At 34.0% G+C, this 57,671-nt stretch carries 57 protein-coding genes (2 of these 57 cut by a window edge); 22 read left to right on the top strand and 35 right to left on the bottom strand.

Annotated features, from left to right (window positions below; genetic code table 11):
* From OH814_RS11180 to OH814_RS11230, 11 genes are all read right to left on the bottom strand, one after another.
* Positions 1-2,304, bottom strand: partial view of a M1 family metallopeptidase gene (locus OH814_RS11180; protein ID WP_308828206.1) — the 5' portion only. 207 nt of this gene lie to the left of the window's left edge; only the first 2,304 of its 2,511 coding nucleotides appear in the window; the start codon lies at positions 2,302-2,304; its stop codon lies off the left edge, out of view.
* A 25-nt stretch (positions 2,305-2,329) separates the two neighbouring features.
* Positions 2,330-2,548, bottom strand: a complete 219-nt coding sequence (locus OH814_RS11185) for a hypothetical protein (RefSeq protein WP_076562635.1) — start codon at positions 2,546-2,548, stop codon at positions 2,330-2,332.
* A 64-nt stretch (positions 2,549-2,612) separates the two neighbouring features.
* Complete coding sequence (locus OH814_RS11190) at positions 2,613-2,912, bottom strand: hypothetical protein (RefSeq protein ID WP_308828207.1); 300 nt, start codon at positions 2,910-2,912, stop codon at positions 2,613-2,615.
* 8 nt (positions 2,913-2,920) lie between these two features.
* On the bottom strand, positions 2,921-3,256 hold the full coding sequence (locus OH814_RS11195; RefSeq protein ID WP_308828208.1) for a hypothetical protein: 336 nt from the start codon (positions 3,254-3,256) through the stop codon (positions 2,921-2,923).
* A gap of 45 nt (positions 3,257-3,301) precedes the next feature.
* Positions 3,302-4,096 carry a thymidylate synthase gene (locus OH814_RS11200; protein ID WP_308828209.1) on the bottom strand — a complete coding sequence of 265 codons (795 nt, stop codon included), beginning with the start codon at positions 4,094-4,096 and terminating at the stop codon, positions 3,302-3,304.
* A gap of 151 nt (positions 4,097-4,247) precedes the next feature.
* Complete coding sequence (locus tag OH814_RS11205; protein WP_308828210.1) at positions 4,248-4,997, bottom strand: glucose 1-dehydrogenase; 750 nt, start codon at positions 4,995-4,997, stop codon at positions 4,248-4,250.
* A 118-nt stretch (positions 4,998-5,115) separates the two neighbouring features.
* Positions 5,116-5,556: a GreA/GreB family elongation factor gene (locus tag OH814_RS11210; protein WP_123885892.1), complete on the bottom strand. Its 441-nt coding sequence runs from the start codon at positions 5,554-5,556 to the stop codon at positions 5,116-5,118.
* Between the two features lie 136 nt (positions 5,557-5,692).
* Positions 5,693-6,967: an alpha-amylase family glycosyl hydrolase gene (locus OH814_RS11215; protein ID WP_308828211.1), complete on the bottom strand. Its 1,275-nt coding sequence runs from the start codon at positions 6,965-6,967 to the stop codon at positions 5,693-5,695.
* Positions 6,968-7,223: 256 nt separating this feature from the next.
* On the bottom strand, positions 7,224-7,820 hold the full coding sequence (locus OH814_RS11220; RefSeq protein WP_076562649.1) for a hypothetical protein: 597 nt from the start codon (positions 7,818-7,820) through the stop codon (positions 7,224-7,226).
* A 130-nt stretch (positions 7,821-7,950) separates the two neighbouring features.
* Positions 7,951-8,982, bottom strand: a complete 1,032-nt coding sequence (locus tag OH814_RS11225) for a cell wall metabolism sensor histidine kinase WalK (protein ID WP_076562651.1) — start codon at positions 8,980-8,982, stop codon at positions 7,951-7,953.
* A gap of 45 nt (positions 8,983-9,027) precedes the next feature.
* Entirely contained in the window at positions 9,028-9,705 is a 678-nt protein-coding gene (locus OH814_RS11230) for a response regulator (protein WP_115620056.1), read from the bottom strand.
* Between the two features lie 187 nt (positions 9,706-9,892).
* Between OH814_RS11230 and OH814_RS11235 the strand changes: the two genes are divergently transcribed.
* The 4 genes from OH814_RS11235 to OH814_RS11250 all read left to right on the top strand — a co-directional run bounded on the left by OH814_RS11235 (position 9,893) and on the right by OH814_RS11250 (position 16,091).
* Positions 9,893-12,364 (top strand): TonB-dependent receptor domain-containing protein, encoded by a 2,472-nt coding sequence (locus tag OH814_RS11235; protein WP_308828212.1) that lies wholly within the window; start codon positions 9,893-9,895, stop codon positions 12,362-12,364.
* 23 nt (positions 12,365-12,387) lie between these two features.
* Positions 12,388-13,602 (top strand): hypothetical protein, encoded by a 1,215-nt coding sequence (locus OH814_RS11240; RefSeq protein ID WP_308828213.1) that lies wholly within the window; start codon positions 12,388-12,390, stop codon positions 13,600-13,602.
* A gap of 109 nt (positions 13,603-13,711) precedes the next feature.
* Positions 13,712-14,710: a hypothetical protein gene (locus OH814_RS11245; RefSeq protein WP_279194824.1), complete on the top strand. Its 999-nt coding sequence runs from the start codon at positions 13,712-13,714 to the stop codon at positions 14,708-14,710.
* Positions 14,711-14,930: 220 nt separating this feature from the next.
* Positions 14,931-16,091, top strand: a complete 1,161-nt coding sequence (locus OH814_RS11250; RefSeq protein ID WP_308828214.1) for a hypothetical protein — start codon at positions 14,931-14,933, stop codon at positions 16,089-16,091.
* Between the two features lie 206 nt (positions 16,092-16,297).
* On the opposite strand, the gene OH814_RS11255 is transcribed toward OH814_RS11250, so the two are convergent.
* From OH814_RS11255 to OH814_RS11280, 6 genes are all read right to left on the bottom strand, one after another.
* Positions 16,298-17,191, bottom strand: coding sequence for a helix-turn-helix domain-containing protein (locus tag OH814_RS11255; protein ID WP_308828215.1), 894 nt, complete (start codon positions 17,189-17,191; stop codon positions 16,298-16,300).
* Positions 17,192-17,481: 290 nt separating this feature from the next.
* Positions 17,482-18,147 (bottom strand): ankyrin repeat domain-containing protein, encoded by a 666-nt coding sequence (locus OH814_RS11260; protein ID WP_308828216.1) that lies wholly within the window; start codon positions 18,145-18,147, stop codon positions 17,482-17,484.
* An 18-nt stretch (positions 18,148-18,165) separates the two neighbouring features.
* The gene (locus OH814_RS11265; protein ID WP_308828217.1) at positions 18,166-19,497 is read right to left on the bottom strand and encodes an amidohydrolase; all 1,332 of its coding nucleotides are present in this window, start codon (positions 19,495-19,497) and stop codon (positions 18,166-18,168) included.
* A 279-nt stretch (positions 19,498-19,776) separates the two neighbouring features.
* Positions 19,777-20,106: a hypothetical protein gene (locus tag OH814_RS11270; RefSeq protein ID WP_374990568.1), complete on the bottom strand. Its 330-nt coding sequence runs from the start codon at positions 20,104-20,106 to the stop codon at positions 19,777-19,779.
* 153 nt (positions 20,107-20,259) lie between these two features.
* The gene (locus OH814_RS11275; protein WP_308828218.1) at positions 20,260-21,072 is read right to left on the bottom strand and encodes a GLPGLI family protein; all 813 of its coding nucleotides are present in this window, start codon (positions 21,070-21,072) and stop codon (positions 20,260-20,262) included.
* Between the two features lie 59 nt (positions 21,073-21,131).
* The gene (locus tag OH814_RS11280; protein WP_308828219.1) at positions 21,132-21,323 is read right to left on the bottom strand and encodes a hypothetical protein; all 192 of its coding nucleotides are present in this window, start codon (positions 21,321-21,323) and stop codon (positions 21,132-21,134) included.
* Positions 21,324-21,553: 230 nt separating this feature from the next.
* On the opposite strand from OH814_RS11280, the gene OH814_RS11285 reads away from it, so the two are divergent.
* Complete coding sequence (locus tag OH814_RS11285) at positions 21,554-21,913, top strand: helix-turn-helix transcriptional regulator (protein ID WP_308828220.1); 360 nt, start codon at positions 21,554-21,556, stop codon at positions 21,911-21,913.
* 293 nt (positions 21,914-22,206) lie between these two features.
* Positions 22,207-22,941 (top strand): DUF6261 family protein, encoded by a 735-nt coding sequence (locus OH814_RS11290; RefSeq protein WP_308828221.1) that lies wholly within the window; start codon positions 22,207-22,209, stop codon positions 22,939-22,941.
* Positions 22,942-23,004: 63 nt separating this feature from the next.
* On the opposite strand, the gene hemL is transcribed toward OH814_RS11290, so the two are convergent.
* The 4 genes from hemL to OH814_RS11310 form a co-directional block, all read right to left on the bottom strand.
* The gene (hemL, locus tag OH814_RS11295) at positions 23,005-24,288 is read right to left on the bottom strand and encodes a glutamate-1-semialdehyde 2,1-aminomutase (RefSeq protein ID WP_308828222.1); all 1,284 of its coding nucleotides are present in this window, start codon (positions 24,286-24,288) and stop codon (positions 23,005-23,007) included.
* A 94-nt stretch (positions 24,289-24,382) separates the two neighbouring features.
* Positions 24,383-25,441 (bottom strand): glycoside hydrolase family 73 protein, encoded by a 1,059-nt coding sequence (locus OH814_RS11300; protein WP_123885899.1) that lies wholly within the window; start codon positions 25,439-25,441, stop codon positions 24,383-24,385.
* A gap of 77 nt (positions 25,442-25,518) precedes the next feature.
* Positions 25,519-26,427, bottom strand: coding sequence for a pyridoxal-phosphate dependent enzyme (locus tag OH814_RS11305; RefSeq protein ID WP_308828223.1), 909 nt, complete (start codon positions 26,425-26,427; stop codon positions 25,519-25,521).
* Between the two features lie 159 nt (positions 26,428-26,586).
* A complete protein-coding gene (locus OH814_RS11310) occupies positions 26,587-26,916 on the bottom strand; it encodes a hypothetical protein (RefSeq protein ID WP_308828224.1) in 330 nt (109 codons plus the stop codon).
* A gap of 31 nt (positions 26,917-26,947) precedes the next feature.
* Between OH814_RS11310 and OH814_RS11315 the strand changes: the two genes are divergently transcribed.
* The 3 genes from OH814_RS11315 (at position 26,948) to OH814_RS11325 (ending at position 29,647) form a co-directional block, all read left to right on the top strand.
* A complete protein-coding gene (locus OH814_RS11315; protein ID WP_047480711.1) occupies positions 26,948-27,130 on the top strand; it encodes a DUF5522 domain-containing protein in 183 nt (60 codons plus the stop codon).
* A gap of 1 nt (position 27,131) precedes the next feature.
* On the top strand, positions 27,132-27,659 hold the full coding sequence (locus OH814_RS11320; protein WP_123885901.1) for a DUF4136 domain-containing protein: 528 nt from the start codon (positions 27,132-27,134) through the stop codon (positions 27,657-27,659).
* Between the two features lie 194 nt (positions 27,660-27,853).
* Positions 27,854-29,647 carry an endonuclease gene (locus OH814_RS11325; RefSeq protein ID WP_308828225.1) on the top strand — a complete coding sequence of 598 codons (1,794 nt, stop codon included), beginning with the start codon at positions 27,854-27,856 and terminating at the stop codon, positions 29,645-29,647.
* Positions 29,648-29,978: 331 nt separating this feature from the next.
* Here OH814_RS11325 and OH814_RS11330 read toward each other — a convergent pair whose 3' ends face one another.
* The 12 genes from OH814_RS11330 to tssO (OH814_RS11385) form a co-directional block, all read right to left on the bottom strand.
* Complete coding sequence (locus OH814_RS11330; protein WP_308828226.1) at positions 29,979-30,935, bottom strand: hypothetical protein; 957 nt, start codon at positions 30,933-30,935, stop codon at positions 29,979-29,981.
* A 135-nt stretch (positions 30,936-31,070) separates the two neighbouring features.
* A complete protein-coding gene (locus tag OH814_RS11335; RefSeq protein ID WP_308828227.1) occupies positions 31,071-31,853 on the bottom strand; it encodes a hypothetical protein in 783 nt (260 codons plus the stop codon).
* Complete coding sequence (locus OH814_RS11340) at positions 31,850-32,251, bottom strand: hypothetical protein (RefSeq protein WP_308828228.1); 402 nt, start codon at positions 32,249-32,251, stop codon at positions 31,850-31,852. The genes OH814_RS11335 and OH814_RS11340 overlap by 4 nt, the downstream gene beginning before the upstream one ends.
* 226 nt (positions 32,252-32,477) lie before the next feature.
* Complete coding sequence (locus OH814_RS11345; protein WP_308828229.1) at positions 32,478-33,680, bottom strand: hypothetical protein; 1,203 nt, start codon at positions 33,678-33,680, stop codon at positions 32,478-32,480.
* A 1-nt stretch (position 33,681) separates the two neighbouring features.
* Complete coding sequence (locus tag OH814_RS11350; RefSeq protein WP_308828230.1) at positions 33,682-34,137, bottom strand: M23 family metallopeptidase; 456 nt, start codon at positions 34,135-34,137, stop codon at positions 33,682-33,684.
* A gap of 52 nt (positions 34,138-34,189) precedes the next feature.
* A complete protein-coding gene (locus OH814_RS11355; RefSeq protein ID WP_308828231.1) occupies positions 34,190-35,221 on the bottom strand; it encodes a hypothetical protein in 1,032 nt (343 codons plus the stop codon).
* Positions 35,202-38,486: a peptidoglycan DD-metalloendopeptidase family protein gene (locus OH814_RS11360; protein ID WP_308828232.1), complete on the bottom strand. Its 3,285-nt coding sequence runs from the start codon at positions 38,484-38,486 to the stop codon at positions 35,202-35,204. The genes OH814_RS11355 and OH814_RS11360 overlap by 20 nt, the downstream gene beginning before the upstream one ends.
* 18 nt (positions 38,487-38,504) lie before the next feature.
* The gene (locus tag OH814_RS11365; protein WP_308828233.1) at positions 38,505-39,008 is read right to left on the bottom strand and encodes a DUF4280 domain-containing protein; all 504 of its coding nucleotides are present in this window, start codon (positions 39,006-39,008) and stop codon (positions 38,505-38,507) included.
* Positions 39,009-39,101: 93 nt separating this feature from the next.
* The gene (gene tssR / locus OH814_RS11370) at positions 39,102-41,501 is read right to left on the bottom strand and encodes a type VI secretion system protein TssR domain-containing protein (RefSeq protein WP_308828234.1); all 2,400 of its coding nucleotides are present in this window, start codon (positions 41,499-41,501) and stop codon (positions 39,102-39,104) included.
* A 47-nt stretch (positions 41,502-41,548) separates the two neighbouring features.
* Complete coding sequence (locus OH814_RS11375) at positions 41,549-42,460, bottom strand: PKD domain-containing protein (protein WP_123885911.1); 912 nt, start codon at positions 42,458-42,460, stop codon at positions 41,549-41,551.
* Positions 42,461-42,498: 38 nt separating this feature from the next.
* The gene (tssO, locus tag OH814_RS11380) at positions 42,499-43,017 is read right to left on the bottom strand and encodes a type VI secretion system TssO (RefSeq protein ID WP_115620083.1); all 519 of its coding nucleotides are present in this window, start codon (positions 43,015-43,017) and stop codon (positions 42,499-42,501) included.
* Positions 43,018-43,040: 23 nt separating this feature from the next.
* The gene (gene tssO, locus OH814_RS11385; RefSeq protein WP_308828235.1) at positions 43,041-43,571 is read right to left on the bottom strand and encodes a type VI secretion system TssO; all 531 of its coding nucleotides are present in this window, start codon (positions 43,569-43,571) and stop codon (positions 43,041-43,043) included.
* Positions 43,572-43,750: 179 nt separating this feature from the next.
* Between tssO (OH814_RS11385) and OH814_RS11390 the strand changes: the two genes are divergently transcribed.
* The 7 genes from OH814_RS11390 (at position 43,751) to murC (ending at position 50,352) form a co-directional block, all read left to right on the top strand.
* Entirely contained in the window at positions 43,751-44,422 is a 672-nt protein-coding gene (locus OH814_RS11390; protein ID WP_076562704.1) for a response regulator transcription factor, read from the top strand.
* Positions 44,423-44,563: 141 nt separating this feature from the next.
* The gene (locus OH814_RS11395; protein ID WP_034674127.1) at positions 44,564-44,854 is read left to right on the top strand and encodes an HU family DNA-binding protein; all 291 of its coding nucleotides are present in this window, start codon (positions 44,564-44,566) and stop codon (positions 44,852-44,854) included.
* A 293-nt stretch (positions 44,855-45,147) separates the two neighbouring features.
* A complete protein-coding gene (locus OH814_RS11400; RefSeq protein ID WP_076562706.1) occupies positions 45,148-46,707 on the top strand; it encodes an Rne/Rng family ribonuclease in 1,560 nt (519 codons plus the stop codon).
* Positions 46,708-47,099: 392 nt separating this feature from the next.
* The gene (locus tag OH814_RS11405) at positions 47,100-47,729 is read left to right on the top strand and encodes a CoA pyrophosphatase (RefSeq protein WP_076562415.1); all 630 of its coding nucleotides are present in this window, start codon (positions 47,100-47,102) and stop codon (positions 47,727-47,729) included.
* A gap of 28 nt (positions 47,730-47,757) precedes the next feature.
* On the top strand, positions 47,758-48,564 hold the full coding sequence (locus OH814_RS11410) for a 1-acyl-sn-glycerol-3-phosphate acyltransferase (RefSeq protein ID WP_076562417.1): 807 nt from the start codon (positions 47,758-47,760) through the stop codon (positions 48,562-48,564).
* A 6-nt stretch (positions 48,565-48,570) separates the two neighbouring features.
* The gene (locus OH814_RS11415; RefSeq protein WP_308828236.1) at positions 48,571-49,005 is read left to right on the top strand and encodes a hypothetical protein; all 435 of its coding nucleotides are present in this window, start codon (positions 48,571-48,573) and stop codon (positions 49,003-49,005) included.
* Between the two features lie 9 nt (positions 49,006-49,014).
* Complete coding sequence (murC, locus tag OH814_RS11420) at positions 49,015-50,352, top strand: Mur ligase family protein (RefSeq protein ID WP_308828237.1); 1,338 nt, start codon at positions 49,015-49,017, stop codon at positions 50,350-50,352.
* A 98-nt stretch (positions 50,353-50,450) separates the two neighbouring features.
* Here the strand turns inward: murC and OH814_RS11425 are convergent, their stop codons facing one another.
* Positions 50,451-51,176 (bottom strand): hypothetical protein, encoded by a 726-nt coding sequence (locus OH814_RS11425; RefSeq protein WP_308828238.1) that lies wholly within the window; start codon positions 51,174-51,176, stop codon positions 50,451-50,453.
* 125 nt (positions 51,177-51,301) lie between these two features.
* Positions 51,302-52,354: a nitronate monooxygenase gene (locus OH814_RS11430; RefSeq protein WP_308828239.1), complete on the bottom strand. Its 1,053-nt coding sequence runs from the start codon at positions 52,352-52,354 to the stop codon at positions 51,302-51,304.
* A 107-nt stretch (positions 52,355-52,461) separates the two neighbouring features.
* Here OH814_RS11430 and OH814_RS11435 point away from each other — a divergent pair, with 107 nt between their 5' ends.
* The 6 genes from OH814_RS11435 to blaCPS form a co-directional block, all read left to right on the top strand.
* A complete protein-coding gene (locus OH814_RS11435) occupies positions 52,462-52,896 on the top strand; it encodes a GNAT family N-acetyltransferase (protein WP_308828240.1) in 435 nt (144 codons plus the stop codon).
* A gap of 75 nt (positions 52,897-52,971) precedes the next feature.
* Positions 52,972-54,375, top strand: coding sequence for a DHA2 family efflux MFS transporter permease subunit (locus tag OH814_RS11440; RefSeq protein WP_308828241.1), 1,404 nt, complete (start codon positions 52,972-52,974; stop codon positions 54,373-54,375).
* A gap of 130 nt (positions 54,376-54,505) precedes the next feature.
* A complete protein-coding gene (locus tag OH814_RS11445) occupies positions 54,506-55,381 on the top strand; it encodes a pirin family protein (RefSeq protein ID WP_279194779.1) in 876 nt (291 codons plus the stop codon).
* Between the two features lie 139 nt (positions 55,382-55,520).
* Positions 55,521-55,838 carry a GNAT family N-acetyltransferase gene (locus tag OH814_RS11450; RefSeq protein WP_308828242.1) on the top strand — a complete coding sequence of 106 codons (318 nt, stop codon included), beginning with the start codon at positions 55,521-55,523 and terminating at the stop codon, positions 55,836-55,838.
* Between the two features lie 75 nt (positions 55,839-55,913).
* Complete coding sequence (locus OH814_RS11455) at positions 55,914-56,813, top strand: pirin family protein (protein WP_076562433.1); 900 nt, start codon at positions 55,914-55,916, stop codon at positions 56,811-56,813.
* A gap of 33 nt (positions 56,814-56,846) precedes the next feature.
* Positions 56,847-57,671, top strand: the 5' portion of a protein-coding gene (blaCPS, locus tag OH814_RS11460) for a CPS family subclass B3 metallo-beta-lactamase (RefSeq protein ID WP_308828243.1). It continues 48 nt past the right edge of the window; 825 of the gene's 873 nt are visible here — the first part of the coding sequence; it begins with the start codon at positions 56,847-56,849; the stop codon falls past the right edge of the window.

Raw genomic sequence — 57,671 nt, forward strand, 5'->3', positions numbered from 1 at the left:
ATTATCTGAAGTCATTATCCAGTTATATCCTTCTTCTGCCACTTTCCCCAATTCAGGATTCTGGAATTTTATAAAAGGATAAAATGCCGCAATCGGAGCAATATTTGCCATCTGCGAAGTCACTTTATTTTTAACAACAATAGGCAATAGCTGAGTCAGCATATCTTCAGAAGCTCCTTCCAAATTAATTTTATCAGCCAGCGTATTTACTTTTGAAGGATCTACAGCAACGATCGCCGCCAAAGAATTCCCTTTTACAGAATTGGAAACTGCATTAACTCCTTTTTCAAAAATAGGAACATATTTTTTATCCTTTGTTTTCGCTAAAGCCGCAATTGCTGCACCCTGAACTAAAGTTTTAGGATCATTTGAAGCCAGTTTTTCAACATCACTTCCCAAAGCTTTCATCTGCTCAGGATTACTTAGATCCATCAACTCCAAAGCCTTGATTCTTATTCTGAAGAAAGGATCTTTTATCGCTGCAGCCAATAATTTTGTAGCAGCCGGATTTTTGCCTACCTGATCTTTTATTGCATTTAAAGCAATGTACTTGCTTTTAAACTCTTTAGAATTGGTGAACTGTAAAAAGTTCTGCTCCGGAGTTTTAGACTCCGTAATATCAGCTAATAAAACGCCGTCTGCATTGATGTTAATTAAATCCGGATTTTTAGAAGAATCAAAAGTAAGTGTATTTTTTGCTGTGGCATTTGCCCAAACATTATATCTTTTTGGTTTACCGTTATCATAAACATCGATTGCCAAAGGAAATTCAAAAGGCAAATCCTGAGATTGGTTTAAAATAACAGTAACCTGTTTTTTTACCGGCTCAAAAGTATAAGTATAGTTTAGCTTTGGATTTCCATTTCCAAAATACCATTGATTGAAGAACCAGTTTAAATCTTTACCAGAAACTTTTTCAAAAGATAACCTCAATTGATGAGCTTCGGCATTCTTGTATTCGTTGGTTTTCAGATAATCTGTAATTCCGGCGAAAAAGGCATCATCACCCAAATAATTTCTCAGCATGTGAAGAATTCCGCCTCCTTTTTGATAGGTTACCAAATCGAAAACATCTTCACGAGAGCTATAATCAAATCTTACCAAATCTTTTTTGAAATCTGAAGGATTGTGGATGTAATGATTCACATCTTCCAACTGATGGTAATCTGCCTGATCTTTTCCGTATTTATATTCGTTCCAAAGATATTCTGAATAGTTTGCAAAAGACTCATTTACGGTAAGATTACTCCAGCTTTCTGCCGTTACCAAATCGCCGAACCAATGGTGGAATAATTCATGAGCAATGGTATCTTCCCATTTGTTCTCATCGATTAATTGTCCCGGCTTTTGAAGAATATCACTTCCATGAAGCGTTGCTGTGGTATTTTCCATCGCTCCGGAAACATAATCTCTTCCGGAAATCTGTGCATATTTTGCCCAAGGATAATCGTAACCTAATTTTTTAGAGAAAAAATCGATCATTTCCGGAGTGTTTCCGTAAATCTGTTTTGCATACGGTTCGTATTCCTTTTCAATATAATATTCTACAGGAACATTTTTCCATTTGTCTTTTACAACAGCGTAGTCGCCTACGCCCATGAAGAAAAGATAGGTTGAATGTCTTTTATCCATCACCCAATGATCGGTTCTTAAATCGTTGGATTCTTTTTTAGATTCTTTTAAAATACCGTTTGAAAGGGTAACGTATTTATCAGGAACCGTCATGAAGATTTCCTGTGTAGTCTTCTGATTCGGTTTATCAATTGTTGGAAACCATGCTGAAGAAGATTCAGTTTCACCTTGAGTCCAGATTTGTGTTGGCTTATCAGCATCTTTTCCCTGAGCATTGATGAAATAAAGACCCTTTGCATCATTAATAGCTGCACTTCCCTCCTGCTTCACTTCATTCGGACGAGACGTGTATTTGATGTACACTGTATAATCCTGGTTTCTCGTATACGTTTTATCAAGGCTTATCTTTAAAACATCATCTTTATACTCATATTTTAAAGGAGATTTTTTACCGTTATTATCTAAAGCCACTTCGTGGATCAACATTCCTTTTGCATCAAGCGTCAATTCATTAGAAGGATAAAAATACGGAGAAGCTGTTAACCATTCTTCGCCATTCATCTGCTCTTTTTGATAATCAAAATTGACTTTAAGTTTAGTATGCTTAAGCTCCGTAACTTTTGTGTGCGTTGCTCTGTAGACTTTTTCTCTTCCCGAAGTTTCTGTTTGTGCAGATACGTTTGCGGAGAATAAAACTCCTAGTATTGCAATAGATAAAATGGCTTTTCTCATCCTTTTCTATATTATTTTTTTTGAATTATTTTTTAATCAGAATATCAAAAATATCATTGACCAATGTTTCGTAATCACCTTTCTTCAACTGTTCTTTAGTTTTTGCGAAAGCTTTTTTAAGATCACTTTCAGGGTTTTCGTCGTCGATAATTTCGATATCATTAATTCCTTTTACCTGAAGCAAAAGTTCTTTCAATTTTTCAACATCCGTATTTTCTGCAATGGTTATTTTTAGTGATTTCATAAGCGATAAGTAGATATTTTGGCGTGAACGTTACAAAAAAAGTGAAGTTTTGTACTTCACTGGATTATTTCTTAAGGAGATTTTTTAATAATGAAGGATTCTTTTTATTAGCCCAGAACAGAAGTATTTTTATTGTGTGTTCAGATTCAAATTCAAAAAAAATAGTTACCTGCTTTTTTCCAATTAAAGCATAATGAATTTTCCTGTCAAAAGTTTTGTAAACACGAGGTTTTATTATTTTATCATCTAACGAAGAAAGAAAAGCATAATAATCTTGAAGAAGAGAATCCAACTCTCTTTGAGTCCATTTATGTTTAAGAAAATCGGTAATTTCTTGGAGAGTCTCTTCTGCCAATTCGGTCAATATAACCTTCATTTTTTGAAATACTGACTTAGTAGCTCATCTGTAAGCTCCTTTACTTTTCCTTCTTTAGCTTGACGCAGGCTTTCTTTTAATAATTGGTCAATAACATTTTTTTCTTTTTCTAAAAAAAAATCATCCGTAAGTTCCTGATATTTTCCTTTTTTGTAATCATTTTCACTTTGTTCCATTACTTTTCCAAAATTTCCAGAATTCTCAATTTCTTCCCACGAATAAGTTTTATCATTTTCTGAAATCTCAATATGATTAATTCCTTTTATCTGAGACAAAAGTTTTTTAATGAAAGGAACATCTGCATATTCGTCTAAACTGATTTTAATTTCCATAATTTCAGGATTTTAATCAAAGTTAATGATTTTATTACTAAAAGGTTATATCGCAACCGGAGCTTTGATTCCAGGATGCGGATCGTAATTTTCTAAAGTGAAATCTTCAAAATTGAAATCGAAAATATCTTTGATTTCAGGATTGATTTTCATGGTTGGTAACGGTCTTGTCTCTCGGGAAAGCTGTTTATTAACCTGCTCAAAATGGTTGTTGTAAATATGCACATCACCAAAAGTATGCACATAATCACCAACTTCTAATCCGGTAACCTGCGCAACCATCATTAATAAAAGCGCATAACTTGCAATATTAAAAGGAACTCCCAGAAAAACATCTGCACTTCTTTGGTACAATTGAAGCGACAATTTTCCGTCTGCGACATAAAATTGAAATAAAGCATGACAAGGCGCCAAAGCCATATTTGGAATTTCAGCTGCATTCCATGCAGAAACGATTAACCTTCTGGAATCAGGATTTTTTTTGATCTGTTCGATTACTTCAGAAAATTGGTCAACTACTTTTCCGTCGGCACCGCTCCAGCTTCTCCATTGTGCACCGTAAACAGGACCAAGGTCTCCATTTTCATCGGCCCATTCGTTCCAAATAGATACTCCATTATCGGTAAGATATTTGATATTGGTATCTCCTTTTATGAACCAAAGCAATTCATAGATAATAGATTTCAAATGAACCTTTTTAGTCGTAACCAAAGGAAATCCTTTTGACAAATCATAACGCAACTGGTATCCAAAAACACTTCGTGTTCCTGTTCCTGTTCTGTCGGTTTTATTGGTTCCGTTATCTAAAATATGCTGGAGTAAATCGAGGTAGTTTTGCATTGTGAAAATTATCAGCTTCAAATTTAAAAAAAACAAAGTTTAAAATCTTCATTTAAAACTTAAAGTTATCATATCAATACGATTCCCTTTTTCAATCAAAAAAAAAGCATCCATAAAAATGAATGCTTAAACATTTTTATTTTCCGAAATATTAAACTGCGGTATATCCACCATCAACCAAATAATAACCTCCCGTCATAAAAGATGATTTTTCAGAACTTAGGAAAAGAACCAATTCGGCAACTTCTTCTGATGTACCCAATCTTCCCATCGGATGTTTGGCAATCAATGCTTTTTTATGCTCAGCATCCAACTGATTCAAAAGAGGAGTATCAATATAACCAGGTCCGACTGCATTACAACGAATGTTTTTTTGACCGTATTCTGCTCCGATATTTTTTGTTAAACCAACAACAGCATGCTTTGTCGAGGTATAAGCTGATGATAATGGTGCTGCAACAGTTCCGTGGATTGATGCGATGTTTACGATAACCCCGCCTCCATTTTTTTCCATTTGTGTCAATTCATATTTGCAACCGTAGAAAACACCATTGAGATTAATATCGATCACTTTTTTCCATCCATCAAGACTGTAATCTCCAGTTTGATTCGCTTCACCACCAATTCCGGCATTATTAAAGGCAATATCTAATCTTCCGTACGTTTCCACAATTGTTTTTACCAAAGCTTCCACTTGTTCGGCATTTGAAGTATCTGCTTTTACAAAAGTTGCCTCGCCACCTGCAGATTTTATTTCTTCGACGGCAGATTTTCCATGTTCTTCATTAATATCTGAAACGATAACTTTTGCGCCTTCTTTAGCGTATAATTTTGCAATAGCAAGCCCAATTCCTGAACCCGCACCTGTAACCAATGCTACTTTATTGTCTAGAATATTCATAATAAATATGTATTAATTATGATTTAGATCAACAAAAATTATGCAAACAGAACTTTACAATAGTTAATTATTTCACAATTGATTCTTTTTGAATCAATAATATTTTTTAAATTAAAATCTATTGAATTTCAATAATTTGCTGATTCATATTATTGAGTGAGAAACGATCGTTTTCTTTTTTCCCATACATTGCTTTTGCCAAAGGAGATTCTGGAGAAATGCAGATGATTTTTTGATTTTCAAAACTAACTTCACCTAAGGAAACTGAAATAAAAAACAAACCTTTTTCAGTCTTTACAATTGCTCCTTTTTCTGCTTTATCAGCTATTTTCGGAAGCACAGTTTTTAGAAAATCTTTCTGCTTTACAACTTCATTTAACTGAATTTGCAGATTATTAATTTCCTGCTGAAGCATTTCTCGTCCTGTTTCGTATTTGTCACCCATCGAGCTTTTGGTATCATTGCTTGAAGCTCGGGTTTCTGCAATAAGCTTTTCTAGGTTGTTGATTTTTTCGGATAACTTTGATTTAATAATATCTAAAAGTAATGATTTATTCATATTAAATTGGGCTAAAGCCTTTCTGTAGTTCATTAAAAAGCGGGCTAAAGCCCGCTCGTATTCCTAATATATTTTTAAAGTTATGTATTTTGATTTAATCTTAAAAGAAAATTTCATCTAATAACTGTCAGCGAACTTATTTTTCGAAAACAGCGTAATCGGAAACTTTAAAGCTGAAATCTTTGCCATTGCTGAAGTCTCTTTTTGTACCATCAAAAATATTTTTAAAAATTCCAGACACATTTTCATCATCAATGGTAAATTCAACGTTTTCTTTTGAGAAATTAAGCACCACTAAAACCTCATTCCACTTATTTTTTCTGATGTAAGCAAAAATTTTATCATTCGCTGAAGTGCTTAAAAGATAAGTGACTACATTTGAATCACCGCCTCTTAAAGCAGGATTTGAAGATTTCAGATACAACAAAGTTTTATAAAAATCAGCCATTTTACAGTCATTCGTCCATTCTATCGGGTCTTTTTCAAAAAATTCTAATCTTTTCAGATTGGGAAGTTCCTGCCCGGAATACAATAACGGAATACCATTCCAAGTCGCTGAGAATACAGCCATTGCTTTTGTAATATCGCCGTACTTTTCGTACTCTGTTCCGTTCCAGGAATTTTCATCATGATTGGTGGTAAACCACGCTCTCATAGAGGAATCTCCTATTTGAGAATATTTTCTCAGCAGATCTACAAGCTCTTGAATCGGCTGATTGTCTTTATAAAATTCAGCAGATTTGTGCATCCATTTCCAAGAATAACTGGCGTCAAACACTTTACCATGTTCCGGACTTTCTAATTCATCAAATTCACCAATCCAGAAAAGAGGTTTTATTTTTTCAACTTCAGGTCTTGCTTCTTCCCAAAAATCTACCGTTACCCAAGAAGCCAGATCGCATCTGAAGCCATCAATATTTGTTTCTTCGATCCAAAACTTCATCGCATCAATCATGGCTTTCCTCATGTCCTGATTTTCATAATCGAGCTCGATAATATCATCCATTCCGGATGCCATTTTGAAATCGCCATTTTCTTTCAGATAAAATTCAGGATTCGTTTTCGTCCAAACATGATCCCAACCTGTGTGATTGGCAACCCAGTCGATGATTACTTTAAAACCTAAACGATGCGCTTCATTCACCAAATGTTTGAAATCATCCATCGTCCCAAACTCTGGATTGATCGACGTGAAATCTGAAGCCGCATAAGGACTTCCTAAACTTCCTTTTTTATTTTTTTGAGCAATGGGAGTAATCGGCATAAACCATAATGTTTTAACACCCATGTTTTTCAGACGCGGCATTTCTTTTTCAAATGCTCTGAAAGTGCCTTCCTTAGTATATTGTCTTACGTTAACTTCATATATATTGGTGGTGTGTTTCCATTCCTGAGGTACATCCATATTCATTGTCATTTTTTAGATAAATGAAATATTTCTATTTCCTTTATAAGTTTTAAGCTGAATTTATTTAGCAAAAATAAGAAATTGAGTTTTAAAAAATATTTACACGATTTGATTATGTCTATTTTCTTGAAAATCTCTTTTTCCCTTAAAACCAAAGGAACAAAAATTCAAGACTGTAATTTCCTGCTAAAAATTATGAATTAAGTCAAAATTATTTTAAACGAAAAACCCTGAATATTACTTCAGGGCTGTATTTTATTTATCTTTCGTTGTCATCGTCTTCTTCATCGAAAACATCATCATTATAATCATCTTCTTCATCGTCATCGAAATTGTCATCTTCATCTTCAAAGCTGCTACCACTTACGAAATCATCATCAAAACTGAAATCATCATCCAATAAAGGCATTGCAGATTTTTTGTTTTTTGATCCTCCGGCGCTTCCGTTTTTACCCGGAGCTTTTAAAGGAGCATTTCCGAATCTGTACGTTGTAATCGGGTAGTTTACACCTTTCGTTTCGTCTACAACTTCTACCAATTCGCAGAAAAATTCCCAAAGATCAAGCAGACCATACTGGAACTGTGCTTTGTCTCCTGCTGACTCAAATGCTTCATCGATGTATACATCTGACATAATTTCGCCATCACCATCATCACTCATATCTTCCAGTGGTACGCTTTTTACAACAGTACCATCTTCTTCGAGAAGATTAAAAGTAGACAGCTCATCTCCACTAAGGTTGAATGCACTTTTAATTCCCAAATGTAAGTTCCAGAGTGTTTGTTTTCCTTTGATTTCTACATCGCGGAAAATGTCTTCTTTCGTATCTAATATTACACGGATTTTGTAAACCATATCAGTATTTCAATTACTTTTTGCCTTATTTATTGTGATAAATTCTTGTTGCAAATATATAATAAATGAGATTTTACAAAAAATATTTAATAATTTTTTAGAAACTTTTTTTTCCTTACATTTCGCAAAATCATTTACTTTTCTCGAGCATAAAACTGAATTTTGTACCTTCCAGGTAAACACTTTCTACCGTAATATTTTCGTTATGAGCCTCCAGGATGTGCTTCACAATGGCTAGCCCTAATCCTGAACCACCCTGTCTTCTGCTTCGGCTGGTCTCTACTCTATAAAATCTTTCAAAAATTCTTGGTAAAAGTTCGGCTTTTATTCCCATACCGTTATCAATTACTTCGATAAGTACTTTATTTCTGAGAACACTTGTCTTCACCACGACTTTCGCTTCCTGCCTGTTGGCGTAGTGAATAGCGTTTGAAATCAGATTAATAAAAACCTGAGACACTTTCTGCTTGTCGGCCTCCACAAAAATCTGGCTGTGCAAAGTCTGAAGCTGCAAAACAGTATTGTTTTTTTCGGCTTCCAGATCGAGCAGGTCAAAAATTTCTTTAATAAGAATATTAACATCAAATCTGGAAACGGTAAGATTGATCTCACCGGCTTCCAATCTGTTGATCATGTCGAGATCATTAACGATAGCTATCAATCTTTCTACAGAGATCCCTATTCGTTCCAAATATTTATCACGGATGGTCAGATTATCTACTCCACCGTCAACTAAAGTTTCTACGTAACCCTGAATAGAAAAAAGTGGTGTTTTTAGCTCATGTGAAACATTGCCGATGTATTCTTTACGGTAACTTTCCATTTCTTTCATCATATCCATCTCGGTGAGCTGCTGCTGATTAAAATCTGAAAATCTTTCTCCGAGTTCTTTCAGTGTAATATTATTTTGATCGCTGTAAATTATTTCTTCAGGAAGAATTTTCGAGATCTTTCTTACCTGTTTTTTTGCGTAATAATTAAAAAGTAGTTCTAAAACAACATAATTAATAATAAACATCAAAACAACACACAAAAAAAGGCCAATCTTAAACTGAGATGTATTATAATAGATATCTTTTAGCGAATCGAATATAATCACTAAAACAAACATCACCAATGTAAGCAGACATGATGAAACTAGGGTAAGCCTGTAAAATTTCAATTTTACAAAATTTATAGGTTAAATGTAAAGTTAGTCTTTTCTGAGTTAAACAATCAATTTATACCCAATTCCTTTTAAGGTCTGAATCGTGTTGATTCCTAATTTTTCTCTCAGTCTACGGATATGTACATCGATTGTTCTTTCACCAACAATTACGTCATTTCCCCATACTCTTTCAAGAATTTCCTCTCTTTTAAAGACTTTTTCTGTGTTTGAAGCTAAAAGATAAAGTAAATCGAATTCTTTTTTCGGTAACAAAAACTGCTGTCCGCTTTTTGAAACTCGGAAGTTATCTTTATCGATTACCAAATCGCCAATCTCAATAAGTTTAGCATTATCAGAAACCTGAGAAGTCAGCTGAAGCAATGCATTTACTTTAGAAATAAGAATTTTCGGTTTGATAAGCTTTACAATATAGTCGTTTGCTCCTGCCTGAAAGCCAGCCAATTGAGAAAACTCTTCACTTCTTGCAGAAAGAAAAACGATAAGAGATTTTTGCAGCTCTTTTACTTTTCTAAGTTCCTGACAAGTTTCGATACCGTCTTTTTCGGGCATCATTACATCTAATAAGATCAAATCTGGAATAATTTCTTTGGCTTTTACTATACCTTCATTACCATTTGTAGCGGTATAAATGTCGTAACCTTCCTTTTCCAGATTGTAAGACAGAATCTCTAGAATATCGAGTTCATCGTCTATTAGAAGAATTTTCTTTTGGTTCATTTTCAATTTTTACGTTTCAAAGTTAATCAATTTTGAATGATGGATTAACACAATGGTTATCGTTCACATAAAGTTAACAATAATATCCTTTTCGTAATGTTTAGTTAAGAAAAAATTAAATTTCGCTAAACCATTTACCCCATTAAACTTTTCTTCCTTTGCACCGAAAGTAATTAGTAAAAAAGAAATGAATTTTAGAAAACTGAGTATCGCTGCATTATTCCTTACTACATCAGGGACTTTAATGTACGCTCAAGAAAAAAATGACACCGTAAAGAACGAAAAGAAGATTGAGGGTGTTATTATCAAAGGATCTACAAAAAAAGGAACTGAAGCTAACTTGATTAACATGCAGAAAAAATCTGTAGAGGTTATTGAACGAGTAGGTTCTGTACAGTTAGCCAAACAAGGTGTAAGTGATGCTGCAACTGCGGTAACTAAAGCAAGTGGAACACAAAAACAAGAGGGAAGCGGACAAATTTTCGTAAGAGGTTTGGGTGATCGATACAATAGTACGACCCTAAACGGCCTTACAATTCCATCTGATGATCCTGAATTTAAAAATATTGATTTGGAGATCTTTAAGACTTCAATGATTGAATACATATCACTAGACAAAGTTTATAATCCGAAATTTTCTGGTGACTTTGGAGGTGCTAATATTAATATTGTATCTAAAGAACACAGCGGAAAACCTTATTTTAAAATTGGTTTGGGAAGTAGTGTTAATTTTCAAACGTATAGAAAAAAAGATTTTAAACTTCAGGATGGCGGGCCTGGTTTTTTTGGATTTAAAGAAACAACTTTTATAAAAGGTAATCCTTATCAATCTTATCCGTTCACAACCAAATGGAATTTTAAAAATGCTCAAAATCCGTTCAATACAGATATAAATATTGAAGGGGGCGCAACCTTTGGAAAACTTTCTTTATTCGCTTACGCAGGGTTTGACAACAGTTATGAATACAGCGAGGGACAAGAAGGTTTCTTTTTTGCGAGCGGAAATGCAAATTCAAATTTCACCAACGTACAACGTTCTGTATATAAAACAAATACAACAGGTTTAATTAATCTAGCGTATAAATTAAACAGTAACAATAAGATTAATTTCACTTCAAATTATATCCATTCATCTTCTCAGTCAGCTAAAACATACAAAGGATATTCTTATGATGTCGACAGAAATGTAATCATCAACAGAGGAGATAATAAGATTACCGACACTTGGGTAAATCAATTATTTGGAAATCATAAAATAGGATCAACTTGGGTAGCAGACTGGGCTGTAGGTTACAATATGCTAAACAGCAAGAGACCAGATCGTCTTCAAAATACAATTGATGCAGAAAACTTCAACTTACTTGCAGGAAGTGCAATCAATAACCACAGATATTTTGATGAACTTACAGACAACACTGTTTTAGGTCACTTAAATGTTTCTAAAAGTTTTGAAAATTTCAAAATTACCGCAGGCTACGATGGATCTTATAAAGACAGAAAGTTCGATAATACTACGATTGGTATGGGCTTTAGCTTTATCAATCCTGTAGATCCTAATAATATTGATGCTTTCATCAATGCTGGAAACAACAGCTTATTTACTTATCAGACTTTTATGGCAGGAGATATATTTAAGCCATTTTATTATGGTATTAAGCAAAACCTTCAGTCTGGACACGCAAATGTAGATATTACTTTGTCTGATAAATTCATTGTGCAAGTTGGTGGTCGTTACGATTTCATCGATATGCAGACTAAATGGACAGAACCTTTAACTGGTGGAATTGAGAAAAGAAAAAATAAAACTTACAACAAATTCTTACCTGCACTAAATGCCAAGTACAGCATTAATGACAAACAGAATTTAAGATTATCATTCTCTAAAACATATACTCTGCCACAAGCAAAAGAGATTATTCCAATTGCTTACTATGATATTACAACGAATGTTTATGGTAACGAATACCTTAATCCATCAGACAACTATAATTTTGATTTAAAATGGGAAATATTCCCTAAATCAGGAGAAGTTATTTCAGTTGCAGCTTTTGGTAAATATATTCAAAATGCTATCGCCAGAACAACCTACTCTACTTCAGCACCAAATGATATGACCTACTTTAATATTTCAAATTGGGGATATATTTTAGGTGCAGAATTAGAATTTAGAAAAGATATTTATTCTTGGAATAATTCAAAACTCTATACTTTCCTGAACGGAACTGTAATGCATTCTGAGCAAGAATTGAAAACTCCAGAACAATTAGCTAAAGAAAACGGCGGTAAAACTGCAGAATTTAGCGGACAAACAAAAGATGATATTCAGGGGGTTGCAGATTTTATTGCTAATGCAAACTTAGGATACAACTACAAATGGAGCAACGCAAACAGTTTAGATTTTGTAGTTTCTTATTCTCACGTAGGTAAAAACGTTTATGCTATCGGAACCAACAAGGCAGGAAATTTCTATGAGCAAGGAAGAGATATTCTTGATCTTAATTTAAACTTTACTTTAGACAAAATAGGTATCGGAATCTCTGCTAAAAATTTATTAAATCCTAATTACAAAATACAACAGGAAAACGGCGCAGGAATTTTTACTCACCAGAATTACACGAGAGGTCGTGAAGCCGGAATCAGTTTATCTTATAAATTTTAAAATATAAATCTAAAAAAATAGTTATGAAAAAAACAATTTTGAGAGCAGCTCTATGCTTTTCATTGGTAGCCGCAGTTTCTGCAACTGCAGTATCTTGTAGTTCTGATGATGAAACAACAGAAAATGTATCATCAATTGATCCAGCAAACTTTAAAGGTAGAATTGCATCAGGAACTACTGTAAGCTTAGATGCAACTAAAGTTTACAACCTTACAGGAACTCTTTCAGTAGAAAGCGGAGCAACTTTAATCATTCCCGCTGGAACAAGAATCGTTGCTTCTGAAGGAGCAACTTACCTAATTGTTGAAAGAGGTGGTAAATTGATTGCAAATGGTACAGCAACTAATCCGATTGTATTTGAAGGATCTACCCACAAACAAGGACATTGGGGAGGTGTTGTAGTGCTGGGTAATGCTCCGTCAAATAGAAGTTCTTTGGGTACTTCAACATCAGAATTAGGAGATCTTGTTTATGGTGGTACCAATAAAGCCGATAATTCAGGAATTCTAAAATATATTGTTATTAAAGACAGTGGTTATAAATATAATCCTGCAAAAGAGTTCAACGGTCTTTCTCTATTTGGAGTAGGAAGCGGAACTGTAGTATCTTACATCTATGTAGCAGATGGTGCAGACGACGGTATCGAATTTTTCGGTGGAAACGTGAATGCTGATCACATCGTTGTATTAGGTGTTGGAGATGACAGTATCGACTGGACAGAAGGTTGGCAAGGAACTGCAGAATATATCTATGCTTCAAGAAAAAAACAATATCAAACTGCTGCTGAACCAGGAAACAGAGGTGTAGAAGCTGATACTCAAGATACTGACGAAAATACAGTTTTCGGAAACGGAGTCTCAAACCCAACGATCAATAACGCAACTTTCATCGGTAACAGCGCAGGTTCTGAGTCTCAAGGAATGAAAATAAGAGCTGGATCTAATGGTAAATTCGATAACATCGTTATTGCTAATTTCTCTACAGGTTTAGATTTCGAAACGCCTAGAACTTACAACTGGTTCACAAGTGCTTCTTATATTAAAAACGTAAGATTTGTAGGTGTTACAACTCCTTGGAAATCTAAAGCAGTAGCTCCAGCAACTACAGGTCCTAATTTGTCGAGTGTATTTACTACAAGCACTACAGCAACTGGAGCTGGAAACGTTACAGCTTTGCCAGACTGGGCAAAAGGTTGGACTGGTTTGACTTCATTTGACACTACAGATGCAATGAATTAATCATTCAAGTAATTAGTTTCTTCATATAAATCAAAGCCATCGACCAACAATGAATAGTCGGTGGCTTAATTTCTATCACACAATCACAATATCTTACAAATAATTAACTATGAAAAAAATTTTAATACTACTGTTTTTAACAGCCTTCATTTCACACTTTACTTCACAAATTGTAGCTAGTGATTTAAAAGTAATTCTTGATAAGCCTAATAGTAAAGTTAGATATAACTTCCTGTTTTCAGGTACATATTACAGAGTAGAAACAACATTATATAAAAACTCAATTTCACCATCAAACAGAATTGCTTACGGAATTCAAGAAGATGAATCAGAATATGCTGATATTGTATATCCCCCTGGATATGTTTATAACGATTTTATGACACAAACTAACGATTGGGCGTATCAACCAGCTACACAATATATTCTAACAATTAATGCATATGAAAAATCGGGTGGCCCCGTTGCTAATATTTATACTAAGACATTAACATATGTTCCCCCAATCGAAACTCCAAACTTAACAGTAACATCTGTTCAAGTATATAGTAGTTTAAGTGGAGTTAAAATCTTTGATTCTAATACAAGTAGCAACGGAGGACCTCAACTGCAAAAAAATGCTAGTTATCAATTTAAAGTTACAGTAACAAAAACAGGTAATGCTGCTGTAAATAATTTGAGATTTGATTTATGTCAATTTAATATACTACAAGGAGATTATCCTACTGTCCCTCCTAAAGCCATAAAAACTCAATATATAAATTTTACACAAGCTCAAAATAGTGCGCTAGTTACAACTGAAACAACTATAGCAGATTTTGGCTCAAATAGTTTTATGGGAATAGCTTTTCATTTAGATAAAGACAATACAATCGCCGAAACCAATGAAAATGATAATATAAAATTATTAGGAGCAGGTTATCATGGTAAAATGGCAAATATCGGAGATAACATTGAAGTTAGCGTTTATGACATAAACGGTAATTTGCTTAAAACATTAAAAACCACTTCAGACGATACAGATTTTATGAATGTTAAGTCTCAGTTAGGTTCAGGTAAATATATCTTAAGATCTAATGAGAAATCACGTCAGGTTTTAATAAAATAAACTTTTTTTCTACATATTAAATGGAAAACCACGCCCGGAATTTATTTTCCGGGCGTGGTTATTTTTTTTAATATTAACTTTTATTCATTTTAAATATTTAATACTAAAATTAAATCATCAATATTCTGTTGGGAAACCAAGCAAAAAAAATGGTAATTTGGTCTTCTCATTTCAAAATAGATTGATAAAAATCTCATTGAAGAAAAGTAACCTGAGAATTATGAAGAAAAATCATTTAAAATTAATCATTGCAGCTTTTATTATCGGCTCATCATTGATCATTCATTCGTGCGGTAAAGAGGAAGATATAACTTCTGAAATTGCAGTGGTCGGAATCGCTCAGGATCCCAATAATTTTAAAGGTGATGTTACCAGCGGGCAAGTTGTAACACTTGATCCTATGAAGTTTTATAAACTCAATGGTATTGTTACCGTAAAAAATGGTGGAACTCTCGTCATTCCTGCCGGAACAAGAATTATAGCTACAGCAGGAGCTTCCTCTTACGTTCTTGTAGAACAGGGTGGAAAAATCTTCGCCAACGGTACAGCGGGTTCACCAGTTTTATTTACATCAGAGACAACCGTTGCCGGAAATTGGGGCGGAATAGTCATTTGTGGTAAAGCTCCGATTAATACAGGAAATACAGGATCATCAGAAATAGGAAATTTAACTTACGGAGGAACTGAAACTACAGATAATTCAGGATCATTGAATTATATAAGAATTGAATATGCTGGTGCCGAATTTGCTGGTAAAAAATTCAATGGTCTTTCGCTGTTCGGAATTGGTAACGAGACCCGAGTAGAAAGCATAGCACTTTTAAATAATGCAGATGACGGTATTGAAATTTATGGCGGAACGGTAAATGTTTTAAACATTGTTTCAATCGGAAATACCAATCACGCATTCAGTTATAAAGACGGGTGGGTCGGAACAGCAACAAATATTTATACCAAAAGAAAAGCAGATGGCACTGGAAACACAGGCATTACAGGGATTAATAATGCAGGAAATGACAACGCCTCACCAAGATCAAACCCGACCATTAAAAACGTTACTTTCATTGGTGGAACTTCAGGTGAATCGAACGGAATAAAACTAAAACAGGGAACTTTCGCAACATTAGATAATGTCGTAGTTTCCGATTGGTCAACAGGAATTAATATTGAAAGCGATTCTACAGTGGCTCGTTTTAACGGTAAAAAAAGAATAACCAATGTTTTGTTTAAAGATACAACAACAGAAGTTTCTTTAAAATCTTCTTTAGGTGCAACAGTTCCTATTGTAGACACCACTTACACTAAAAAACCTGATGCAACCGGAGCCGGAAATGGTATTTTAACGCCAGCCTGGGCAGTTGGATGGTCCGGATTACAATAATGAAATTCAAAATCAATATTAAAATTCCTTGGAAATATTTTCTGAGGAATTTTGTTTAAACAATTAACTTATATCATTTCCATTTAGAATTTTCCTTTATACCAATTTGTCTCACAATCTGGGCAGCTCCGGAGGAGCAATACCTTTGTAGCATAATGGTAGGAACCACAATTAGAACTCCGTAGGAGTTCAACCTTTTCCAATAATCATTCTTTGAATTGAGAAGGTGTCATTCCTGTTTGTGACTTAAAAAATTTTGAAAAACTTGCCTGATCATAAAATCCCAAGTCAAAAACAATGTCTTTCACCGATTTTTTTGAAACTTTCAAAAGACGCTTCGCTTCAAGTAAAATTCTATCCTGAATAAGAGATGAAGCTGAAGAATTAATACTTTTTTTACAGATGATATTTAAATAATTGGGCGAAATATTAAGTTTTTCAGCATAAAAAGAAACTGAACGTTGTTCTTTAAAATGCTCATCAATAAGATTTAAAAATTTCGAAAAAACAGGATTTGAATGGTATTGTTCATCATTTTTAAAAATAAATTCAACCGCTTCACTGATGAGTAATCCAATCATTTCGCTACGTTTCTGAATCATTTCCCAAAAGATATTCTCATCATTCAAAAGTTTTTTAATAGTCTTAAATTCATAAACCAGAAAGTCAAAACTCATATCTGAAAGATCTATGACAGGATGATTCTGATAAAATAATTGTGAAAATCTCAAAGCCGGAATTAAACTTTCAAACCAATCTCTGCTGATCATTAATTGATATCCTACCGTTCCTGCTTCAATATCCCATTGATGCACCTGATCGGGAAAAACCAGATGAATCTGGTAATCTTTCACTTCATAATCTATAAAATCGATGGTATGATTTCCTTTTGCTTTTTCAAAAATATTAATGATAAAAAAATCATGTTTGTGCGGATGATCGATAGAACGTTCTCCGTAAAGCTCATTAAATAAGAGAGGTGTTTCCAAAGAATGATCATCCTTGAAATCCTGAATACCCAAAACCGGAAAATAATCTGAACGACGGCTCATTCCGAATGATTTTTGCTTAAAATTAGTGAAATTTATGCAGTCAATCATTTTCATGAATTTATATAAAAACTGACTTAGTACATGAGAAAAAATATTTTACCGCAAAAGATTCAAAAGAAATGATAGAAGAATAGAAATTCAAAAGCTTACAAAATGTAAAAAACTTAATTAACACTCGTTTTGCAAACTTTTGAATAACTTAAGCATAGTAAAATCTTTTGATTCTTTTGCGGTTAAAAAAACCTCAAATACTAAGAAAAACTGATTGAAAAAAAGTAATATCAATCATGTAAAATTTAAAATAATAAAGCTTCAAGCGTCTCTAAGTTTGGGCAGTTTTAAGATTCTAAAATTTTTACAATCTCTTTATAACCTAAAGATTTTGCGTGCTCCAAAGCCTTAACTCCGTCGTTATCGGGAATATCTTTTGCCTTTTTATCTTTAAGGATCTGAACAATTTGCTGATATTTTAGACTTCCGTCACCCAAAATCACTGCTTCCATCAAGGCAGTCCATCCCAATCTGTTTACATGATTGATCGGAAAACCTTCCGTATTTGCCAAAACTTTTACAGTTTCTACATGACCTCTTTCGCAGGCAGGAATTAAAGCCGTTCCGTTGTATCTGTTGAAAACGTCAAAACGAGCTCCGTTTTCCAGAAATAATTTCACCAATTCGGTCTGTCCGTTTGCACCTGCAAACAAAAACGGACTATCTAATTGTTGATCCTGCAGATTAACATCCGCTTTATATTCGACAAGGATTTTTGCAATTTTTATCTTTTTTCCTACCGCTGCAAGAAGCAGCAAAGACCTTCCTCTCGAATCTTTCGTATTCACATCGGCTCCGTTTTCCAAAGCCGTTCGTAAACCTTCTGCATTATTGTTCTTTACAAGCTCAATCACATTTTCACCATTAATCATAATTTCTTTTACAGGTTGAGAGAAGCTTTTTTCGCAAGCATTTATACTGTTAAAACACAACAGAAAAAACAAAACTTTCATTGCCTGATTTTTATTTAATTAAAATACCACGTTCCCTCTATAAATAAGAGATTCTACGTTTGAAATTCTTGATACCGCTTCTGCAGAACAACTTGCATTCAGCAAAACAAAATCGGCATCATCACCTGTTTTCGGCCATTGCTGAACGCCTTTATCATCCAAAGGAGTTAGATTTGCCGTTGCTAATTTTAAACTTCTTGAAAGCAAAAATTCAGTCGACTGACCGTAAAGCTGAGCATAAAGATTGGCTTTCTCCAAAACACTTCCGGTTCCGTACGTATTCCAATGATCGATAATACTGTCATTTCCGGTATAAACGGTTACATTATGTTTTTGTAAAGTCGGAAGCGGCATAATCAAATTTCCGATAGGAATCGTTGAAACAATTCCCACTTGAGCATTGCCTAATTTTTCGGCAATCTCTTCCTGTTTTATTTTATCTAATTTACCTAAAATAAAACAATGACTAAAAAAAGTTTTTCCTTTTAGAGAAGGATTTTCATTCACTTTATCGATAAGGTATTCAACCGTTTTCAAACCCGACTCTCCGGTTTCATGAAGATGAATGTCAATTCCTTTTTGATGATCTAAAGCAAGTTGTAACGTAAAATCAATTGTCTTTTCAATCGCTCCGTCAATCGTATAAGGATCTACTCCACCGATGAAATCGATATTCATCTGAGCCGCTTCTTTCAAATAAGGAACAGAATTTTTGTAAAAAACTCCGTGCTGAGGAAACGCAACAATTTCAGCCCCAAAGCTTTTCTTTTTATTATCTAAAGCTTTCTGTAGGTTTTTCAAAGAATCGAGCTTGGAAGTAGGCTCAATATTCACATGACTTCTTGCAAAAGCAGTTCCTTTGGACTGAATCAACTCAATCATTTTTTCTGCTTTGTAGGTAGAATTTTTCAGAATTTCCGGCATGATTTGTTCTTCCAAAGCAATCATTCCTTTTACTCCGCCTTTTCTTTTTCTTACAGCCTGCCATTTGTCGCCATAAAAAGTTTTATCAAGGTGAATATGCATATCTTTAAAAGCCGGAAGCATCAACAACCCTTTTGCATCCACTGCTTTTGCTTTTGGATTATTTGGAGCTATTTTTGTTATTTTCCCATTTTCTGTTTCCACTAAAAACAAATCTGTCTTTGTTGAAACCACTTCGCCTTCTTCATATTCAAAACCGGTTTCAAGGCGGACATTTTTAAGAATTAATTTACCATTTACTCCTAAAACTTTATCTTCAGAAAGCGTATTTGCACTCATCACTGTAGGCGTTAACGTAATTCCAGCCATTGCTAAAGCAGAGCTTTTCAAAAAATCTTTTCGCGAAATATTATTAGACCTTTCCATATTCAATTTCTATGATACAAAATTAGTAAGAACTAAGGTCTTAGAATTGTATCATTTATCACATTGCTTGTATGATTTTCTTTTGCTTTGAAGCAAAAGAAACAAAAGTTCAAGACGCAGAAACTTCCGCTAAAAATTAAAAATGAATTCTATAAGGATATTTGAACACCACCGTTTTGGACGCTGCGGATGTTGAATTATAAACTACCTTTTCATCAATGCTGGTAAATTTAGCATTTCAGTTTATAAGCAAAACCTCCAATTGGAGATTTTTTTAATTTATTTAAGTTCTTTAGCAATCATTATTTTCTCATTGATTATATTATCCCATAATGCATAATCGGAAACTGTAAAATAATCATTAGAGGAAATCTTTGGCTTCAGTTTAAAGTAGAAATCATAAGAACCACCTACAATTCCTTTATCAGGAATATATAAGAATCTGTCTATACCACGATGTTCATTATACCCATCTATGACCCACCACCCATCAAATGTCCAAAACTGATAAGCTTTGTTCTTTTTAATAAAAAACTCCTTTGACAAATAATTTCTAAAACTGTAAGAATTATCTAATCTCCTAAAATAATTACCCGTTCTTACATCCATGTCAAATAATTATTCAACAGCCTTAATTATTTTGATCAATTTTAACAAGTTCGTAAAAACTGACCGGATGGGCAGTTGGATGGTCCGGATTGTAAATTTTTTAATTTTTTTTTACACGAATCCATTAGAAGTTTTTCCTGGAGAATATAGATTTTATTTAAGCCAATCAATTTCAATAATATTATTGTCTTTCGCTATTCTTTTAAGAGCTGCTTTTTCATATTCTTTAAAAATTTCTTCGCCTCTAACAAATTTACCATTCGAATATGTTTGATCAGGAAACAGCCCCACTGAATCAGCCATAGGATTTTTTCTGTAGTTTTTATAGGCTTTTACAAACTGGGGATAGGTAATGTTTACTTTTTGATAGTTTCCCAATTCAGGATATTTAAAATTTGCTGTAGAATTTTTCACTCCTTTAATCTCAAAAATATGACTTTTTGTGGTATCTTCTATTTTTAAAATTAATCCTGGTAAGCCAAAAAATTTATACGGTCCGTCATGTATCTGAATATCTTTTGAAAACCAAGCCACCCAATTTCTACCTCCAAATTCAACTGTCGCTTTTTGCACTTCGTACCCTAATATATGGTCAGTCTCCGGAGATAAATGCCATTTTAAATCAACATTCTGTTTTACAAAATATTTTGTATTGGAAAGAATTGTAATATATTCAACAGTTTTTGAGTTTTGAGATTTATTGATCCTTTCACTAATCATTTCCTTATCGGGAGGCATTGAAAAAACACCCTTTTTAGAGTCTGCAAGCAAAGTCGAATCTGACTGATAATTATCAAGATTGTAAAACTCAGATTGATTTTCATGTATGTTTAAAACCATTATCTGTTTTTCAATTTGATTAGTATTAGAATCCGGAATAAATTTGTATTCGTAGACAAAAAGTTTATTTTGTCCAAACAAAACATCTGAAAATAAAATTAATAGAAACAATGCAATATTTTTCATTATTTATTTGATATTTAGTATAAATATATAAAATAACCCGATTTACTCGGGTTACTCTTTTATGCTCCACCGGTGCATTTTTTTAGCTCATTGCTTCCACAGCTTCCATAGCCTGCACATGTACTACATTTACCAGCTGAATTACAGCACATCCAAAGGTTGTCTCCTCCATCGTCGACCGTTTCAAGATATGGATTTCCACCAAAAACATTTTTTAAATTTGATCTTGTAAGCTTTTTTAAATTTTTCATCTTAAATTATTTTTAGAATTAATATTATATTTGCCATACGAACCCTGACATGGGTCTGCTGATCAGCTCATATTTATAATTTTGTACTGCGCACATACTAAAAATAAATACTTGTTTCTCAAAACTATAAAATAAACTGTAGAAAAGACAGGAAATTATTTGCGATTTTTTGGCGATTTTTAAGCAAAATTTGCGCAAAATTTGCATATATTTGTTCAAAGCACTAAAAGATGATACAGGAAAGACTCAAAACACTAAGAAAACAAAAAGGGATGTCACAGGAAAAAATGGCCAAAATATTATCTACAGATACTTCCAATTATTCCAGAAAAGAACGTGGAGAAACAAGGATACACGATGAGGAGTGGCAAAAGATTGCAGATGCTTTAGAGGTTCCTGTAGAAGATATTAAAGAAGAAAAATTTTCAGGAATCGTTCACAATGACAATTCTACTTTTAATGATCATTCAGGCAATTACTATAATCAATATTTTAATACTCCAGATTCCATTGTAGAAAATCTTCAGGACTATATTATCCTGCTGAAAAAAGAAATAGAATCTCTAAAACAAGAGCTTAAAAACAAGTAGAGACAAAGCTTATTTAAGGTTTGAGCCGTCGGAGCTCCCGACAGTCTCCCCGAGTTTTGGTTGGTCTCGTCGGAACTTCCGACAGCAAGACACCGTTTTGGCTGGCTCCGTCGGAACTTCCGAAACCTAAACCCCATATTAGTTTGCCCCGTCGGGAATCCCGACACCATGAAACCGTTTTGGTTTGACCCGTCGGAACTTCCAACGCCCTATATAAAAAAGAATGCTTCGGCTTCGCTCAGCACAACACTGAGCCCAAATACCGAAGATCATTAATAACACAAATACACACAATGATTAAAAATTTAATTTCACTGGATGCAAGTAAGCTGCATCACGCAGAATTCGGGCAGCTTATCGTTCGTTTTTCTGAAGACTTTTCCAAGACTTCTTTAGATACCGGTACCGATGCAGATTTCAAAAGAATGTACGAGGCACTGCAGGCAAAGATTCCCGATTACAACAGCGCCCTTGATCAGATACGTGCCAGCGAAGAATCTCAAAAAATCGCAAAAGCAGACCATGTACGAGATGCCGATGTACAGGCACTGAAAGACTCTGTGAGACCCTACAGGAATTCTAGAACCCAGGCCGAGAAAGATGCATACACCGCAATAAAAATACTACTGGATCAATACAAAGGCGTAGAAGACACATCCTATGAAGAGGAAACCAACAAGCTGAATTCTCTCGTGTCTAGACTGCAGTCTTCCGAATACAGCTCTCATGTGACTATGCTCGGCATCATAAAATTCATCAATGAACTGGCAGCTTCCAATATTGCTTTCAATGATCTGTTTGCTCACCGATCTTTTCAGTCTTCCCAAAAGCAGACGTATGACGTAAAGGCTTTAAGGAAAGATCTCAACAATGATTACAGGCAGTTGGTAAATTACATCACCATCCTCGCCGACGTAAAAACCGATGCTTTCTACAAAGATGTTTTAGCTGTCATCAATAATGGAAGAAGCTACTACGCCAACGTAATGCTCGCCAGACGAAACAGCAGGAAAGATGACGACAAATAGAAAACCATAAAAAAAGAGGCTGCCAAATTTTGACAGCCTCTTTATATTTTATAATTGCTAGCTTTAAGAATACTGAAATTTTCTTACCGCTTCCAAAGTCATATCGATTTCTTTGTCTTTGATTGCATCACTGATGAAATAGGTTTCGTAACCACTTGGCGGAAGATAAATTCCGTTGGTCAAAAGCTGATGAAAGAAATTATTGAATAACGAATGGTTTGCATTCTGCGCCTCATCAAAATTGGAAACTGCATTGATGTGGAAGAAAACCGACATCATCGAACCCTTTCTGTTGATTCTGTGTTCGATTCCTTTTTCGTTTAAAATCTTTCCGATTTCAAAGTCTAAAGTTTCTGTTGTTTTAGCTAATCTGTTGAAAAATTCAGGATCGTTTTTAATGATTTGCAAAGTTTTCAAACCCGCTCTCATTGCCAAAGGATTTCCGCTCAAAGTTCCGGCTTGATAAACGCCGCCTTTTGGAGCGAGATGATCCATAATTTCGTTGCGTCCGGCAAAAGCACCCACCGGAAGTCCGCCTCCGATTACTTTACCGTAAGTTACCAGATCGGCTTTCACATTATACAATTCCTGTGCTCCACCAAAAGCCAGTCTGAAACCTGTCATTACCTCATCAAAAATCAACAAAGCACCGTTTTCGTCACAGATTTTTCTTAATTTTTGCAAGAAATCATTTTCAGGAAGTACACAACCCATGTTTCCGGCAACCGGCTCGATAATTACCGCTGCAATTTCACCCTGATTATGTCTGAATAAATCTTCAACCTGCTCAAAATCATTATATCTTGCCAACAAAGTATCTTTTGCCGTACCAGCCGTTACGCCCGGAGAATTTGGGTTACCAAAAGTCGCAGCACCACTTCCCGCCTTAATCAAAAACGAATCTGAATGACCGTGATAACAGCCTTCAAATTTTATAAATTTATCTCTTCCTGTAAAGCCTCTCGCCAGTCTGATTGCACTCATACAAGCTTCTGTTCCTGAAGAAACCATTCTGATCTGGTCGATGTTCGGAACATTTTCGGTGATGAATTTTGCAATTTCAGTTTCCAATTCAGTTGGTGCACCAAAAGAGAAACCTTTTTCTGCCTGAATTTTTAATTCTTCTAAAACTTCAGGATGCGTGTGCCCTAAAATTGCAGGTCCCCAAGAATTAATGTAGTCTACATACGTGTTATCATCAGCATCTGTAAGATAAGCACCTTTCGCAGATTTCATAAAAACGGGAACTCCGCCAACTGATTTAAACGCACGCACCGGAGAATTCACACCTCCCGGAATATATTTGTAAGCTTCATCAAATAAAGCTGAACTTCTTTGGTATTTCATTATTAATTAGTTGATAGTTGATAGTAATTAGTTGATAGCGATTATTGTCTGTATTTAAAACTAACAACTTTCAACTAAAAACCAACAACCAAAATTAGTTTCTAGGTTTTTTGTCGATCAGATAAATTAATTGTCCAGCGGATGGCTTTTGACCTTCATCCATTCTGTTTTTTGAGTATAATTTATTGAGTTTGATGCCAAATTTCTGTGCGATATCATACATATCTTCACCATATTCGGCTTTGTAGGTTGCAGTATTTCCATCAGAATTTTTAGATTCGAGGAAGACAACTTCATTTTTTGCCAGTGCAGTTCCTTGCAGCTCGTTCCATTTGATCAGTTTGCTTTCGCTGATCTTAAATTTCTTAGCAATATACTGTACATCGGTATCTTCGGGAATCACAATATATTTCAAGCCTCCATTCGGATGACTTTTTATTAAAATAGAATTAAGAATTTCTGCTTTAGTTTTAATTCTCTCCACTCTTTGCTGTTGTTGCGCATAAGAGGTCGCCTTGTAAGGAACTTTTACAGTGACAGGTGTCGTTGTTTTTTTAGTAGCTTTTGCAGGTTCCATTCTTGCCATGAAAGCACGGTCGTCTTTCAGATCTGGATATTTTTTCAGAATCGCGTATAAAACTTCTTTAGAATCTACCTCATCAAATTCATACAATTTATATTTTTCAATCTTTCCGATAAGAATTGATGCATAACGAGGATTGGTAGCGTAACCCGCTTTTTTTAAACCATGCGCCCAAGCTCTGTAATCTTTCATATCGAGATCAAAAAGTTTGGTGTAATATTTTCTTGTTGCCAAAAATATAGAGTGGTCTTCGTAAGATTGTTTAGGATCGTCATACACACGGAAACACTCATTCGGAGCATCATCGGTGTGCTTCATTGTCTTTCCGGTCCAGTCTTCTTTACATTTTATACCGAAATGATTTTTTCCTTCCTGTGCCAAACGGCTTTGTCCACCACCGGTTTCTAAAAGCCCTTGCGCAAGAGTAATTGAAGCCGGAATCTTATACTTTTCCATTTCTTCCACTGCATATTGAGCAAATTTCTGGATGTACTGATCTTCTGTAGCCCAGGTCTGAGCTGAGAATTTTGATAAAACTAAAAGGCTAATTAGTAAGAAAAGTCTTTTCATGTTTCTTGATTTTTTAAAGCCTGACAAGTAATTTACTTGTACTTTAATATTCGCATGATTACCTCATGCTTTCAGCTTTATATTATTAAATTTCTATTTTGTTTTTCTAAAAGCAAATTGGCTCCTTCTATTCCCTGCAAACCTCCGGTATGAAAACACAGGATTTTGCTCTCTTCCGGAAAATAATCAGCATCAATCATTTCAAACAATTTCAGCATCATCTTTCCTGTATAAACCGGTTCTAAAGGAATTTGAAACTTTACTTTAAAATCATTGATAAAACGAACATTTTCATCATTTATTTTACCATAACCGCCAAAAGCAGCATCGGTTAGATGAAAATTTCTTTTTGAGGTTAACTCCAAAATTTTGTTTTCTAAAGAAGAATCTTCAACTACTTTAAGACCTATAACCTTTTGATTATCTTCACAAAACTCTGAAATCCCCGCCAAAGTACCTCCAGTTCCAACTGCGGTGCAAAGATAATCAAAATCTTTTGTATCGTTATTGAGCATCATTTTTACGCCCTGAACAGCATTTTTATTGGTTCCTCCTTCGGGAATTATTAATGCTTCAGGAAATTCATGCAACAGAAACTCAGTTAGTTTTTCTTTATGTCGGTATTCTTCACGGGTCACAAATTTTAAATTCATTCCGTTTCTTTTTGCTAAAACTAAGGTCGGATTATCACGCCATTTTTGTTCTAATTCTTCACCTCTTATAATGCCTAAAGTTTTAATTCCGGAAAGTTTTCCTGTGGCAGAAACTGCAGAAATATGGTTTGAGTAGGCTCCGCCAAACGTTATAATTAAAGGATTTTCCGGTAGAGTTTCCAAATAATTATTGATATTGTAAAAAAGTTTCCAGTATTTATTCCCTGAAATCTGTGGATGAATGAGATCTTCTCTCTTGATGAAAAGCTTTACTTTTTTATGAATTGTAATTTCCTGAATGGGAATCGTTTCTGTCGGAAGTTGTAATAGCATTTGTTCTAAATGATACTTGTTTTAACAAAATTAGTTTTTTTATTTGAGCTACTTTGGATAACATGGATTTCCTACGAATATTTTTTTAACCACCCCGTCAAAAATTCTTTGAATTTTCGCCACCCCTCCAAAGGAGGGGAATTTTGGAGCGCTAATCTTTTAATTAAAATATTTTCTGAATGCCCAAAATTTTCTTTTTTTTAAATAATTTAAATCATGCTCCATGGCGTAAGCTTCTCTTTCAAATGAAATGGCATGATATGCTAATTGTGCATTTTTGAGTCTGAAAAAGTGATAATAATATTCGGCTATATATAAGATGTAAAAGAAAATTACCAACAGCTCTAATTGCTGTCTGATATGTATTTTTTCATGATTAATCAAGACCCTATTCTTCTTATCTTCAGGATTTTTGATGAAAATAAAAGGATAGAGCGTAATGCCGTTTATTTTTGTATTTTTGAGGAGCTTTTGGCACACAATTATCATGATAACAAATATAAAAGTTTTGATTTAACTTATGGCTCTTTTTGAAATCAAAGAAGGTGAAGACTTTTACTATAACGAGCAAGGTTACAAAGTTTTTACCGAAAAATTTCATCTTAAACGTGGACATTGTTGCAAAAGTGGTTGCAGACACTGCCCGTACGGATATGATAAAAAGACTGACACATTTATAAAAACCAATAAAAAAAATAAATAAAATGAAGAAATATATTTTTATTTTGCTTGCGGCAAGTTTAGGTTTGTCGTCTTGCAGCCCATTCAAAGTACGCTCAGATTATGCTCAAACTGCTAATTTTACGTCTTATAAAACATACAAAATCAGAATCGACGATTTGAAACTGAATGACATCGATAAAGACAGAGTTTTAAACGAATTGTCTAAACAATTGCAGACAAAAGGTCTTCAGCCGGGAGAAAGTCCTGATTTGATTGTAAACGTAAAAGCTAACCACAAAAAAATTACCGATATCAATACCACGAATCCTTACGGAATGTGGGGCTGGGGCGGAGGTTTCGGTTGGGGAATCGGGATGAACAGAACCTGGACCAGCAATTATAACGAAGGTGCTATCATTGTAGATCTGGTAGATGCTCAAACTCAAAAATTGGTATGGCAAGGAATCGGTAGCGGAATCGCTGTAGACAGACCAAAAGCAAAACAAAAACAAATCCCTCAGATTGTAGCTGAAATTATGGCTAACTATCCTCCGGGAATGAAGAAATAAAATTTTAATTTTAAATTATATTAAAAGTCAACACAAAATTGTGTTGACTTTTTTGTGTTCGTTATTTTCGGGAATCAATACTCCATTTTACAAAAAATTAATCTGTTCCGGAAAAAATAATTGTTTTTAAATTTAATAATAGTGTAATTTTACTTTCACCAAATTATTTCAATCTTACCAACAATAATATTATTATGAAAAAACTACTTTTATGTGTAGTATTCTCCCAGCTTGCCTATGCACAAGCTCCGGCAGGATATTACAATGCAGCGAACGGATTGTCTGGAGCTTCTTTAAAAACAGCTTTAAGCACCATTATTACCAACGGTCATCAAGACAAAGGATACAGCGGGCTTTGGACGGCTTATAAAACCACCGACATTGATAAAAATTATGAAAATGACGGTTCTATTCTTGATATTTATTCAGAAAGACCGAGCTCTGTCGACCCTTACAAGTTTACTCCAGGAAATAATCAGTGCGGTACCTATTCTACTGAAGGAAATTGCTATAATCGTGAACACATTGTTCCACAAAGTCTGTTTAATGAAGCTTCACCAATGAAAAATGATGTTCATTTCATCAGAGCTACAGATGGAAAAGTAAATGGTATGCGTTCTAATTATCCTTTCGGAAAAGTGGGAAGCGCAAGTTTTACTTCTCAAAACGGTTCAAAATTGGGAAGCTCTTCATCTGCAGGATTTTCCGGGACTGTCTTTGAACCCATTGATGAGTTTAAAGGTGATGTAGCGAGAATGGTTTTTTATTTTGTGACAAGATACCAAAGCAAATTATCAACATTCTCTACCGGAAATATGATTGGCAGTTCTGCTTTTCCGGGACTGCAAACGTGGGAACTGAATGTACTTCTAGCCTGGCATAATCAGGATCCGGTTTCGCAAGCAGAAATCAACAGAAACAATGCATCGTATACTTTTCAGGGGAACAGAAATCCATTTATCGACAATCCCGCTTATGTAAACCAAATTTGGGGAGGGCAAACTCCAACAACCGATACTCAAGCTCCGTCAACAGTTACTAATTTAACTGTTTCAGGAAAAACATCCAACACCGTTTCTCTTACATGGAATGCAGCAACAGATAATGTAGCCGTAACTTCTTACGATGTATATATGAATGGAAGCTTAAAAACCAATGTTTCTTCAACTTCTACAACAGTTACAGGACTAAATCCTTCTACAAGCTACAGTTTTTACATTAAAGCTAAAGATGCTGCAGGAAACTCTTCAGCCAACAGCACTGCAGTTTCAGCAACGACGAACGCAGGAACTACCAATCCGAATCCGACAGGTTGTGTAAATGAAACTTTTGAGACAATTCCAACAGCCAGTTCGTCATCATATTCAACAAAAACATGGACGAGTAACGGAATTACATGGACGGCAACAGATTCAAGAAGTGATCAAACCATTTCCAACAAAGCAATTACTATAAGAAACGGATATTTGAAATCGAGCAGCTCTGCAAACGGAATAGGATCTTTGACGGTTACAACCCAACTTAAATTCAGTGGAAGTAATGGAAATTTTACGGTTCAGGTAAATGGTGTAAATGTAGGAACAGTTCCTTACAGCACAACGGTAACTACGACGACAATTAACAATATCAACGTTTCAGGAAATGTTGTGGTGACTTTAGTGAATAATTCTACAAGCAACAGAGTGGCGATTGATAGCCTGAGCTGGACTTGCAATAATTCTGCCTCAAGACAAAGCCAAACGATAAATACTATTGCCGAGCCAAAAGAGTTACAGATTTATCCAAATCCTATTACGAATCAGGAAATTTTTGTGAAAGGAGATACGCAAAATATTAAAAAAGCGGAAATATATAATCTACAAGGGAAAGTAATGCAAACTATTAACAATCCTTTCAAAAATGGAAAGTCAATTAAAATTAAAAGCCTTTTGCAGGGTGTTTACATTTTAAAGCTTGATGAATCTAGTCTGAAATTTATGATTAAGTAAGTTTTAGAAAATATAAAAAGAGGCTGTTTCAATTTTGAAGCAGTCTCTTTTTATATATATATCGCGGGTTTTTAGATGATAATTGAAAGTAAATTGGTTTGCCACGAATGCACGAATTTTATGAAAATATTTAAAAATTAAAGCTTTTTCGGATAAAATACAAACAAATACAACAATTTAAAAATCAATTAATTACAACAAAACCTACATAAATTTAACGCAAATGGAAACAAAGAATTTTAAATATTGACTGATTTTAAGTTAAACAACGGCGTAAACTTAACAAAGAAATACAATGAGAAATTACGGGAAATTTAAAAAACTGTTTAATTTATATATTTTCAATTGAAAATTCAGTGGAATAGGAAACTGAAAATTCTTTATAAGAATATACTGCATTCAAAGATTCAATCATTCCATTGTCTTTAAAAACCGTTACATTTCCTGTGAAATCATCTTGGTTTTCTTCTTTACTTTTTAAGGTTTGATGTAATAAAATTTCTTCTTTGCTATCCGTCAATTTTGCAGTCTGCTGAACGTTTAATAAGGTTTTATCTAAATACATTTCAAAAAAAGACTTTCCGTTTTCAAAAGGATTTCGGAAAGATGAAAAGTAGTTTTTCAAAAACCAATCTTCTTTTATTTTCTGATCAAAAACATCAGGATTTAAGACAACGTATTCAAATTCTTCAAGATATATTTTAGCATATTTATCGGGGAAAAAATCTAATAATTTAGCCTTAATCTGATTAAAATTTTTTAAGACTTCCCTTGTAATTCCGGTGCGTAAAATCTGTCCTTTAGGATTCACAAAAACTTCGATTGGATATAAAGACTTCATACTTTCAATCGCCAAGCTTTCCATTTTTGTATTATTCTGATTTGAAAACTGATCTTTGGTAAAATGAAAAAGATGATCATCAAACTCGTTTTTTATCCATTGTAGTGATGCGATATACGAAAAACGGTTTTCAACGGTTTTACCTTCAGCATTAGATGATTCTTTAATTTTAATCTTAAATTTTTCATCAAAACCAATCGGATCAAACGCAATTTTCGGGTTTAATTCCTGACTTTTAAAAGGAGCATCATTTTTATCATTATATACTTTGATTTTCGCAAAATCGGGTAACAATAGTTTTTTTCCGGGAACCAAATGATCGACAATCCTGTCTTCTTTCAGACAATGTTGATTGTGAAATTCTTTGAGATAAACGGGATTTTCAAGCCTTATTTTTTCAGCAATATTTTCGAGTGTATCTCCGGGAAGTATAAAATGGATCATCATATTTTTATAAATGCCTTTATGATATTGTGTTTATGAAAAGAGATCATTAATTTACTAATTATTTTTAAAACTAAGTTTGATTATTTAGCTTTTTTGTGATCGGCTTTCTAAGTTTTTAGACATTCACTTTGATCTCTACTTTTTCTTTAGCTTGTAGGTTGTAATTTCACCCGTGGTTTTATCAAGTAAATCGCTGGTCAGAATAAAGTCATCATTTTTTCTTATAATTGAAAATTTTGAATCGTTGTTATCTTTTTCCTGTAGAATAATTTTGTTTGGATTATTATTCAGGATAATTAAATCTTTGTCAAAAGTCTCATCATAGCTATCTAATCGAAAGGTCGCTTTATTATCTTTAATATCAATATAAATCATCGCATATGCACGTGGATCAGCAGATTCTTCTTTGATCAGAAGAAAATTGCATTCATATTTCCCATTCCAGCTTTTACTTATTGCACTATTTTTTAATATGAAATCCCATTTTTTTAAAACTTTATCTTTACCGAAAAATAAGACTGAATACCTGTCTTTCTGATTTTTTATTTGGACTTTATTATTTGCAGAATTATAATCAGTAAATTTGAATACATCAACTATTTTGTATCGTTCCTGATCTTCATTTAACACCAACTTTTCTATACTGAACAAATAATCTTCTTCATTATTTTTTTTATAAATAGAATACGTTAAACTATCATTTTCATGTATTTTACCTGACTTAAGGAAAGTGTAGGTATTGAGTTCATCCCCCGAATAAAATTCTTTTCCTACATAAAGCTCATCCTTATCCTCGATTTTACTAATTTCTTTAGGAAAACTAGCTTTCGAAGGAGATACTTCTTTCGTATTTTGCTCTTTACAATTAATTAGGATTAATATTAAAAAAATCCACTTTAGTTTTAAGATTATTTTCATATTACTAAAAAAATATCCATATTTTTGACTTTAGACTGTTTATTATATATTTTAGTGCAGTTCTTTTTTGTATTGCTTATTACTTTCGAAAGTTCTGCTATGGATTTTTTCAAATCAACATTAATATTTTGACTGCACTTTTCCGTATAACCATCCTGCCATGATTCAGATTCGCTTTGAATTTTTTTTAAAATAAGCTTATTATTTATACCCGAAACAAAATAGGTATTCTGAAGATATCCTCTATCCGGAAATTGGGTAATAATTTCGAATCCTTCTTTCGTCTCTTTAATATCAGTTATCTGATTTCCTCCGTCTTCAGAAAAGTTAGTCGATTTTAGAGCCAAATTATAATTACTGACTTTATCTCCTAAAAATAACAATAATTCATCTCCCAAATAACGATTATGACTCACAATTTATCTTTAATTCCATCTTTGTTTACATCAAATGTTTTAATGAAATAATCTGTATTGTTAGTATATTGATTAAGATTTATTGTTTGGACCTTTTCAGTATTATTGGCTTCTACTCTATCATTTTTCAGAATTGGCTTCTTTTGACAATTGGCAAGTAAGAAAGAAAATAGTAATACTAGAATGGTAATTTTATTCACAATTTGTCTCAATTTTTATTTTTCAACTTTTTCAGAAATGATTCATTAACGTCCTGAAATTTGATCTTGCCGAGATTCTTTTGAGTCCAGACTTTAGAAGGTATTTTTTTATCATGATTGCTTTTATCAAAATATTCTTCTCCATATTTATATAAAAAGATTTCATTGTTTTCTATCTTAAAAGTAGTAAAACCATTTACTAAAACATTGTAATCATAACATGTCTGTGCTTCAATCGTAAAGTAGTTATCTTTTACAACGATATTACTAAAGCCCTCAGAGGCACACGTATTTTCTACAGAATAAATCAAGTTATTATTTTTTTTCCATAATTCAAATCCGCTGTTAGTACCCTTAAAAATTTTTATTGGCAAACGGAAATGTTCCTGATCAAATTTATCATTTAAAGATGTGTTTTTATATATCTCAATCTTATCTTTAATACCATCTCCATTTAAATCATGGATAATCTCCTTAACTGTCGCCATAGAAATTTTACTTTCCGGTGAATTTCCCTTCGCAATACTTTTAACTAAATCTTTTAAATCAATTCTTTGTTGTCTTTTTAAGTTCTTCAATTCCATATCCGGTTGCGTAGTTTTTCCTTTAAAAAAAACAAAAGGTAACTCTCGCTGATTATCAGGCATCGTGTGATCGTCATCTCTCGGATAATTATTATCTAGAGAAACCAATAATTTTTTATCTTGATCAACTGCTAATTCTCTAATATCATTGGGATAAGCCCAAAAATTCTTATCTCCGTATCTCTCATCTTTCAATCCTGGATTAAAATATAATTGCAGAATCTCGTCATTATTTTTAATCTTATAAATTGCATAATCTACCCCATCTTCATATCCTTGTGCTCTTATGACCTCTTTTTTATTATTATCATCTAAATCTGCAAACCATTTATAATTAATGGAAACAAAAGGATAAGAAAATTCATGAATAAGATTTCCATTTTTATACCAATATTCAAAATATTTCTCAGAAAGCGAGTCGACTGCGGTAACAATCAATTCGTCGTCAGGATCATTATCTATATTAATTTTCTCCTGTTTTTCAATTTTTAAGTTTGAAGGAATATTTTTTAATATATCGGTTTTAACTTCATTAATCACTGCCTTCTGATCAGCCTGTTTATTCTGTTTACAAGAGAAAAATATTGAGAAAAGAAAAATGCTGTAGAATATTTTAAAATTTATCATATTAAGTTCCTGTTTGAGTTGTTTGATTTGGATTAATATTTACAGCCCTTCCTAATTCAGGAATTTCTGTAAGCGGACTAAATGAAGGTTTAGACATTTTTGCTTTTCTAACTTCAAAATGTAAGTGAGCCATTTTTGCAGCCTGACCATTAGCATTTCCTGTCTGCCCGGTTTTACCAATAGGGTCACCAGCTTTCACCTCACCCGTGACATATTCTGAAAGGTGACAATACATTAGAAAATATTTTTGACCTTTATAATTACCTTCTAGGAAGATTCGATGTCCGTATCCAGTAGGATCTTCCTGATATGTGATTGTTCCGTCGATCGAAGCGTATATTGGTGTACCAACAGGGGCATAAAGATCTAATCCATCGTGCTTTCCACCGGTTCTACCATGGAAATCACTTTTACCAGGAGACCATTGTGTTTCTGAATACCAACCTCTCAAGACCATTGTATCTAAAGGTTGATGCCATGCAGAATCTTGTTCACCACCACTGCATTCTTTAACATTTTTCTAATAAAATTGGATTTTCTCCATCACTTTCTCTAATTAATGAAAAATCTTTGCCTGTATAATCTATTTTTTGTTTTTTAATATTATATAAACCTTCCCAATGCAGTTCTACTTTACCATCTTTTTTTATAAAAAACTTCCCTATTATTTTATCTTTTGATATTTCCGATTCTGTTATTCTTAATGAAGTATCTACCCAATCTTTTTGGTCAGCTATTTGTTTAAATTTTAAAATATATTCATTCTCAAATCGCTTTTCGACTTGTACTTTTATATATATAGAATTTCCGTACAACGAAATCAAACCTTCATCTTTATTTATATTAAAAGTTGTAAGTCCATTGTCACAACTCACTGCCCATGATCCTTTTAAATCCGAAGGAAAAGTTTTTTCTTCATTGACAGCTTTATTTTGTTTTAAAAATAAATTTGGAAAATGTGAAATAAAAAAGTTATTATCTGCATAAGGAGGTAAAATTTTAGATGATTTTTTTTTCACTAATTCCCATTCATTAGTTTTTAAATTATATAAAAATATTTCTGCAATAGCATTTTTTGTTAACCAGATACTCTCCAAAGTACAGCCATCTTTTGAATCCAAGTACTCTTTTTTTATAAAATAAGAAAAAACATTATATGCATTTAGATTATTTTTTATTAAAGCCTCAATTTTTTTATTATCTTTTTCAAAATCATAAGTATTAAAATCTTCCTTTTTATAATAATCATGTGACCAAAATAATTGTAAATCTTTTTCTTTAGGCACAAAATGAACACTGAAATATCCTTCGTTTTTACAATCTAAATAACTGAAATAGGGATGATCAGATAAATTTGATTCATCTATAGCTAAATTATATGTAGTAAAATATTTTTTATTGAAAAAATCAATTTGATCTTGATTAGGTTTTACTTTTTGTGTACTTGTTATTGTTTGAATATTATCTTTTGCAGTTCCTTTGCAAGACATTAACAATAATATTCCTATTGCATATAATAGTTTACTTAATTGCATTTCCATTAGTATCAAATTTTGTTTTCATATAATCTTCCGGCTGTAATCTATCTTTGCCAAAGAAAGTCACTAAGCCTGCTCCATCAGCACATGCTTCAATGTGAACATGCCAATTCTCTTTTTTAATTCCCCTACCTGAAACACCATTTGGCAAACTACCATCTGAAGCATTGCCCGTCGATCCAGAAAGAGCAATTTTTTCTCCATGTTTTACTTTTTGCCCTTCCGTAACATAAACCTCATCTAAATGGCAATATAATATATATACTGTATTACCATTTTTATCTTTTGATTTTACATTAACAACATTTCCTAGCTTCAAAGATCCATATTGGTTGGTTTTAAAAGATGTTACAATTTTTTCAACCGTACCACACATTATTGAATGTACATCTTTGTATGTAGAGCCGGATAAAATATCAATTCCTTTATGACCTCTTGTACTACCATATCTATTATTATTTTTCCCTCCGTTATCACTACTTATTTCTGGATTTTCCCAAACATCGGCATAATTAAAACACTGAGAAGAATCAGGAGTACAAGCTTCTGAAGATTCCTCTTGTTGACATTCTCCTACCCTAAAAGCATCATATGTTTTTTTAAAATAATCTTTAGCTGCTTTCCATTTAAACCCACTTTCTCCAACTACTTTTTGTCTTATTTTTTTAAAATCATTATCACTGCTTGTTTTTGAAGTGATTGTGTCTGCTAACTCCCATATTTTATGTTTTTCCCAATAAGCAATCGCTGTTATAACTGCATAGTCAATTTCCTCTACTTTTTCTGGATGGCTGACTAATTTTTCTTCTCCAGCATTCGCTTGTGGTAAAACATTATATTCTACAGGGAAAATTTCTTTTATAACTTCAGAAATCATTTTGTAATTTCCTCTTCCGGTAATTTGTTTCAGTCCCCTTCCTCTAAACTTCCAACCATCTCCGCTTGCCTCATTCCCATTTCCATTATCATAACCATTTCCTAAAGCATACAAATAATTATATAGTCTGGTTTGTGGACGGTCTAAGCAATATGTAGACAGAAGACCATTTCTTTCTAAAGTTCTAGCCCTATCTCCAAATGCAGATTTTGCTGAATCTACAGAATGATTTATTTTACCTTCAATAATCCAATCTCCATGTATACCTAAGGTTTCCACTCCAACTTGTGCAAAGAAATGTGCTTTGCGTAAACACGTATTCAGATGGAGGTCTTTACCTTCATCTTTTCTTTGTTTTATAAATTTATTTAAACTATCCACTATTTTTTGTCTAAAATCTTTTTGCTTCGAATATACATCAAAAGAATTTTCTATATCTTTTAAAGTAATTTCGGCTTCACATCTAGGACACTTAGAGCCTACCTCAAAATAAGCCCCATCCGCTTTCAAAAATTCTTTATCATGTTGTTTTTCTCCTTGGGCTTTGGCTTGAAGATAAAGAAGTTCTTTTTCTTTTTTATAAAGCTTAAACTTAATTGTTTGGTCTTTTTGATATGTTTTTATCTCAAGAGCTTTTTCGATATCATCAATGTAAGCAGTTTTACCATCAGCTATTTTTTCATTATTCGTATTTCCATTTTTTGCGTTTTTCAAAATGGCTTCTGCAACTCTTTTTTTAGAATTTTCATCGGTAACTTTATTTTCACCACCAAATTTGTAAGTGTATTCCCCATCTTCTTTTCCTTTAGAAATCTTCTCTTTCCATTGTTTCAGTTCATCACCAGATTTCGGTCTCAGATGAACAGGAATTTTCACCATTCCGTTTTCTATTTTCCCTGTGAACTCACTTTTTTCAGTTCCCGGAACTTCTCCTGTGGTCGGAGTAGCCTGATCCATTTGTTCTTCACTAATTTCTAAAATTGGTAAAACAGCGCCTGCAGAACCTTTAATTAATCCATCTTTTTCTTTAATGATAATCGTAGCCTGTTTGTCACTGAGACCTGAACCTGCTGTTTTTGCCACCAAATATAATTTTGTATCTAAAGGTGCAGAGGTAATTTTCTTTAATTCTGCTCCCAGTTTAAAGGTTTGGAAACTTATTTTTTCATCTTTATTGTAAACCTCTCTGGAGAGAGCCTGTTTAATGGCTTCCAGAGTTGTATATTCTTTTTTGTCTGCCAATGTTTTTACAGCAGGCTTTCCAAAAATAATTTTTGCGATCTTTTCTTTTTCTGCATCAGTAGCCGTTTTATTGCCGTTGCTTCCAAACTTATATTCTAAAGTTCCGGCAGCTTCACCTGTTTGCTTGGTGTATTCTTTTTTAGCAAAATAAGCATCCAATAATTCTTCCACCGAAGAATCTTCTACAATACTTACCGTTTTCCCTTCATTAGACTGCGGAGTCGGTGGCTGATCAGCTTGAATCGTTCCCTGAGCTTCCTGATAATCATGTAATTCTTCAGATGGATTTGGACTCTGACCAGCCACTTGCCTTTCTTCCATCTGTGATGCCGGTTTTTCTGCAGCAGGAGAATTTTCAGCTCTGGGTTGAGCATTATTTGATGAAGTTTCAGGTGTTGATTGAGGCGGAGTACTAGGATTATTTGCTGGTTGCTGTGGCCTTGATTGAGGAGTTGGCGCAGGTGTATGCAAAGGATTATTTACATTGACATTATCTGTTGCATGTTTATTGTGCGAAAAATATTCTACGGTGACATAAAACTCAAGTTGTTTGAGATCAGTTTCTCCCTGCATTGCCTTTTGCATCAAAGCTCGGGTAAGCATAAACTCGGCTGTAGCAACTCCGGTTTTGTCTACGGTAGCTTCTTTAGTTTCAATTAAAAGATTTTTTGCATCATGTCCTTCTCCTGTTGCATCATCTTCCCAAAGAGTAAATTTTAATTTTTTACCATTCAAATTCACACATTGAGCGCGAGCTCTCATTTTTTCTCTAAAACTGAAAACTGTTCCCGGTGAATCATCCACATACTGAAGTTCTACTTTTTCAATTTTCGGAACAACTTCAGGTTGAGGATTGATTTCAATTGTTGATGCACCTTCTCCTTCAGGCTCAAAAAGATAGGCTTCTAAACGATAGGTATGCTTTTGTGCAACTTCTCCGAAAGTAAAATTCCCAACACCCGTTTTCTTGATATTGGTTGTCGTGAATCTTCCGTTGGATCTTTTTTTAAATAATTCCCAAGTAACATTAGCCGGATTTCTTTGGTTTTGTGGTGTGGAAGGATACCAATCTGTAACTGTGTAAGTAACCGCCTCCCCCACTTTTGGTGAAGGATTTCCGGATATTTTTGAAACTCCTTTTTTAGACATTTCAGGAAAGTTTAATGATTAATAAGCGTCGATTTCGCTTTCCATTACTGTTTCTTTGAAGTCATTCACATCCACAAGAGGATTTACATGCCTGATTACTTTTGCATCAGCATTTTTCACATTCTTTTTACTCATTTCACCACGTTGCCCGTGATCTTTAATCGTAATTTTCCCACCTGTTGTACATTGCAGTTCAGAAACTTCTGTCACACATTTTTTGCCCATCACCAAAACTTTTTCGTAAGTTTTTTGCCATTTTCCGGCTGGAGCATAAGCACAAGGAAGATAGCCACCCGAACTGGGTTTTAATTTACATTTTCCAAAACTTGGCCCTGATGGATCAAACTGAAGGTCATCTTCTGTAACGGCTAAATAATCTGCATTGCCGGCAGAATCATTCCAGAAATGTTTGTTGTGAGCATTGACGATATGCTTAGGAAACTGGTCTCCTTGGTTACACTGGCATGTTCCTTTTTGAACGACGAAGTGTTTACCATCATGAGATGATGATTGAGTAGACATAATGTGATGTTTGGTACTCAAAGATAATAAAAAGTATTCTAACATAAAAAAAACGGAAAATTAATTTTCCGTTTTTTTTTATATCATAACTAATTAATGTTGAGTATATTCCGGCTCATCTACAGGAAGCATTGTTGGCATAAAATATTCGTTTAGCCAATAGAATTCCTGCCCGTTCTGCTTAATTTTCACCGCAGGATTATTTCGGTATGTAAGCAATCTGTCTGCAAGATCTTTGTAATATTTAAAATAAGTTCTAGCCTCTTCATTAGTGATAATATCAGATTTCATCCAACCTTTAAGCATAAATTTTGACATTTTTTCTTCGTCAGAATTGTCAAAACCTGTACTTACACCCACTGCATAAGACATCGGTTGCTTATATAATTCTCCTTTGTCTAAAAACTTAAGCGTAGGATTGTATTTTTTTAATAATTTAATGTATTCTCTGACCGCTCTTCCTTGCTTAAAATCTGTTCTTGCAGCACCCGTATTTTCATAAACTTCTTTGTAGAAAGCTTTTAGCTGATCATATTCAGATTCTGAAACAAGAATACCTTTTTCCATATTCTGTTTATAATCCATCAGTTCTTTAGGAATATATCCTTTCGCTAAAAACGGGTTACCATAATTGATAAGCTGAGCTGCAATACCTGCAGGAACAGGATTCGTCAATCCCGGATACAGATATTTATATTTGAAGTCTACTTCCGTTTTTCCTGCACCCACCGAAGAATGAAAACGTTCATTCAAAGATTTATCAATCATTTCATTATCATAAGTCACCTGAGCAATCAGACTATCTACAGATTTCACCAAAAGACCCGGTGCAGTAATATCTCCTTTTTTAGGAAAGATTACGAATCCCTGAGCCATACTTTGTTTAGGAAAGTCTAAAGAAAAGAAACCTGCATCTCCTTCTATCAGATTAAAATTATTCTTGGTTAAGACCTCACTTTGATTGATAATTTTCTGCTTTTTTAATTCAGCGACATTTTTGGCCGTATTGGTCACAACATTCTCTGAGATTAAGACAAAATCGTTGTAAGTATCGGAAGAGCGAGCATTCGTCTGGAACATTATAAGCCTTGCCTGAGCCTGCGTTAATGATCCAATCACACTATACATATTTCCGCTTCGGTTGGCAGAAGTACCGATAGTAACTACAATATTAGCTTCGTCCGGAACATCAGAAAGTAAATTTCCAGCGGCAATCAAACCTTCATTTACAGGCTGATTCCCAATATTACTCGGACAATTCATTTCATTCATCTTATCTTCAATAAATGCCATTACCTTATTGTAATCTTTACTTAAAGGTGACGGAATCACATTTTCTCCACAAGAATTATTTTTATATAAAACAACTCCGTATTTTACAGAATTAAAGTAAGTAGGCTTTTCAAATTTTAACTGAAGATCCTGCAAAAGTGAGCTTACAATTGGTATGTAAGGCTTATTTGCTTCACTTATATCGACAACAAAAACAATATTTATTTTCTTGTTTTTTTCAATTATCTCTTTGTAACGGTCAAAAATAATAGGCTCTCCCAGCACATTCTTAACAAAGTTTTTACTGTAGTCTAAAACATTGGTAAAATATTTCGTTTTCACATCTGGCTTTGCTTCTTCGTTTAAGGCTAATGTTACAGGATAAATATTTTCAAGAGGTGGTCTTTTATTGACATCTGTCAACAGAACAGCGGTACGATTTTCTTGATCAGCAGCTCCGGGAGAACCTTCATGAATTCCTAACGTGGTTTCTTTTATACCTGTTGGGTTTTTCATTTTCACGGCAGAGCGCTCTCCCCAGGCCGAAATTACATTAGAACTCACCCAACCGTATAAGCCTGTACTTATACTGTCCATATCGATTCTGGGCTTTTTCCCGACTAAAAAACGTTTGTTATTTTCTGCTTGCTTATAAACGTACACCATTTGTCCGTTTGGAATTTTCACATCGGCAGCCTCAATAAGGCTTGGCGAATTGAAAACCATAATAGAGTCGTTTTTATAATATCTTTCTGCACTTTTTATAACATCAGGATTATTGGGAACAACTGCTACTCGAACGGGATATCCGGTTTTTTCGCTTTTTAAAGAGTTACTCCAAAGCAACAGATCAGATTCTGAGATCCAGCCATAGGTTTTTATTGATTTTGACGAAACTTTTTTCATTAAAGCATCAGGAATATATTCTGCTACTTTTACCATTCCGTCTCTGTGTTTTAAAACCATTAAAGGTTCCAAAAACTTTACTTCTTTATATGATTTCTCATCATTTTTATCGAGGTAAGCTGTATTTCTTGATCGGTCTGAAATAACGATCCAAGGTGCAGATTTTTTTGGAAAACCATTGATTACAGACGCATTGTCGATCTGCCCATATTGTTGTGGCTCAGGAGTTTTTTTTGACGGTAATTTTACCTGACAGCTCGTCAGTAAAACTGAAAGCCCGATGTAATAAGCCGCTAGAGGAAATTTATTTTTCATCTTAATTTTCTTTATAATTGGTGTGATGCCCGATAACGAACAATTTATTATTTGCTTTGGTTGATGTCAACTTTGGTTACACAAGTCATTCCGTCATCAAAATTCAATTTTACAGACTGTATCACTGTATTTTTATCAAACTGAAGACCCGCACAATACAGGTAAAAATTATTGACTTTGCTGTCGGCAACTTTTACAATTGTATTTTCATTGTTACACAGATAAGTTTTCAAAAGATAGTTGTAATGCATATTGAAGCTGTTACCATTCGCAATCTGCTGCAGATGATATTTAAAATCATTATCTTTTTTAGCATACAGTTCGTCTAAAGTCGGCTCTTCGTCCTGCATAGAATTATACGCCTGTAAAATCTTTATACGATGCTGAATTGGCTCTAAATCTTTCTCCGTGTAAAGCGTAACTACATAATCTCCCGGTTTTTGAAACGCATAAATAGCTAATTTGTCTTTAGCATCGATTTTTCCGCTCTCACCAAACCTCCAGGTAAACTGCGTAGCATCTGAAAGGGCACGAAACTGCACATTTTCATATTGCATTGCCTGAGTCTGAGCATCAATTTTAGTTACCGTGGCTGCGCTGTCTTTAGGTTTTGGTATTCCTCTTGAAGAAACTATGATCGGAAAAGATTTAGAATATTTATTATCAATAATCAAGGTTACATTATAATAACCCGGCTTAGTGTAAAAATGAATTCCTTTATCTTTTTCTGAAGTCTGGCCATCCCCAAAATCCCATTTTTTGAATTTCGCAAATGATGTTTTATCATTGAATGTTAACGTATCACCAGTAGAAAGTGTAGAGGGAAAAACTACTCCTTCAATATCATCTGCCGAATGAATGACCTTTTTTTGCAGCCACAATGCAACGAGTGCAGCAATAAGCAATGTGACGATTACACCAATAATGATGTTTTTCCTGTTCTTTTGAAAATAGTTCATAGTAAGTTTTTGTGATGTGTTTTGTATATTTTTTGGTGTTATCTCGGGTTTAAAGAATTATTCCGTTCTCTCAGGGTCTGGCTTTTTTCTTTGTATCCCAACTGGCATTCTTCAAACTGTTTTTCAAATGTTTTGGTCGTTTCGTTCATCTTCATAATTCTCTCTTTATCAACCATATTCATTTTGATAAATTTTCCTATTTGCGGGAAAGCCATTTTTCGTTGATCATGGACCACAACATTCTGAAATGTGTTAGCTAAATCCTGTATTGCATATTCAGCATCGTTTCTTTCTACAGGCTGTTGAATTTCCATAGAAAGTCTATTAACTCTTGCTGAGGCTGTATCAATTAATTTTAAACCTATTTTCTGCTGCTGATCAAACTTTACTTTCTGATCTAATATCTGCAATGCATTAGTATCTGCCTCAGAAAATGGAGATGAAAAACCCTTCAGAAAAATAACTCCCAGAAAGAAAAGAGCAACAATAAGCATTAATATGAGGTAAAAAAATTGGTAATGCTTTTCTTTTTTTGATAATGTAACTTGTCCCTGCATAGTTTCTAAACTTTATAATGTAATTATCTTCTGCGCCCTGTAAATTTTCTGGAGGGATCTATTCTCATCTTGTTGCTGATCTGACTAGATTTCCCCTGACATTCCTGAACATCGCGGATGGCAATCTGCTGTTTGGCAGAAACAGTCACAATCTGACTTTTAAGATTAAGCATCGGCTTAATTTTCTGCATTAAAACGGCATAATGCTTTAAATTGGTAGCACTGTCGGTGCCCATAATTTCCTGAGCTTCGCGAACGTTATCTAGAATGTAAGTACGCAAATAGTTATCGTTGTAAGCTTTATCAGAATCATAAAGCTCCATTCTTGCATAAATACTGTCAATGTGAGTATGAAGAAGATTATTACGATTCAACAGGTCACGGTATGCACGAACTTCTTCATCAACACCGGTAAGTTGCCTGTCGTAACTCTTAAAAAAGAAGAATACTGCAATAAAAGATATTGCAGATAATATAATAAATGAAAGTATAAACTTCCATATACCTAATCTTACATCGGATTTGTTTAATTTTTTTTCTCTATTAGAAGACATGGTTGTGATTTGATTTGGATTGTGAAAATAGGAAAAAAAACATTTATGTACAAAATTAAATTTAATGCATACAATACTATTCACAATTTTTTAATGTAAAGTTTAATTTTCAGATCCGAAAGATTTTCTTATTTTAGTCAGCAGAATTTTATTTTGCCATACCAAATCACAAAAATAAAATGAGTAAACTACTGACCAATACGGTAAGATTTTCTATTGCCGACAGCGATTTTTATTTTAAAAAAATAATGATCAAAACGCTGTTGGAAAACCCATTCAATATGCTACTCAATGACTGTAATAACGGCCATGAGCTTATTAACCGGATCTACAGAAAGCAAGAAGATGTTTTCATCATCGAGCTGTTTATGCCCGTGCTCAGCGGGATGGAAGCCATAAAGTTTATCCGGAAAAATAATAGTGAAACCCCAATTATCACCTATTCCGGAACTTATCAGGAAGACATGGCAGATATTTTAGATAAAATCCCCAATGTCTATTACTGCCAGAAAAACAGCAATATTATAAAAGACATCATCAAGGGACAAATTACCTCCCAGGAATTTGATTATCCTGCGTATTCTGAAAATTGGAAACAACAGCCTTTGGCAGTTCAGGAATATATGAGTCGTCAGAAAAAAAGTCAGGAAGAGCTTTCTTCGACAGAAATTTTGCTAATGAAATTCTGCTATGAAGGTTTCAGTAATAAAGAAATTGGTGAAAAGCTCAATCTAAGCACACGTACCATCGATACGTACATCAACAGACTTACAGAAAAACTTGGTTTAAAAACAAAACTGCATCTCATTCGCTTCTGTGTAGAGAACGGATATTACAATTCCAGCATGTAAAAAAAGCACTCTTTTTAGCGGCATACTATACTAAAGATAGAATTCTCAGTAGTTTATGTGAAACATTTTTCGCGTGAATTTGCTACTATTCAATTTTTTTAACTAAATTTGCACACCTAAAATTTAAAATTTACAAAGGAAATGACAAAGGCAGAATTGGTAAACACCATCTCAAATAAATTGGGGACCGAAAAGAATGAAACACAGAAAGTTGTAGAAGCTTTTATGCAGGAGATCAGAACTTCTATGTACAATGGAGACAATGTTTACTTAAGAGGTTTTGGATCTTTCATAGTGAAGACAAGAGCAGCAAAAACGGGAAGAAACATCTCTAAGAACACTGCAATAGAAATTCCTGCACATAACATCCCTGCTTTCAAGCCATCAAAATCTTTTGTGGAGAAAGTAAAAACTAAGGTTGCAGTAAAATAAAGAGAAATAATTAATATTAACGAGTTACTAAAAAAAATTTAAACATTATGCCAAGCGGAAAGAAAAGAAAAAGACACAAGGTTGCAACACACAAAAGAAAGAAAAGAAGAAGAGCGAACAGACATAAGAAAAAATAATCTCCTTCGGGATTTTTAGTATAATAATATAGTTGGTGTTTTTAATTTTTTAATATTCACCGACTATATTTTGTTATGTAAATAAGTAATAAGTTGAGCAAATGAGCAATCATTACCTCAAATTCATCACCAATCTTTTTATCTTTAATTTTAAAAATGAAGAAAGAACTAATAGTTTCGCATGAAGATGATCTTACAAAGATTGCTTTGCTGGAGGATGGAAGACTATGTGAACTTCATGAGGAAGAAGACAAAAATGATTTTGTAGTAGGAGATCTGTTTATAGGAAAAGTAAAAAAACTTGCTCCCAACCTTAATGCCGCATTTGTAAATATCGGATACGACAAAGATGCATTTTTGCATTATCAGGATTTGGGACCGCAATACCTTACTTACCGAAAATTTTTAAAAGATTCGGTATCCAAAAAGCAGGTTTCATCAGGCTTGAAAAACTTTGAGATTCAGCCTGAAATCGACAAAAACGGGACTGTAGATAAGATCATCGCCAAAGATGATATCGTTTTATTACAAATTACCAAGGAGCCAATCTCCACAAAAGGACCCAGAATTTCTACCCAAATTTCTTTAACAGGACGTTTTTTGGTTTTGATACCTTTCGACAATAAAGTTTCAATATCAAAAAAAATAAGCAGTTCTGAAGAAAAAATAAGACTTCGCACCCTGATCGACAGTATAAAACCGGAAGGTTTTGGAGTCATCATCAGAACAGTAGCAGAAGGAAAGAAAGTAGCTGATCTCCATAATGATATGAATCAACTGATTCAGAAATGGGAGAATACTTTTAAGAATATTCAGAAAAACAAAGTACCTTCTAAAGTCTTGAGCGAAGATGATAAAGCTTCATCGATCTTGAGAGATAACTTTAATCAGGATTTTGTAAATGTCTTTTGCGATGACGAGCAAATGGTAGACGAAATGAAAAATTATCTGGAAGTGATAGCTCCGGAACGAAAAAACATCGTTCAGTTCTATGACTCCCATATTCCTCTTCTCGAATATTATAATGTAGAAAAACAGCTTAAACAAAGCTTTGGAAAACATGTAAATATTCCTAGTTCAAAGGGCGCCTATCTGGTGATAGAACACACAGAAGCGCTGCACGTAATCGACGTCAATTCCGGAAATAATATTACCGCCGGAAATAGTGCCAATAAAGAGCATGCACTGCATGTAAATAAAATGGCAGCCACAGAAATAGCAAGACAATTGCGTCTTCGCGATATGGGAGGCATCATCGTGATCGATTTTATCGACATGACCAATCCCGATCACAGAAGAGATTTGTATGAGCATTTTAAAACAGAAATGAGCCGAGACAAAGCACGTCACAAGATTTTACCACCAAGTAAATTTGGATTGATACAAATTACAAGACAAAGAAACCGTCCGGAAAAACAGATCGACACCAAAGAAGAAAACCCCAACAAAGATGGAGAAATAGTAGCTCCGATCGTAATTGTTGAGAAAATGGGAGACACCATCAGAACCATTATGCAGAAAGAAAAAGGAAAACTTTTCCTGCATGTACACCCTTTCGTAGAAGCTTACCTTACTAAAGGTCTTAAAAGCATCCAGATGAAGTGGTTTTTGAAGTATAAAAAATGGGTCACCATTATCCCCAGGGATTCTTTCAAGTACTTAGAATACAAAATCTACAATTCTAAAAAAGAAGAATTGAGCGGATATTCTAATTAAAAAAACATTCTACAACCTCCAGTTTTCTGGAGGTTTTTTTATTTTCTGATAAAATATTCTAATAATTCAACGCCTTGCACAATTTTCGGATACCGTCATGTCAAATAAATGATGATTTACGTTTTAGTATTTCGTAGTTAAATGAATCGAAGATTCGACGAAGTCAAATACCTTTGTTTATCTTATTAAATACATTTATTATAAAAACTTTGTTTTTCCTAGCGATAAAAAATACAAGGAAAAACAAAGAATTATAAGTAAATACTGACATCAAGTTAATTCATCCTTTTTCTCAAAAATCACATATAAATACATTTATTTTGTTGAGAAAATTATCTTTAATTAACATTTTTACGCTTCCTTTCTACAAGATATATTACTAAATTTGAGCTATGGAAAGTTTTGGTAAAGATCTTTTAAGAAAAATAAAAAATGCAGGATTGGCCGGCGCCAATGCCCACGGAATTTTCTCACCTCCTTCACGTCCCGTATTCACCTATGATCAGGTTTTAGAGAAAAATCCGAAATTTGCAGCCGTAAATATCGTTTTATATCTAAAAGATAATGAGTGGTACTTCCCGCTGATTGTAAGATCCGAAAACGAAAGAGACCGCCACAGCGGACAAATTTCTCTTCCCGGCGGAAAGCGCGAAGAGCTGGATAAAGATTTTGCCCAAACCGCCATCCGCGAAACTTCAGAAGAAATAGGCATCGAAAAACATTATGTGAGAATTATAAGGGAGCTCTCCCCTATTTATATTCCGCCAAGTAATTTTTATGTTTATCCTTTTATTTCGTATACCAAAAAAAATCCTGAATTTATCCTTCAGCAAAGTGAAGCTGTCGAAGTGATAGAATTTCCTATCACCTCATTCTTAAACTTACCAGACAGTCCGGAAATTATGGCACTTCCCGGAGCTGGCGGACATGAAGTTCCGGTAATAAATTTTAACGGATACATTATTTGGGGAGCCACAGCGATGATCCTGAGCGAATTCAGCCAGTTGATTAAAAAAATGTAACTTTGCAACTATTATGTTTAATTGAAAAATGGCGAAAAAGAACATTTTTACCGATTCATTCGGAACACCTTATTTTTTAAAAAGATTAATCATTTTCATTCTGGGAATTGTTTCTTACAGAAGATTCAATGGCTTCAATAAGCTAAAAATTACCGGAACCGAAAATTTGCTTGATCTTCCGGATTCTAATGTACTTTTTGTATCAAATCACCAAACCTACTTTGCTGATGTTGCAGCAATGTATCATGCATTTTGTGCCGTAAATAATGGGTATTTAGATACTATAAAAAATCCTATTTATCTTTTAAATCCAAGAGTAGATTTTTATTATGTTGCTGCCGAAGAAACGATGAATAAGGGTATTCTTCCAAAAATATTTAAAATTGCAGGTGCAGTTACTGTAAAAAGAACCTGGAGAGCGGAAGGTAAAAACGTCAACAGAATGGTAGATCTCGGTGAGATAGACAATATTATGAAGGCGCTAGACAATGGTTGGGTAGCAACATTTCCGCAAGGTACTACTGCAGCTTTTGCTCAGGGAAGAAAAGGAACGGCAAAATTGGTTAAAAACCAGCGCCCGATTGTAATTCCTATTAAAATAAACGGCTTCAGAAGAGCCTTTGACAAGAAAGGACTTCGTGTAAAAGTAACCGGAGTAAAACCGACAATGGAGTTTAAAAAACCCCTTGATATTGACTACGACAAAGAAAATGCACAGCAGATTCTTCTTAAAATAATGACGGCCATTGAGCAGACCGAAGATTTTAATATTCTCCATACTTATGATGAAGAAATTAAGGCTAAAAAGTCTGAACAAAATAATTCACAAAACTAAACGACAATGAAGAAGATTTTAGGCGTACTTTTAATTATTCTCACGTCACTTTCTTGCAACAGTCAGAAAGTTTACCAGGACTTTGATATCAGTTATTCTAAAAGCGGAGGTTATGCTCCGTCTTACGAAAACCTTTTGATAAAAGGAAATGATGCCCATTATTCATTAGAAGGACAAGGCAAAAAAATCAAGAAAAGTTTCAAAGTATCTGATGACGATCTGAAAAATTTGGAAGCGACCCTTACAAAAAATAATTTCAGAAAAATTCAGGAAGATCATAAGAAGGTTTATGATAACGTGACTACATCGATCAACATTAAGAAAGGTGTCAACGAAGGTAGCAAAAATGACGGAAGCATGATCATGCCCAATTACAAGACCAATTGGCAAAACATTACCGCTGAATTTCAGAAACTCATCAACAATAACGTAAAAAACTAGGAAAATAAATTGAGAACTCATTTTATTGCTATTGGCGGAAGCGCAATGCACAACCTTGCAATTGCACTTAAAGATAAAGGATATCACGTAACAGGTTCGGATGATGCTATTTTTGAACCTTCAAAATCAAGATTAGAAAAAAAAGGAATTCTTCCCGAAGAGTTGGGTTGGTTTCCTGAAAAAATCACGTCTAATATTGATGCTGTAATTCTCGGAATGCACGCTCATCAAGACAATCCCGAATTGGCAAAAGCAAAAGAATTAGGTTTAAAAATATATTCTTATCCTGAGTTTCTTTACGAACAATCAAAAAATAAAACCAGAGTTGTCATCGCCGGTTCTCATGGAAAAACAACCATCACCTCGATGATTCTTCACGTGCTTAATTTCCATCAGAAAGATGTAGATTATATGGTGGGAGCTCAGTTGGAAGGTTTTGACTGCATGGTAAAACTGACCGAAGACAACGATTTTATGGTGTTGGAAGGTGATGAATATCTTTCCTCTCCTATCGATCTGCGTTCAAAATTCCTTTTATATCAGCCAAATATCGCTTTAATGAGCGGAATTGCATGGGATCACATCAATGTTTTCAAAACATTTGACGATTACATTGAGCAGTTCAGAAGATTTGTGGCTAGCATTACGCCGGGTGGAGTTTTGGTGTACAATGAAGAAGATGCAGAAGTGGTAAAAGTGGTAGAAAATGCTGAAAATTATTTCAGAAAAATCCCATATAAAACCCCAGAATACGAGATCAGCAACGGAAAAGTACTTCTGAAAACCGAAATGGGTGATATTCCACTTTCTGTTTTTGGAGCACACAATTTATTGAATCTTGAAGGTGCAAGACAGATTTGCCATACGTTGGGAATCATGGATGAAGATTTCTACGATGCTATTATGAGTTTTAAAGGAGCTTCAAAGCGTCTCGAAAAAGTTGAAAGAGAAGATAAAGGAATTCTTTATAAAGATTTTGCACACGCTCCGAGCAAAGTAAAAGCTGCGGTGAAAGCATTCTGCGAACAGTTTAAAAATGAAAAAAAATACGGTTTTCTTGAGCTTCACACCTACTCAAGTTTAAATCCTGTTTTCCTTGAGCAATATGATCACGCCATGGACGGATTGGAGGAAGCCATTGTTTTCTATTCTGAAGATGCTTTAAAAATTAAAAGAATGGAGCCGATTTCTCCAGATTTAATCACAGAGAAATTCAAAAATGAAAACCTGAAAGTGTTTACGAATGCTGAAGAACTTCACGCCTATTGGGATTTACTTGATAAAACCAAAGGTGTTTATATGATGATGAGCTCCGGTAATTTCGGTGGTTTAGATTTAACCAAATAAGCTATTGCAATCAAAGCAATCTCTTAATTATAACATAAAAAAATAGCTTTCAGTACTTCTGAAAGCTATTTTTTTGATATTGGATTTGATCAATAAAATTACCAAGGATCTTTATTAAGCTTGTAATCATAAGGAATATTCTGGCTAAAATCTGATACATGCCAAACATCCGGTTCAGATTTATATTGAACAAAATCATAAATCACATTAAGCGGCATTTGAATATTTCCCAAATTTCCACGCTCTTTATTAAACGCTGAAACCATTGCCGTAACCCGCACCAATTCTTCTCCCGACTGTAACGGTGCATTATAAGCCGTTCCAATCTGAATATGAGCTTTATATTCGTCCAAAAGTTTACTCACTTCATTTTTATAATGACTAACAATGGCATTTTGAGCTTTTTCGTTACTCGGTTTGTTTTCCGCTAAAATCAGTTTAGAAAAATCTCGTGCTTTGTACCTTTTTATTTCTGCCAAAACCTCATCCGGAATAAAATCTTTATTTTTAATTGCATTTTCCCACATCAATGTATCAATTGGGCTTTCAGGCGCAGGATTTGCAACATCTATTATACCTGACTCAGCAGGAAAACTTGCCAAAATTCGTTTGTTGTTTTCATAATTTGCCCAATCTTCTTTGCTGTACGTTAAATACTGCTGAATTTTATATAGCGGCGTTTCTTTTTCGTTTCGGTATATGTATTGTGCGATTCCTAAACCAAGGATTAAAATCAAAAATAAAATACTGATGACTTTAAATATTTTTCCGACGGATGATTTTTTCCTTGTGATCTTTTCAGGATTTTGTAATGGTGATTTCATTAATTGTGATTTTTGTGATGTAAATTAATATGATGAATTGGTTTGATTTTAGAACTTTGCTGATTAATTATTTCGTTAAATTATTTTTATTCTTAAATCTGCTAAATCTGTATAATCAGCGGGATTTAATATTCCTGAATTAATTTCTCTAAAATAACTTGGGTTGAAAGTTCGCTGTAATTGACAATTGATTGTCCTACCCAAAGATTGACAAACTCAATATTTTTCACCGTTTTTGCGATTCTTCTCATTTCACCGGTCAATTTATTTTGATATGGATAAGGTAAAATATATTCTGAATTTTCAATCGTTTCAATAAATTTATTTTTAATTCCTCTTGCGTAGCGTCCCGAAAAACTTTTCGTTAAAATAATATCTTTTTCATTGATATTTTTCAACCTTTCTTTTTCAAAATCCTGAAAAGCACTTTCATGTGAAGATAATAAAATACTTCCCACCTGAACGCCTTGTGCGCCCAATTGTTTTGCAGCAGCCAACGTTTTTCCGTTATAAATTCCGCCTGCATAAATCAGAGGAACTGTTACAGAATCATAGACCTGAGAAAGCAAAGAAAAGCCGCCGATCTGAGGAATATTTCCCGAAACAAAACTTCCTCTATGACCTCCGGCTTCTATTCCCTGAACGCAAATAATATCAATTCCCGATTTTTCAAGAGCCAAAGCTTCTTCTACAGAAGTACAGGTTCCAATTAAAACTGTTCCGTTTTCTTTTAATTTCTGAATGCTTTGATGGTCAATATTTCCAAAAGTAAAGCTTAGAATTTTACAGTTCTCATCAATAATGGCATCAATTTGTTCATTATAAGAATTGATTTTCAAGCTTTCTAATTCAGGAAGATGAGCCTCCATATTATTTTCCTGAGCCAAGTTTTCAAGATGTTTTTTCGTCTTAGAATATTGTTGTTTTAATTCATCGGTAATTTCAGGAATTTGATGAACAAAAATATTAACCGCAAAAGGTCGATTTGTCAGTGATTTGGTTTTACGAATCAATTCAACAGATTTTTCAGCAGAAAGATCAGCTAAAGCCAACGAACCCAAACATCCTGCTTTTGTAGCAGCTGCAACCATTTCCGGAGTGCTTACTCCAAACATTGGCGCTTGTATAATTGGATATTTTACCTTTAAGATTTCACTGATGGTTTCTGAAAAAAGCATAAGATTTCTTTTACTTAAAATTAGTCAATTATTTTTTTTCTCATCATTCTGAAAACATGATTTTCGTTTTCATTGATTAATTTTTAAATTTAACTGAAAAATATAAAATGTCGTATACGATTAGAATAGCTATTACTGATGACTATCCGAAATTGGTTAAAATTTGGGAATCTGCCGTAAAAGCCACCCATGATTTTTTATCGGAAAGTGATTTTCAATATTTTAAAAAAGTGATTCCTGAACAGTATTTTCCTCATCTTGAAATTTACATTATTTCTGAAAATAATGATCCGAAAGGATTTGGTGCAGTTTCTGACGATACTTTAGAAATGCTTTTTGTTCATAATGATGCTCGTGGAAAAGGATTAGGAAAAATTCTTTTTCAATATTTGTGTGATAAAACCGGTTGTACAAAAGTAGATGTGAATGAGCAAAATCCGCAGGCAATAGGATTTTATGAAAAAATGGGATTCAGAAAAACAGGAAGATCAGACAAAGATGGTTCGGGTAAAGACTATCCGTTGATTCATATGAGTCTGTAATTATCTTAAGTTTAAAAGATTCATCCTATAATTTTTCGTAAATTGGTATGGCAAATCATATCAATTTTTCGATAAATGCCCACACAAACCTCTACCCGACAAACTGTAAAAAAAGTTCTTCCGTTGATTTTAGCGACTGCTATTTTTATGCAGATGCTAGATTCTACAATTTTGAACACTTCCCTACCTTCAATCGCTAAAGATTTGAATGAATCTCCACTGAATATGCAGAATGCAATTATCAGTTATGTTCTGACACTGGCTGTTTTCATGCCTGCAAGCGGATTTTTGGCAGATCGTTTCGGAACGAGGAGGGTTTTTATTTTTGCTTTGGTACTTTTTAGCTTAGGCTCTGTATTTTGTGCTCTTTCTCAAAACCTTACTCATTTAGTGATTTCACGGGTTATTCAGGGCGTTGGCGGAAGTCTGATGACGCCTGTCGGAAAACTGGCTTTAATCAAAACTTTTAACCGGAACGAATTGCTTAAAGCCATGAATTTTGCTATCGTTCCTGCTTTAATTGGTCCTGTTCTCGGTCCGCTTGTAGGAGGTTATATGGTAGATTATCTTTCGTGGCACTGGATCTTTCTTATTAATATTCCGATTGGGGTTTTAGGAATTGTTTTAGGCTTAAAATATATGCCCAATTACAATTCTCGGGAAACCGATTTTGATCTGAAAGGTTTCTTGATTTTTGCAGCAGCATCTCTTCTTCTTTCGGTTTCTCTCGAACTTTTCGGAGACATGCAGAATATCACGCCGGTTTTACTCGTTTTCATATTAGGATTTTTGTTTTTGTATTATTATTATAAGCATGCAAAAAGAGGGAATAACCCTATTTTTCCTTTAAGTTTATTTCAGGTTCGTACATTTCGTGTAGGAATTATCGGAAATCTGGCAACAAGATTAGGGATCAGTTCTGTTCCTCTTTTACTGCCATTAATGATTCAGATTGCTTATGGACAGTCAGCCGTAATTTCGGGTTGGATTATTGCACCGATGGCATTAACAGCCATGTTTGGTAAGTCTTCCGTCATCAGAATTTTAAATAAATTTGGCTACAGACGAACATTAATGGTCAATACATTTATTATCGGAGTCTTAATTTGCTGTCTTGCCATTCCGGATATTCACACTTCAATATATTGGTTTGTTCCTGTGATTGCGATTTTAGGATTTTTTAATTCAATACAGTTTACATCAATGAATACCATTTCTATAGCAGATCTACGAAACTTCCAGACCAGCAGCGGAAACTCTTTGATTTCGGTTAATCAACAATTAGCGATCGGATTCGGAATTGCATTTGGCTTAATTGTTTTAAAAATTTACGAAAACAGCCCTGAACTCATCAAACACGAAACCCATAACGCGTTTCGTTACACTTTCCTTACGGTAGGAATTTTAACGATTCTATCGAGCTTAGTTTTCAGAAGACTGCATACGTTCGATGGCAGAAACATGAAATCCCAAGAATAAACACTAAAACTCTAAAAACACCCTCCCACTCTATAATTCTATAACTCTCAGTCCCTCAAACTTACTTACCACACATCAATGTAATTCTCTTCTGACTGTCCTAATTTTGTTTAAAATAAAAACATCTATTATGACAACAAAAAAAGTAGAAATAGTAATCTCGCCAAAGCCTGCGCATTTTGTGGGCGATGGTTTCAGAGTACACAATTTTATTCCGAGCGTTCCTCGTTTAGATATGAAGAGAATGGATCCTTTTATCATGCTCGATTATAATTCTAAATTTCATTTCAATGGTTCAGAAACACCTCGCGGGGTTGGAGTACATCCACACAGAGGTTTCGAAACCGTTACCATTGCGTATGAAGGTAAAGTAGAACATCATGACAGTGCTGGCGGTGGCGGTATTATTGGTGAAGGAGATATACAGTGGATGACTGCAGCAAGTGGAATTTTACATAAAGAATATCATGAAAAGGAATGGTCAAAAACCGGAGGAATTTTTCAGATGGTGCAGCTTTGGGTAAACCTTCCTGCCAAAGATAAAATGAGCAAGCCAAAATATCAGGCGATTAAAAACTCAGAAATAAAAAGAGCAGATTTAGGTGAAAACGGATTTGTAGAAATTATTGCCGGAGAATATCAAAATATAAAAGGTTCTGCCACGACATTCAGTCCTGTCAATTTGATGAACGCTAAATTAAAATCAGGTGGAAAAGCAGAATTTAATTTTCCAGCAAATTTTAATACCGCAGCTTTGGTAATTGAAGGAAGTATTTTGGTCAACGGTGAAGAAAAAGTATCAGCTAATCATTTCGTTTTGTTTAAAAATGAAGGTGAAAACTTTACTATTGAAGCAACAGAAGATACAGTCGTGTTAATTCTAAGTGGGGAACCTTTAAATGAGCCCATCTTTCCACACGGTCCTTTTGTAATGAACAGCAGAGAAGAAATCATGCAGGCTTTTGAAGATTTCAATACCGGAAAATTCGGGTATCTGGAAGATTAATTTAAATAAAATCATATTCATAAAAATTAGAATAGTGTTTGTCGTTCCGCAGGAATCTAACCTTATTTTTTTAAAGTCGAGATCCTTTCAGGATGACAAATATTATTCTCTTTTATAAAACTTAAAAAATATAAACATTATGAAACCAGAACTTGAAAATATTCCATTAGTAAAAAACGAAGATAAAAAGAGATTTGAAATTGAGCTAAACAGCCATTTTGCATTTATTGACTATAAAGAAACAAGTCAGCAAATATCCCTGATCCATACAGAAGCCGAGCCTGAATTGGCAGGAACCGGAGCCGCCGCTGCGGTAGTAGAAAAATCCTTGATTTATATAGAAGAAAGCGGTAAAAAGCTGCTTCCGTTCTGTCCGTATGTTTTTGCATTCATCAAAAAAAATCCTGAATGGAAACGTATTGTAGACCAAAGATTTGAGGGTTACGACAAACTTTAATTTTTATTAAAGTACCTTAAATAGTATAAATTTTAATTAAATTAGCTTCTCACAAAAACTAAAATCACAACATTCATGTCAAATATCGGACTTATATTAGAAGAAAAATCCGCAGATATAGGAAATTTTCTAGTTGGAAGACTACTGCCATTCCGTGAAAAAAGAGCGGTTGGTCCTTTCGTTTTTATCGATCACATGGGGCCTGCAGAATTAAAAGATTATCAAAATCTTGATGTTCCGCCACATCCTCACATTGGTCTTTCTACCTTAACTTATCTTTTGGAAGGTTCTATTTTTCACAGAGACAGCATTGGAAGCGCTCTTGAAATAAAACCGGGCGCTGTGAACTGGATGACTGCCGGAAAAGGCGTTGTACACTCAGAAAGAACTCCTGAATATTTAAGGAATACAGATAAAAAACTTCATGGTTTTCAAATTTGGGTAGGTCTTCCAAAACATTTGGAACAAAGCGAACCTACTTTTCATCATACTGAAGCCAACGAGCTTCCGGTTTGGGAAGAAGGAGAAGTTCATTATAAATTGATTGCAGGTGAAGCTTTTGGTAAGAAGTCTCCGGTTCCTGTACACAGTAAATTATTTTTTATTGAAATTAAAACTAAAACCGCACAAAAAATCAGTATCGGAAAAGATCTTTACGGTGAAGCGGCAATGTATGTTTTAGACGGAACGGTAAACATTGAAGAGAATTCTTACGGTTCCAAACAATTGCTGATTGCCAAAAACACCCAACTTTGCGAGTTTGAAATGAGCGAAAATGCAACTGTTTATCTTTTCGGAGGCGAACCTTTTGATGAAGAACGTTTCATTTTCTGGAATTTTGTAAATTCAGACAAAGAAGTAATTGATCAGGCAAAAGTAAACTGGAACGATCAGAATCACGAAGCTTTTCCTTTGGTTCCCGGAGACGAAAAGGAATTTGTTCCGCTTCCTAAAGCTATTTTAAACAGAAAATAATTTGATTTTAATGAATATCCCGATTTTTTATAAATGAGAAACCTGACACTTTTATTTTTACTATGCCTATCTTTTTTGGGAACTGCGCAAACCGTAACAGAGCCAAAAAATAATCCGGCAGAATGGTCAAAAGACTATGAACCTTTCAAAATTGTGGGGAATTTATATTATGTAGGAACTTACGATCTTGCATCTTATCTGATTGTGACCGATAAAGGCAACATTTTGATCAACACAGGTTTGGCGGATTCTTATTCTACCATTAAAAAAAATATCGAAAAGTTGGGTTTCAATTATAAAGACATTAAAATTCTTACTTTAACGCAGGCGCATTATGATCACATGGGAGCAATGGCTCAAATAAAAAAAGAAACCGGTGCAAAACTTTATGTTGACGAAAAAGATGCAAATGAACTGAAAAGTGGTGGAAAATCTGACTACGAAATGGGAAAATACGGCGTTACTTTTGAACCTGTGCAGCCTGATTTTTTATTGAAAAATAATGCTAAAATAAAATTGGGAAATACGGTATTGACCTTACTTCATCATCCAGGTCACACAAAAGGATCGTGCAGCTTTTTATTTGAAACCAAAGAAGGAAACAAAAATTACAAAGTTTTGATCGCCAATTTACCTTCAATTATTATTGACCATAAATTCTCTGATGTAAAGAAATATCCTACTATTCAAAAAGATTATGGATATACTTTTGAAGCCATGAAAAAAATAAATTTCGATGTTTGGGTAGCTTCACATGCAAGTCAGTTTGATCTTCATAAAAAGCGAAAAGAAGGAGATTCTTACAACCCAAAGTTGTTTATGGATAAAGAAAATTATTTTAAAAGGCTCAAAAGTCTC

The sequence above is a fragment of the Chryseobacterium sp. CFS15 genome, assembly GCF_031118795.1.
GTDB classification, from domain to species: Bacteria; Bacteroidota; Bacteroidia; order Flavobacteriales; family Weeksellaceae; genus Chryseobacterium; species Chryseobacterium indoltheticum.

What these genes read in the sequence shown, in the direction of transcription:
- OH814_RS11185 (WP_076562635.1), bottom strand. Translation starts at nt 2,548, where the DNA reads ATGAAATCACTAAAAATAACCATTGCAGAAAATACGGATGTTGAAAAA.
- OH814_RS11195 (WP_308828208.1), bottom strand. Translation starts at nt 3,256, where the DNA reads ATGGAAATTAAAATCAGTTTAGACGAATATGCAGATGTTCCTTTCATT.
- OH814_RS11200 (WP_308828209.1), bottom strand. Translation starts at nt 4,096, where the DNA reads ATGCAAAACTACCTCGATTTACTCCAGCATATTTTAGATAACGGAACC.
- OH814_RS11205 (WP_308828210.1), bottom strand. Translation starts at nt 4,997, where the DNA reads ATGAATATTCTAGACAATAAAGTAGCATTGGTTACAGGTGCGGGTTCA.
- OH814_RS11210 (WP_123885892.1), bottom strand. Translation starts at nt 5,556, where the DNA reads ATGAATAAATCATTACTTTTAGATATTATTAAATCAAAGTTATCCGAA.
- OH814_RS11215 (WP_308828211.1), bottom strand. Translation starts at nt 6,967, where the DNA reads ATGAATATGGATGTACCTCAGGAATGGAAACACACCACCAATATATAT.
- OH814_RS11220 (WP_076562649.1), bottom strand. Translation starts at nt 7,820, where the DNA reads ATGGTTTACAAAATCCGTGTAATATTAGATACGAAAGAAGACATTTTC.
- OH814_RS11230 (WP_115620056.1), bottom strand. Translation starts at nt 9,705, where the DNA reads ATGAACCAAAAGAAAATTCTTCTAATAGACGATGAACTCGATATTCTA.
- OH814_RS11235 (WP_308828212.1), top strand. Translation starts at nt 9,893, where the DNA reads ATGAATTTTAGAAAACTGAGTATCGCTGCATTATTCCTTACTACATCA.
- OH814_RS11240 (WP_308828213.1), top strand. Translation starts at nt 12,388, where the DNA reads ATGAAAAAAACAATTTTGAGAGCAGCTCTATGCTTTTCATTGGTAGCC.
- OH814_RS11245 (WP_279194824.1), top strand. Translation starts at nt 13,712, where the DNA reads ATGAAAAAAATTTTAATACTACTGTTTTTAACAGCCTTCATTTCACAC.
- OH814_RS11250 (WP_308828214.1), top strand. Translation starts at nt 14,931, where the DNA reads ATGAAGAAAAATCATTTAAAATTAATCATTGCAGCTTTTATTATCGGC.
- OH814_RS11255 (WP_308828215.1), bottom strand. Translation starts at nt 17,191, where the DNA reads ATGATTGACTGCATAAATTTCACTAATTTTAAGCAAAAATCATTCGGA.
- OH814_RS11260 (WP_308828216.1), bottom strand. Translation starts at nt 18,147, where the DNA reads ATGAAAGTTTTGTTTTTTCTGTTGTGTTTTAACAGTATAAATGCTTGC.
- OH814_RS11265 (WP_308828217.1), bottom strand. Translation starts at nt 19,497, where the DNA reads ATGGAAAGGTCTAATAATATTTCGCGAAAAGATTTTTTGAAAAGCTCT.
- OH814_RS11270 (WP_374990568.1), bottom strand. Translation starts at nt 20,106, where the DNA reads ATGGATGTAAGAACGGGTAATTATTTTAGGAGATTAGATAATTCTTAC.
- OH814_RS11275 (WP_308828218.1), bottom strand. Translation starts at nt 21,072, where the DNA reads ATGAAAAATATTGCATTGTTTCTATTAATTTTATTTTCAGATGTTTTG.
- OH814_RS11280 (WP_308828219.1), bottom strand. Translation starts at nt 21,323, where the DNA reads ATGAAAAATTTAAAAAAGCTTACAAGATCAAATTTAAAAAATGTTTTT.
- OH814_RS11285 (WP_308828220.1), top strand. Translation starts at nt 21,554, where the DNA reads ATGATACAGGAAAGACTCAAAACACTAAGAAAACAAAAAGGGATGTCA.
- OH814_RS11290 (WP_308828221.1), top strand. Translation starts at nt 22,207, where the DNA reads ATGATTAAAAATTTAATTTCACTGGATGCAAGTAAGCTGCATCACGCA.
- hemL (WP_308828222.1), bottom strand. Translation starts at nt 24,288, where the DNA reads ATGAAATACCAAAGAAGTTCAGCTTTATTTGATGAAGCTTACAAATAT.
- OH814_RS11300 (WP_123885899.1), bottom strand. Translation starts at nt 25,441, where the DNA reads ATGAAAAGACTTTTCTTACTAATTAGCCTTTTAGTTTTATCAAAATTC.
- OH814_RS11305 (WP_308828223.1), bottom strand. Translation starts at nt 26,427, where the DNA reads ATGCTATTACAACTTCCGACAGAAACGATTCCCATTCAGGAAATTACA.
- OH814_RS11310 (WP_308828224.1), bottom strand. Translation starts at nt 26,916, where the DNA reads ATGATAATTGTGTGCCAAAAGCTCCTCAAAAATACAAAAATAAACGGC.
- OH814_RS11315 (WP_047480711.1), top strand. Translation starts at nt 26,948, where the DNA reads ATGGCTCTTTTTGAAATCAAAGAAGGTGAAGACTTTTACTATAACGAG.
- OH814_RS11320 (WP_123885901.1), top strand. Translation starts at nt 27,132, where the DNA reads ATGAAGAAATATATTTTTATTTTGCTTGCGGCAAGTTTAGGTTTGTCG.
- OH814_RS11325 (WP_308828225.1), top strand. Translation starts at nt 27,854, where the DNA reads ATGAAAAAACTACTTTTATGTGTAGTATTCTCCCAGCTTGCCTATGCA.
- OH814_RS11330 (WP_308828226.1), bottom strand. Translation starts at nt 30,935, where the DNA reads ATGATGATCCATTTTATACTTCCCGGAGATACACTCGAAAATATTGCT.
- OH814_RS11335 (WP_308828227.1), bottom strand. Translation starts at nt 31,853, where the DNA reads ATGAAAATAATCTTAAAACTAAAGTGGATTTTTTTAATATTAATCCTA.
- OH814_RS11345 (WP_308828229.1), bottom strand. Translation starts at nt 33,680, where the DNA reads ATGATAAATTTTAAAATATTCTACAGCATTTTTCTTTTCTCAATATTT.
- OH814_RS11350 (WP_308828230.1), bottom strand. Translation starts at nt 34,137, where the DNA reads ATGGTCTTGAGAGGTTGGTATTCAGAAACACAATGGTCTCCTGGTAAA.
- OH814_RS11355 (WP_308828231.1), bottom strand. Translation starts at nt 35,221, where the DNA reads ATGGAAATGCAATTAAGTAAACTATTATATGCAATAGGAATATTATTG.
- OH814_RS11360 (WP_308828232.1), bottom strand. Translation starts at nt 38,486, where the DNA reads ATGTCTAAAAAAGGAGTTTCAAAAATATCCGGAAATCCTTCACCAAAA.
- OH814_RS11365 (WP_308828233.1), bottom strand. Translation starts at nt 39,008, where the DNA reads ATGTCTACTCAATCATCATCTCATGATGGTAAACACTTCGTCGTTCAA.
- tssR (WP_308828234.1), bottom strand. Translation starts at nt 41,501, where the DNA reads ATGAAAAATAAATTTCCTCTAGCGGCTTATTACATCGGGCTTTCAGTT.
- OH814_RS11375 (WP_123885911.1), bottom strand. Translation starts at nt 42,460, where the DNA reads ATGAACTATTTTCAAAAGAACAGGAAAAACATCATTATTGGTGTAATC.
- tssO (WP_115620083.1), bottom strand. Translation starts at nt 43,017, where the DNA reads ATGCAGGGACAAGTTACATTATCAAAAAAAGAAAAGCATTACCAATTT.
- tssO (WP_308828235.1), bottom strand. Translation starts at nt 43,571, where the DNA reads ATGTCTTCTAATAGAGAAAAAAAATTAAACAAATCCGATGTAAGATTA.
- OH814_RS11390 (WP_076562704.1), top strand. Translation starts at nt 43,751, where the DNA reads ATGAGTAAACTACTGACCAATACGGTAAGATTTTCTATTGCCGACAGC.
- OH814_RS11395 (WP_034674127.1), top strand. Translation starts at nt 44,564, where the DNA reads ATGACAAAGGCAGAATTGGTAAACACCATCTCAAATAAATTGGGGACC.
- OH814_RS11400 (WP_076562706.1), top strand. Translation starts at nt 45,148, where the DNA reads ATGAAGAAAGAACTAATAGTTTCGCATGAAGATGATCTTACAAAGATT.
- OH814_RS11405 (WP_076562415.1), top strand. Translation starts at nt 47,100, where the DNA reads ATGGAAAGTTTTGGTAAAGATCTTTTAAGAAAAATAAAAAATGCAGGA.
- OH814_RS11410 (WP_076562417.1), top strand. Translation starts at nt 47,758, where the DNA reads ATGGCGAAAAAGAACATTTTTACCGATTCATTCGGAACACCTTATTTT.
- OH814_RS11415 (WP_308828236.1), top strand. Translation starts at nt 48,571, where the DNA reads ATGAAGAAGATTTTAGGCGTACTTTTAATTATTCTCACGTCACTTTCT.
- OH814_RS11425 (WP_308828238.1), bottom strand. Translation starts at nt 51,176, where the DNA reads ATGAAATCACCATTACAAAATCCTGAAAAGATCACAAGGAAAAAATCA.
- OH814_RS11430 (WP_308828239.1), bottom strand. Translation starts at nt 52,354, where the DNA reads ATGCTTTTTTCAGAAACCATCAGTGAAATCTTAAAGGTAAAATATCCA.
- OH814_RS11435 (WP_308828240.1), top strand. Translation starts at nt 52,462, where the DNA reads ATGTCGTATACGATTAGAATAGCTATTACTGATGACTATCCGAAATTG.
- OH814_RS11440 (WP_308828241.1), top strand. Translation starts at nt 52,972, where the DNA reads ATGCCCACACAAACCTCTACCCGACAAACTGTAAAAAAAGTTCTTCCG.
- OH814_RS11445 (WP_279194779.1), top strand. Translation starts at nt 54,506, where the DNA reads ATGACAACAAAAAAAGTAGAAATAGTAATCTCGCCAAAGCCTGCGCAT.
- OH814_RS11450 (WP_308828242.1), top strand. Translation starts at nt 55,521, where the DNA reads ATGAAACCAGAACTTGAAAATATTCCATTAGTAAAAAACGAAGATAAA.
- OH814_RS11455 (WP_076562433.1), top strand. Translation starts at nt 55,914, where the DNA reads ATGTCAAATATCGGACTTATATTAGAAGAAAAATCCGCAGATATAGGA.